General features: G+C 68.9%; 47 protein-coding genes, 2 tRNA genes and 1 pseudogene (1 of these 50 running past the window's edge). 26 read left to right on the top strand and 24 right to left on the bottom strand.

The features are described from left to right. Nucleotides 1–607, bottom strand: partial view of a S1 family peptidase gene (locus EV374_RS30690; protein ID WP_132240651.1) — the 5' end (the start) only. The gene continues 626 nt to the left of window position 1, outside the view; the window shows 607 of its 1,233 coding nt (coding positions 1–607); the start codon lies at nucleotides 605–607; its stop codon lies beyond the left edge, outside the window. Nucleotides 608–800: 193 nt separating this feature from the next. Continuing rightward, on the bottom strand, nucleotides 801–2,477 hold the full coding sequence (locus EV374_RS30685) for a cellulose-binding protein (protein WP_486486047.1): 1,677 nt from the start codon (nucleotides 2,475–2,477) through the stop codon (nucleotides 801–803). A gap of 165 nt (nucleotides 2,478–2,642) precedes the next feature. On the opposite strand from EV374_RS30685, the gene EV374_RS33060 reads away from it, so the two are divergent. After that, nucleotides 2,643–2,927, top strand: coding sequence for a hypothetical protein (locus EV374_RS33060; RefSeq protein ID WP_207914676.1), 285 nt, complete (start codon nucleotides 2,643–2,645; stop codon nucleotides 2,925–2,927). Here the strand turns inward: EV374_RS33060 and EV374_RS33055 are convergent. The 3 genes and pseudogenes from EV374_RS33055 to EV374_RS32815 form a co-directional block, all read right to left on the bottom strand. Then, nucleotides 2,871–3,089, bottom strand: a pseudogene (locus EV374_RS33055) (decarboxylase); the annotation flags it as partial. The gene EV374_RS33060 and the pseudogene EV374_RS33055 sit on opposite strands and share 57 nt — an antisense overlap. A gap of 23 nt (nucleotides 3,090–3,112) precedes the next feature. Further along, nucleotides 3,113–3,688, bottom strand: a complete 576-nt coding sequence (locus EV374_RS30675; RefSeq protein ID WP_132240650.1) for an NADPH-dependent F420 reductase — start codon at nucleotides 3,686–3,688, stop codon at nucleotides 3,113–3,115. A gap of 398 nt (nucleotides 3,689–4,086) precedes the next feature. After that, nucleotides 4,087–4,260: a hypothetical protein gene (locus tag EV374_RS32815; RefSeq protein ID WP_165947950.1), complete on the bottom strand. Its 174-nt coding sequence runs from the start codon at nucleotides 4,258–4,260 to the stop codon at nucleotides 4,087–4,089. Nucleotides 4,261–4,500: 240 nt separating this feature from the next. On the opposite strand from EV374_RS32815, the gene EV374_RS30670 reads away from it, so the two are divergent. Continuing rightward, nucleotides 4,501–5,757 (top strand): MFS transporter, encoded by a 1,257-nt coding sequence (locus tag EV374_RS30670; protein WP_486486046.1) that lies wholly within the window; start codon nucleotides 4,501–4,503, stop codon nucleotides 5,755–5,757. A 210-nt stretch (nucleotides 5,758–5,967) separates the two neighbouring features. Further along, nucleotides 5,968–7,218, top strand: a complete 1,251-nt coding sequence (locus EV374_RS30665) for a S8 family serine peptidase (RefSeq protein ID WP_132240649.1) — start codon at nucleotides 5,968–5,970, stop codon at nucleotides 7,216–7,218. 787 nt (nucleotides 7,219–8,005) lie between these two features. Here the strand turns inward: EV374_RS30665 and EV374_RS30660 are convergent. The 3 genes from EV374_RS30660 to EV374_RS30650 all read right to left on the bottom strand — a co-directional run bounded on the left by EV374_RS30660 (nucleotide 8,006) and on the right by EV374_RS30650 (nucleotide 11,588). Further along, nucleotides 8,006–9,379: a flavin monoamine oxidase family protein gene (locus EV374_RS30660; RefSeq protein WP_486486050.1), complete on the bottom strand. Its 1,374-nt coding sequence runs from the start codon at nucleotides 9,377–9,379 to the stop codon at nucleotides 8,006–8,008. 102 nt (nucleotides 9,380–9,481) lie between these two features. Then, on the bottom strand, nucleotides 9,482–10,069 hold the full coding sequence (locus EV374_RS30655; RefSeq protein ID WP_132240647.1) for a TetR/AcrR family transcriptional regulator: 588 nt from the start codon (nucleotides 10,067–10,069) through the stop codon (nucleotides 9,482–9,484). Beyond that, nucleotides 10,053–11,588, bottom strand: a complete 1,536-nt coding sequence (locus EV374_RS30650; RefSeq protein WP_132240646.1) for an MFS transporter — start codon at nucleotides 11,586–11,588, stop codon at nucleotides 10,053–10,055. The genes EV374_RS30655 and EV374_RS30650 overlap by 17 nt, the downstream gene beginning before the upstream one ends. A 66-nt stretch (nucleotides 11,589–11,654) precedes the next feature. Here EV374_RS30650 and EV374_RS30645 point away from each other — a divergent pair, with 66 nt between their 5' ends. Then, complete coding sequence (locus tag EV374_RS30645) at nucleotides 11,655–12,164, top strand: NAD(P)-binding protein (RefSeq protein WP_132240645.1); 510 nt, start codon at nucleotides 11,655–11,657, stop codon at nucleotides 12,162–12,164. Here the strand turns inward: EV374_RS30645 and EV374_RS30640 are convergent. Then, the gene (locus tag EV374_RS30640) at nucleotides 12,147–12,503 is read right to left on the bottom strand and encodes a nucleotidyltransferase family protein (RefSeq protein ID WP_486486049.1); all 357 of its coding nucleotides are present in this window, start codon (nucleotides 12,501–12,503) and stop codon (nucleotides 12,147–12,149) included. The genes EV374_RS30645 and EV374_RS30640 overlap by 18 nt on opposite strands. A 146-nt stretch (nucleotides 12,504–12,649) precedes the next feature. Here EV374_RS30640 and EV374_RS30635 point away from each other — a divergent pair, with 146 nt between their 5' ends. Beyond that, nucleotides 12,650–14,101, top strand: a complete 1,452-nt coding sequence (locus tag EV374_RS30635; RefSeq protein WP_132240643.1) for a WD40 repeat domain-containing protein — start codon at nucleotides 12,650–12,652, stop codon at nucleotides 14,099–14,101. Between the two features lie 218 nt (nucleotides 14,102–14,319). On the opposite strand, the gene EV374_RS30630 is transcribed toward EV374_RS30635, so the two are convergent. After that, entirely contained in the window at nucleotides 14,320–14,895 is a 576-nt protein-coding gene (locus EV374_RS30630) for an Eco29kI family restriction endonuclease (RefSeq protein ID WP_132240642.1), read from the bottom strand. 113 nt (nucleotides 14,896–15,008) lie between these two features. On the opposite strand from EV374_RS30630, the gene EV374_RS30625 reads away from it, so the two are divergent. The 4 genes from EV374_RS30625 to EV374_RS30610 all read left to right on the top strand — a co-directional run bounded on the left by EV374_RS30625 (nucleotide 15,009) and on the right by EV374_RS30610 (nucleotide 21,259). Beyond that, complete coding sequence (locus EV374_RS30625; protein WP_132240641.1) at nucleotides 15,009–15,530, top strand: hypothetical protein; 522 nt, start codon at nucleotides 15,009–15,011, stop codon at nucleotides 15,528–15,530. A 1,169-nt stretch (nucleotides 15,531–16,699) separates the two neighbouring features. Then, nucleotides 16,700–17,086, top strand: a complete 387-nt coding sequence (locus tag EV374_RS30620) for an SMI1/KNR4 family protein (RefSeq protein WP_132240640.1) — start codon at nucleotides 16,700–16,702, stop codon at nucleotides 17,084–17,086. Between the two features lie 583 nt (nucleotides 17,087–17,669). Beyond that, a complete protein-coding gene (locus tag EV374_RS30615; RefSeq protein WP_132240639.1) occupies nucleotides 17,670–19,544 on the top strand; it encodes an AAA family ATPase in 1,875 nt (624 codons plus the stop codon). Then, nucleotides 19,541–21,259 carry a UvrD-helicase domain-containing protein gene (locus EV374_RS30610; RefSeq protein ID WP_132240638.1) on the top strand — a complete coding sequence of 573 codons (1,719 nt, stop codon included), beginning with the start codon at nucleotides 19,541–19,543 and terminating at the stop codon, nucleotides 21,257–21,259. The genes EV374_RS30615 and EV374_RS30610 overlap by 4 nt, the downstream gene beginning before the upstream one ends. Before the next feature lie 548 nt (nucleotides 21,260–21,807). On the opposite strand, the gene EV374_RS30600 is transcribed toward EV374_RS30610, so the two are convergent. Next, the gene (locus tag EV374_RS30600; protein WP_165947947.1) at nucleotides 21,808–23,859 is read right to left on the bottom strand and encodes a GNAT family N-acetyltransferase; all 2,052 of its coding nucleotides are present in this window, start codon (nucleotides 23,857–23,859) and stop codon (nucleotides 21,808–21,810) included. A 460-nt stretch (nucleotides 23,860–24,319) separates the two neighbouring features. On the opposite strand from EV374_RS30600, the gene EV374_RS30595 reads away from it, so the two are divergent. Beyond that, nucleotides 24,320–24,838, top strand: coding sequence for a tyrosine-type recombinase/integrase (locus EV374_RS30595; RefSeq protein WP_132240671.1), 519 nt, complete (start codon nucleotides 24,320–24,322; stop codon nucleotides 24,836–24,838). Nucleotides 24,839–25,307: 469 nt separating this feature from the next. On the opposite strand, the gene EV374_RS30590 is transcribed toward EV374_RS30595, so the two are convergent. Further along, entirely contained in the window at nucleotides 25,308–25,991 is a 684-nt protein-coding gene (locus EV374_RS30590; RefSeq protein WP_132240635.1) for a Crp/Fnr family transcriptional regulator, read from the bottom strand. A gap of 71 nt (nucleotides 25,992–26,062) precedes the next feature. Continuing rightward, entirely contained in the window at nucleotides 26,063–26,698 is a 636-nt protein-coding gene (locus tag EV374_RS30585; RefSeq protein ID WP_132240634.1) for a Pycsar system effector family protein, read from the bottom strand. A gap of 57 nt (nucleotides 26,699–26,755) precedes the next feature. Between EV374_RS30585 and EV374_RS30580 the strand changes: the two genes are divergently transcribed. The 3 genes from EV374_RS30580 (at nucleotide 26,756) to EV374_RS30570 (ending at nucleotide 30,625) form a co-directional block, all read left to right on the top strand. Continuing rightward, entirely contained in the window at nucleotides 26,756–27,580 is an 825-nt protein-coding gene (locus EV374_RS30580; RefSeq protein WP_132240633.1) for a nucleotidyl cyclase domain-containing protein, read from the top strand. Between the two features lie 188 nt (nucleotides 27,581–27,768). After that, a complete protein-coding gene (locus EV374_RS30575; protein ID WP_132240632.1) occupies nucleotides 27,769–29,754 on the top strand; it encodes a hypothetical protein in 1,986 nt (661 codons plus the stop codon). Between the two features lie 4 nt (nucleotides 29,755–29,758). Next, nucleotides 29,759–30,625, top strand: coding sequence for a hypothetical protein (locus EV374_RS30570; protein WP_132240631.1), 867 nt, complete (start codon nucleotides 29,759–29,761; stop codon nucleotides 30,623–30,625). 872 nt (nucleotides 30,626–31,497) lie between these two features. Here the strand turns inward: EV374_RS30570 and EV374_RS30565 are convergent. From EV374_RS30565 to EV374_RS33050, 3 genes are all read right to left on the bottom strand, one after another. Beyond that, nucleotides 31,498–31,573: transfer RNA gene (locus tag EV374_RS30565), tRNA-Arg, on the bottom strand. Between the two features lie 36 nt (nucleotides 31,574–31,609). Beyond that, nucleotides 31,610–31,700, bottom strand: a tRNA-Ser gene (locus EV374_RS30560). A gap of 677 nt (nucleotides 31,701–32,377) precedes the next feature. Continuing rightward, complete coding sequence (locus tag EV374_RS33050; RefSeq protein WP_486486045.1) at nucleotides 32,378–32,839, bottom strand: hypothetical protein; 462 nt, start codon at nucleotides 32,837–32,839, stop codon at nucleotides 32,378–32,380. 58 nt (nucleotides 32,840–32,897) lie between these two features. Here EV374_RS33050 and EV374_RS30555 point away from each other — a divergent pair, with 58 nt between their 5' ends. After that, a complete protein-coding gene (locus tag EV374_RS30555) occupies nucleotides 32,898–33,587 on the top strand; it encodes a hypothetical protein (protein ID WP_486486044.1) in 690 nt (229 codons plus the stop codon). 176 nt (nucleotides 33,588–33,763) lie between these two features. Here EV374_RS30555 and EV374_RS30550 read toward each other — a convergent pair whose 3' ends face one another. Continuing rightward, nucleotides 33,764–34,534 carry a CPBP family intramembrane glutamic endopeptidase gene (locus EV374_RS30550; RefSeq protein ID WP_132240629.1) on the bottom strand — a complete coding sequence of 257 codons (771 nt, stop codon included), beginning with the start codon at nucleotides 34,532–34,534 and terminating at the stop codon, nucleotides 33,764–33,766. Between the two features lie 171 nt (nucleotides 34,535–34,705). On the opposite strand from EV374_RS30550, the gene EV374_RS30545 reads away from it, so the two are divergent. Continuing rightward, nucleotides 34,706–35,824 carry a globin domain-containing protein gene (locus EV374_RS30545; RefSeq protein ID WP_132240628.1) on the top strand — a complete coding sequence of 373 codons (1,119 nt, stop codon included), beginning with the start codon at nucleotides 34,706–34,708 and terminating at the stop codon, nucleotides 35,822–35,824. Nucleotides 35,825–35,992: 168 nt separating this feature from the next. On the opposite strand, the gene EV374_RS30540 is transcribed toward EV374_RS30545, so the two are convergent. After that, a complete protein-coding gene (locus tag EV374_RS30540; RefSeq protein ID WP_132240670.1) occupies nucleotides 35,993–37,510 on the bottom strand; it encodes a peptide deformylase in 1,518 nt (505 codons plus the stop codon). Between the two features lie 293 nt (nucleotides 37,511–37,803). Here EV374_RS30540 and EV374_RS30535 point away from each other — a divergent pair, with 293 nt between their 5' ends. Next, nucleotides 37,804–38,586 carry an IucA/IucC family C-terminal-domain containing protein gene (locus tag EV374_RS30535; RefSeq protein WP_132240669.1) on the top strand — a complete coding sequence of 261 codons (783 nt, stop codon included), beginning with the start codon at nucleotides 37,804–37,806 and terminating at the stop codon, nucleotides 38,584–38,586. Nucleotides 38,587–38,592: 6 nt separating this feature from the next. On the opposite strand, the gene EV374_RS30530 is transcribed toward EV374_RS30535, so the two are convergent. Further along, nucleotides 38,593–40,413: a DUF6311 domain-containing protein gene (locus EV374_RS30530; protein WP_132240627.1), complete on the bottom strand. Its 1,821-nt coding sequence runs from the start codon at nucleotides 40,411–40,413 to the stop codon at nucleotides 38,593–38,595. A gap of 212 nt (nucleotides 40,414–40,625) precedes the next feature. Here EV374_RS30530 and EV374_RS30525 point away from each other — a divergent pair, with 212 nt between their 5' ends. Then, the gene (locus tag EV374_RS30525) at nucleotides 40,626–41,336 is read left to right on the top strand and encodes a class I SAM-dependent methyltransferase (RefSeq protein ID WP_132240626.1); all 711 of its coding nucleotides are present in this window, start codon (nucleotides 40,626–40,628) and stop codon (nucleotides 41,334–41,336) included. An 18-nt stretch (nucleotides 41,337–41,354) separates the two neighbouring features. Here EV374_RS30525 and EV374_RS30520 read toward each other — a convergent pair whose 3' ends face one another. The 3 genes from EV374_RS30520 to EV374_RS30510 form a co-directional block, all read right to left on the bottom strand. After that, a complete protein-coding gene (locus tag EV374_RS30520; protein ID WP_132240625.1) occupies nucleotides 41,355–41,888 on the bottom strand; it encodes a YbhB/YbcL family Raf kinase inhibitor-like protein in 534 nt (177 codons plus the stop codon). A gap of 336 nt (nucleotides 41,889–42,224) precedes the next feature. Further along, nucleotides 42,225–43,463, bottom strand: coding sequence for an ATP-grasp domain-containing protein (locus tag EV374_RS30515; RefSeq protein ID WP_207914672.1), 1,239 nt, complete (start codon nucleotides 43,461–43,463; stop codon nucleotides 42,225–42,227). A 42-nt stretch (nucleotides 43,464–43,505) separates the two neighbouring features. After that, a complete protein-coding gene (locus EV374_RS30510) occupies nucleotides 43,506–44,903 on the bottom strand; it encodes an FAD-linked oxidase C-terminal domain-containing protein (protein ID WP_132240624.1) in 1,398 nt (465 codons plus the stop codon). Nucleotides 44,904–45,244: 341 nt separating this feature from the next. Here EV374_RS30510 and EV374_RS30505 point away from each other — a divergent pair, with 341 nt between their 5' ends. The 7 genes from EV374_RS30505 to EV374_RS30475 all read left to right on the top strand — a co-directional run bounded on the left by EV374_RS30505 (nucleotide 45,245) and on the right by EV374_RS30475 (nucleotide 53,894). Continuing rightward, nucleotides 45,245–46,675 carry an FAD-dependent oxidoreductase gene (locus EV374_RS30505; protein WP_132240623.1) on the top strand — a complete coding sequence of 477 codons (1,431 nt, stop codon included), beginning with the start codon at nucleotides 45,245–45,247 and terminating at the stop codon, nucleotides 46,673–46,675. Nucleotides 46,676–46,903: 228 nt separating this feature from the next. Then, entirely contained in the window at nucleotides 46,904–47,704 is an 801-nt protein-coding gene (locus tag EV374_RS30500) for a DUF6202 family protein (RefSeq protein ID WP_132240622.1), read from the top strand. Between the two features lie 100 nt (nucleotides 47,705–47,804). Further along, nucleotides 47,805–48,932, top strand: coding sequence for a DUF6421 family protein (locus tag EV374_RS30495; protein WP_132240621.1), 1,128 nt, complete (start codon nucleotides 47,805–47,807; stop codon nucleotides 48,930–48,932). 65 nt (nucleotides 48,933–48,997) lie between these two features. Then, the gene (locus EV374_RS30490; RefSeq protein WP_132240620.1) at nucleotides 48,998–49,843 is read left to right on the top strand and encodes an aspartyl/asparaginyl beta-hydroxylase domain-containing protein; all 846 of its coding nucleotides are present in this window, start codon (nucleotides 48,998–49,000) and stop codon (nucleotides 49,841–49,843) included. A gap of 8 nt (nucleotides 49,844–49,851) precedes the next feature. Then, nucleotides 49,852–51,117: a hypothetical protein gene (locus EV374_RS30485; RefSeq protein WP_132240619.1), complete on the top strand. Its 1,266-nt coding sequence runs from the start codon at nucleotides 49,852–49,854 to the stop codon at nucleotides 51,115–51,117. 78 nt (nucleotides 51,118–51,195) lie between these two features. Continuing rightward, nucleotides 51,196–52,557, top strand: coding sequence for a hypothetical protein (locus tag EV374_RS30480; protein WP_132240618.1), 1,362 nt, complete (start codon nucleotides 51,196–51,198; stop codon nucleotides 52,555–52,557). A 26-nt stretch (nucleotides 52,558–52,583) separates the two neighbouring features. Continuing rightward, complete coding sequence (locus EV374_RS30475; protein WP_132240617.1) at nucleotides 52,584–53,894, top strand: MFS transporter; 1,311 nt, start codon at nucleotides 52,584–52,586, stop codon at nucleotides 53,892–53,894. Here the strand turns inward: EV374_RS30475 and EV374_RS30470 are convergent. Beyond that, nucleotides 53,884–54,711, bottom strand: a complete 828-nt coding sequence (locus tag EV374_RS30470; protein WP_132240616.1) for a PhzF family phenazine biosynthesis protein — start codon at nucleotides 54,709–54,711, stop codon at nucleotides 53,884–53,886. The genes EV374_RS30475 and EV374_RS30470 overlap by 11 nt on opposite strands. A gap of 17 nt (nucleotides 54,712–54,728) precedes the next feature. Next, complete coding sequence (locus EV374_RS30465) at nucleotides 54,729–56,297, bottom strand: hypothetical protein (RefSeq protein WP_132240615.1); 1,569 nt, start codon at nucleotides 56,295–56,297, stop codon at nucleotides 54,729–54,731. Nucleotides 56,298–56,438: 141 nt separating this feature from the next. Here EV374_RS30465 and EV374_RS30460 point away from each other — a divergent pair, with 141 nt between their 5' ends. After that, nucleotides 56,439–57,242 carry a cyclase family protein gene (locus EV374_RS30460; protein ID WP_132240614.1) on the top strand — a complete coding sequence of 268 codons (804 nt, stop codon included), beginning with the start codon at nucleotides 56,439–56,441 and terminating at the stop codon, nucleotides 57,240–57,242. A gap of 59 nt (nucleotides 57,243–57,301) precedes the next feature. Next, nucleotides 57,302–57,671, top strand: a 370-nt coding sequence (locus tag EV374_RS30455) for a hypothetical protein (RefSeq protein ID WP_132240613.1), incomplete at its 3' end; no start/stop codon positions are given.

The raw sequence follows: 57,671 nt of genomic DNA, 5'->3' as shown, positions 1-57,671 counted from the left end.
TGGGGTGGCTGTTCTGGTAGCAGACCACGTCGCGGCGGGCGTCGGTGCTGCACACGGACTGCGTGGAGAAGTTGTGCTGCGCGATCTCCGCGCGGTCGTAGCCGCGCCAGAACCGGTCGATGGTCGCGACGTTGCCACGCGAGGCGCGGCTGCTGTGCAGCGTCACCACCGCGGTGTCGCCCTCCACCGACATCGCCCAGAAGCCCGGCTGTCCGTCGGTGGTGTAGTCCGCGCCGGTCGCCCGGTTCAGGTAGCGGTCGTACCGGTAGCTCTCCCGGCCGTCGGGGCTCGCCACGGTGACGTAGTCGCCGTGGGCCAGTCGCAGCGCGCTGAAGTGCACCTTGACGTACGACGCGCCGGGGTGCCGGATGACCTGCGTACGGGCGTCGCCGGCGGAGGAGAGCGTGCCGGTGACGGTGCGGAGTTCACCGACCGTGGTGACGCCCTCCGCCGAGAACTGCTCCGATTCGGGTGCCCGTTCGGATTGCGGCGCGAGAGGTTGCACCGAGTACGCCTCGGCGGCGGGTGCCGACAGCAGACTCAGCCCGAGTGTGCAGGCGCCCAGCGCGACCGCCGCCGTTCGTAGGCGGCGCATGGCATGTTTCATCGTCGCTCCTCCCGAGGAACCAGCACCCAGACGTGCTTGCAGCCTTCATACACGAGTCGATGGAGGCATGTAAACATATCGATGCCTACCTACCGGAACGACACACTCCCCCGGTCGGGCCCGGCCACGGCCGGGCCGCACCCGACGGAACGCCGGCGTCACCGCTGCGGTGACGCCGGCGTCGTACCGTTCGTCAGGGCGTGACGACCCTGCCGCCGAAGGTCACCACGAGGCGACCGTCGGACGCGAAGGACCAGCCCAGGGCGCCGGAGTACTGGGCACACCGGGATCCGTTGGTGCCGGACCAGAACTGGTTCGAGCTGTCGGAGCTACCGATGATCTTGTCGTTCGAGCCGCCGTCGCACGAGGTGTTGTTCCGGAACACCGAGGAGCCGCCGTCGAAGGTGAAGTTGCGCTCGGTGTTGCCGATGCTGGCGTTGTTCGACACCTGCATGCTGCCCAGATTGCGGTTGTAGGTGAAGCCGTGCTTGCCGTTGTCGTAGGCGATGTTGCCCCGGACGATGTGGTTCACCCCGATGTCCTCGCCGCCGAGCTTGTAGCCGTTGCGGTCGCCGGCCCCGGCCTGGCCGCCGTTGCTGAGGGTGCCGTTGTCGTAGGCGAGGGAGGACTCGATGGTCACCGCGCCGATGGCCCCGGTGTCGCTCTTCGTGTAGAGGTCGTAACCGTCGTCGATGTTGTTGTGGGCCACGGTGTAGCGGAAGACGTTGCCGGGACCGACGGTGAGCTTCGGGGCGAAACCGTCGGCGTCCTCACCGTCGGAGTCGACGTTGTCGTGCGACACGGTGCTGACCACGAGGTTGTTGGACGGCCACTGGTCGCGGGGCGCGTTGGCCACCAGCCGCGAGAGCTGAAGCCCCGAGTCCCGGTTGTGGCGGGTCACCGTACGCTCGATGATGTTGTTGTTGCCGGCGAGCAGGATGCCGTTGTCCCCGGCCCGCTCGACGACGATGCCGCGGATGTGCCAGTACGATCCGCCCAACGCGAGACCACGGTTCGCCGGGTCCTCGCTCTGGGCCGAGAAGTTCAGGATCGCGGTCTCGCCCGGGTAGGCGAAGATGTTCTTGCGCGCGCTCGACGTGCCGTTGTTGCCCTGGCCGATGGTGATGGTCTGCGAGTAGCGGTAGGTGCCGCCGCGCAGGTAGATCGTGCCGCCGGCAGCGATCCGGGCGATCGCGGAGGTGAGCGTCGTCGGGTTCGCCTGCGTGCCGGACGCGCTGTCGGTGCCGGTCGGCGCCACGTACAGCGTGCCGCTCGACGGCGGCGGGGTGGTCGGCGGTGGCGTGGTCGGCGGCGGGGTGGTCGGCGGGGGTGTCGTGGGCGGCGGGGTGGTCGGCGGGGTGGTCCCGCCCGAGGCGTACGTCTCGAACTCGGCGACCCTCGGCGTACCGGTCGAGCCGGTGATCTCGAAGTTGATCTTGCGCAGCGACGTGGCGGCGAAGTTGATGACCCCGGCCCCGTTGCCGCTGGCCAGGGTGGCGCCGGTGTCGTTGTTGACGACCCGCCAGGAGCCGATGACCCCGACGGCGCCGGCCGCCTCCCGGATGTTGATCGAGGCCACCGTGGTGGCGGTGTCCCACTTGATCGAGATGCGGCCGGTCGAGCCGGTCGGCGACCAGTAGGTGCTCATGTTGCCGTCGAGCACGTTGCCGTAGCTGGTGCCGCTGGCCTTGCTGGAGCCGTCGGAGCCGGCTCCGAGGCTGAGGTTCGTCGCGTTGACGCCGACCGATGCGGGGCTGGGGCCGCCAGCCGCACCAGACGCCTGGGTCATCGGCAGCGCCGCGGCGAGCGCGGCTGCGGCAGCCACGGCGGTGCCGCCGGCAAGAAGCTTGTGTCGCACTGTGGTTCGCACTGTTGGACTCCTCAGGAGTGAGCACGGTGCGGGGCACTACCTGCACAGCCCGACACCGCATGCGGCTTCGTGTCCGTACCCTCAGCCCGGTCAGGGATCGAAACATCGATGAAACACAGGCTAGGAAAGCGCTTGCCGGCGAGGCAAGTGCGGAGACGTGCAGGTTTGTTGCATACGGCGACGCCGGACGCCGGCGGCCCCTACAGCAAGAACGTGATGCGGGCGCTGGCGGCAGCCTCCGGGTTCCTGGCGGTGATCGTCCTGCTGGAGCCTGGCGTCGGACCCCGGCGCACCCGGCTGATCGCCTGGGCCGCCCCCGCAGGCCCGGTGAACTGGTGGGTGTGCATGCCGAGGCGTTCGGCGGCGTGGATGTTGACGGTGGTGTCGTCGATGAAGAGCACCGGTGAGGGCGAGCTCGTCGCGGCGGGGCTCACCGCCGGGCAGCAGTAGCCGCAGCTGAGGCGCGCCGGTCAGGGCGTTGGCCGCGTGCATCGAGAGCGGCATGACGGTGAGCCGACGCGGGACGAGCAGCCGGGCGACCTCCAGGCAGGCACCGCTGTCGACGACGACCGCTTCACCGTCGGCGATCAGATCGGCGACGGCCGCGGCGATTGGCGTCGTTGGTGAACCGGGGATCAGTCGACGATGCCGAAGCCGCCGGACCAGGGGACCTTCTCATTTGACGCCAGGCTTATCTGCAGGAAGCCGATAGCCTCCATCTCCCGGGCGCGCTTGAGCGAGCCGGCGTCGATCGCCTTCAGGCCACTGGCGTTGACCACGCCGACGAGGGTCGCCTTGGCGTCCGCGTCGTCACCGGCGACCAGAACCGTGGTGGTCAACGGGCCGACGGTTCCCTCGGCGAGGGTGCCGGCGAACGTGGTGTTGAATGCCTTGAGCAGTCGGGAGTTCGGCAGCTTGGCGGCGATCTCCTCGGCCGCCGAGGAGTCGGCAGGGACGGTCAGGGAGTCGAAGGTCTCGGAGTTCAGCGGGTTGGTGATGTCGACGACGATCTTGTTGTCGAATTGGCCGGGACGCTGGGCCAGCACCTGATCCACGGCCGGGTAGGGCACGGCGAGCACGACGATGTCGCCGTCGACCGGCTTGTCGGCATCCCCCTTGCCGAGCAGGTCGACCACGTTGTCGTCCCTGGTGAGAGCGGCCGTGATGGCCTGTCCCATCTTGCCGGCACCGATGATCGAGATGTGCGCCATGAAGCTTCCCAACAACTGGTCGGTGATTCAGAAAGAAGCTGCGCCCGCAGTGCACCGCGTCGCCATTTTTCCACGACCCCCGCACGTGACGGGGTGAATTGACGATCCGACGACGCTTTCCGTGGGTCGCTGTAGCCTCGCCTGGAGACGTTATCGCCACTCGCCGAGGGGATCGCGTCAGGACAGTTCGAGGACGGTGGCCGGATGGTGACGGTGGCAAAGTGGCGCGACGGGGCCATCGCTGAGGAGCACATCTGGATGTAGGGCCGTACGCGGCTCGCCACGCGCCACCGACGTCACCGTCGCCGATCCGCGTCCGTCGTCCAGAGCGGCATCAGGCCGGAGCAGTGGACGAACACATCTCCCCGGCCCCGGTGGCCTCCGGCCCGCGCGGCCGATCAGGCCGGTTCGCGGACCCCGCCGGCCTGGTCACCGTCGTCCGGCAGCGGTTCGACGGGTGCTTCCGGCAACTCGTCGGGCGTGTCGGGAAGTAGCTGCGCCGCGTCGTCGGGCACGGGCTGCCGAGGATCGAGCGGTGGATACAGCTCCGGGTCGAGATCAGGGTTGGTCATCGACCAAGTATCGGCCGCGACGGCCGTCACCGCCCGTCGGCCGCCCATCGGGCGTACGCGGCACAGGGTGGCACCGGCCAACGACGGCCTACGACGAGAGGCGCCGGGGCGGCCACCCGAGACCTGCCCTGCTTCCTGCCGCCACCCGTTGCGGATAATGCCGACGTGCGTTCGGACGTGGGTCGTGGGGATGACGCCGCTGGAGTGGATGTCGCTGGCGGCGCCGCAGGCGAGCGGACGGTGACCCGCAGCCCGTTGCGGTCCCGGACGGGTGTGGCCACAGGCGGCGGCTCGGCGTGGCGGGTCGTCGTCGGGTTCGGCGTGGTGAGCCTGGCCGCCGACATGGTGTACGAAGGCGCCCGCTCGGTGTACGGGCCGCTGCTGGCCTCACTGGGCGCCTCCGCTGTCGTCGTCGGGCTCGTCACCGGCGCCGGTGAGGCGGCGGCACTGCTGCTGCGGCTGGTGTCCGGGCCGCTTGCGGACCGGACCCGCCGGTACTGGTCGTTGACCCTCCTCGGGTACGGGCTGACCGCGGTCTGCGTACCGCTGCTCGCCTTCACGCCGCTGCTGGGCGGCGCTGGTCTGGCCGTCGCCGCCGCGTTGATCCTCGCCGAACGGCTGGGCAAGGCGGTCCGCAGCCCGGCCAAGTCGGCGCTGTTGGCCGACGCCGCCAGCCGCGTCGGGTTGGGCCGAGGTCTGGGCGTCCACAAGGCACTCGACCAGGTCGGCGCCTTCGCCGGTCCGCTGCTCGTCGCCGCGGTCGTCGCGATGGCCGCGGGGACCCTCTGGCCGGCGCTGGCCGTCCTTGCCCTGCCCGGCGTCGTCGCGATGCTCTTGCTGCTCGCCGTTCGGGCGCGTACCGACGTGCCGGCCGCGAGCAACGCACCGGCCGGCGGCACCCCCTCGGCGTCATCCGACCCGCCCGCCACCCGGGCGGCGCCCCGGACGCCGTTGCCGGCGGTGTTCCACTGGTTCGCGGCGGCGATGGCGCTGTGCACAGCCGGCCTGGTGACATTCGGGCTGATCGGCTTCCACCTCGTCCGTGCGGGCGTCGTCGCGACCGCGACGGTGCCGCTGATGTACGCGGCGGCGATGGCCGCCGGCGCGCTCGCCGCCCTCCTCACCGGCGCTCTCTACGACCGGACCGGCCCACGGGTGCTGATCGCGCTTCCGGTGCTGATCGCCGCCGTGCCCGCCCTGCTGTTCGGCGGTGGTCTGCCGCTGGCAGCGGCGGGGGTCCTGCTGTGGGGTGCCGCCGTGGGTGTGCAGGACTCCACCGTCAAGGCACTGGTCGCCGATCTCGTGCCACGGGACCGCAGAGCGACCGCGTACGGGGTGTTCGCCGCAGTGCAGGGCGCAGGGGCGCTGGCCGGCGGTGCCGCAGCCGGATTCCTGTACGAGCTCTCGCCGGCAAGTCTGACGACTGCGGTGGCCGTCACGCAGGTCATCGCCCTGGTCACGCTCGTAGGCGTCCTGACGAGCCTGACCAGGCGGTGACCCGTTTGTCGAGGCCCCGGAAGCAGCCCTGATACATCGAGCCAGAAATCTTCCCACTCCACGCCGAAAAAGACTTCCGTCGATTGAAATCGTGATTCCACGATGGAATCGGGCCACATATCGACTGTACGATCCAGCAAAACCGTCCGGACCATTCAATCGGCGCGTCGTACGCCCGCCGTAATGGCCGGAACAAAGGGAGGCTGGGAGATGAGGCTCCACCGCCACACGATCTTCGCCCGCGAGCGTCGAGCCGGAACGGCCGCCATGGCCACGCTCGCCACCACGGTCCTGCTCCTCACGGTGGCTGCCGGACCGGCCACTGCGACACCCGTCACCGAGGCGCGGTCCGGGACGACCGGCGAGATCCTCGGCACCGGCAACGCCACCGCCGTGCCCGGCAGCTACGTGGTCACCCTCAAGGACAGCGACGTTACGGTCACCGATCGGCAGGCTGGCGTGTCCCGCCTCGCCGACCGGTACGGCTTCCGCCCGGACCAGGTCTGGCGCGACGCGCTGAACGGCTTCTCCGTGCGGACCTCCGAGCTGGTGGCCCGCCGGCTGGCCGCCGACCCGGCGGTAGCGGTCGTGGAGCAGGACCGTCTGACCAGCTTGGCCACCACCCAGACGAACGCGCCGTGGAACCTCGACCGGATCGACGCACCGCTGGGACTCAGTGGCACCTACAACTTCACCAGTGTCGGGACCGGCGTCCGCGCGTACATCGTGGACAGCGGGATCCAGATCGGCCATGCCGACTTCGGCGGCCAGGCGGTGTACGGCTACGACGCCGTCGACGGCATGCTTCCGGCCAACGACTGCAGCGGGCACGGCACCCACGTCGCCGGCACCGTCGGCGGGACGACCTACGGGGCGGCCAAGAACGTCGTGCCGGTCGCGGTCAAGGTGTTCGACTGCGCCCTGCCGAGCACGCTGTCAATGTTGATCAACGGGATCAATTGGATGATCGCGAACCACCTCGCCGGGCAGCCGGCGGTGGCGAACATCGGCGTGCTGACCAGCCCCACCGTCGCGCTCAACACCGCAGTGACGAACGCGGTCGCCGACGGCATCACGGTAACTGTTCCGGCCGGCAACTCGAACGTGAGCGCCTGCACCGTCTCACCCGCCTCGGTGCCGGCCGCGCTGACCGTAGGCGCGACGTTGATGAACGACAACCGGGCAAGCTGGTCGAACTTCGGTCCCTGCCTGGACATCTTCGCTCCCGGCGATCGCATCACGTCGGCCTGGTGGAACTCGATGACCGCGACCCAGACGATCAGCGGTACGTCACACGCCGCACCGCTCGTCGCGGGCGTCGCCGCTCGGGTGCTCAGCAACAACCCGACCTGGACTCCGGCCCAGGTGGCCAGCTACCTGTTCAGCGTCGCCAACCCGGTAGTGATCAACCCGGGGGTCGGCTCGCCCAACCGTCTCCTGCACCTGTCCCCGGCGCTCTGACCCGGCCCTGACGTCCCGCCCCCGCTCGGCCCCCCTGCGCCGGCCCAGGTCGGCCGCGACATCCGGCTCCTGGGAGGCTCCCGCCCCAACCCGCAGAAGCGATCAAGGCCGTGACCAGCGTTCCGCTGGTCACGGCCTTGATCGTGTAGTGCGCCCGAAGGGACTCGCACCCCTAACCTTCTGATCCGTAGTCACGGGCCATGACAATCCCTCCGGGTTTAGCGGCGCTGCCAGAAACTCCGTTCGTCAACAAACTCTTGGATCTGTCCAGGTCCGCCGGAGTCTTCGCAGGTCCACGCCCTGCGGACCAGATTCATCCTCACTTGTCGATGGGCCATTACTCGTGCAGGACCAGCTCGGACAACGCCACCATCCAACTGACCGCCGACGTCTATCACCAGCGTCCTACCCGAATCCCAGCGTGAGGCGCGGAAGCCACCGCACGCCTGGTCCTCGACGCCGGCAAACCCGGCGAAGAGATCCGCCGTCAGTTGACCCATACCCGCGACGTATCGCACCAGCACTTGACGGAAAAGAACCCAGCAGCGACGGCACGCACCGCCACACCCGGTGGAAGCCCTCCTCAGCCACAAGCAGCGCCAAGGCCCACTCGAAACGCCGCCACGCGGGCCGCGCACGAAGGCCCCACTGACGATGTCCTATCTGAGCGGGGCCGGGCGGCATCCCGGCAAGCGGGGAAGGGCCCTGCCCTGCCACCGTGGCGCAGCGCTCACCAAGCATCCGCATGAGGTCCTGTATCGCCTCTTTGGCCGCGTGAAAGCCGTAGTCACCGCCCGATGTGTAGGCGGGTGGCTACCTCGGTTGCTGCGCGCTGGCCGGACAGGATTGCGCCGTTCATGCTGCCGGAGGTCTCGTCGGCTGTCTCGGTACCGGCCCAGTGCACGAGTCCTACCGGTTCGCGCAGCAGCTGTCCGAATGTTGTCCATGCCTTCGGTCCGACTGCCGGATTCGGCCCGCCAGGTGCGAATGCGTCGTTGCCCCAGGAGAAATCGGTGTAGTCGCTGGTGTGGCGTGCGGGCTCACCGTACAGGTGGACGAGGTGGCTGACGACGCGGCGGCGGCGCTCGTCCTCGTCGTATCCGTCGAATGCGCGTGCGTCGCAGAACACCATGAGGATGCCGGGGCCGTTGGCGTTGGGACTGACATCGAAGGTCAGGAAAACGGTCTCGTCGTCGGACATCGCTGTTCCTGAGAGGCTGCCGTCTCGCCAGAAAGGGCGGCTGTAGGCGACGAATGCCTTGCTGAGCGCTCCCAGCCGCCAGCTGCGGGAGAGGCCGTAGTGGCGCTGTGGGAGTTCCGGCGTGAACTCGATCGTCGAGCGGTGGGTCGGTGACGCCGTCACGATGACGTACCGGGCTTCGATCGTGTGGTTGCTGGTCTCGACCGTGACGCGTTCACCGACCGTGGTGATGCGTTCGGCGGGGGCGCCTACCAGCACACGGGAGCCCAGCGTGTCGGCGAGCCTCTCGACCAGCGTGTAGGTGGTGCCCAGCACCCGGTCCTGCTGGTCACCGCCTTCGACGGCGAGCATGTGTTCGATGCCGCCGAGGTTCTTGATGTATCGCAGCACGTTGAACAGGGACACGTCGCCGACGGGCGCGCCCCAGTGCACCAGGCTGAAGATGTTCATGAATTTTCGGGTGTTCTTCAAGGCGTGGTTCGCCGTCAGCCATTCTCCGAACGACATCGAGTCGAGCTGTGCGGCACGGGGGTGTTCCCAGGGGGACGAGACGGGAAGGGCGTCGACCGGCTTCTGTAGCTTGCTCGTGATTCGCCAGAGGTCGAGCATGACCCAGGGGGCCAGGGCGGTGATGCTTTCGATCCTGCGCCTGCCACCGAAGGAGATGATTCCCTTGCCCTGATGGAATTGGGGCACGAACTCGCAGCCGAGGCGGCTTGCAAGATCGCGTACCGCGGTGTGGCCTGGCGCCACCCAGGTCGCGCCGGCATCAACGCAGACACCCGCAACTTCGGTTCTGCGGATCCTTCCGCCGATCCGGTCGCGCCCTTCGAGGACGACGACGTCATGCCCCGCGCGGGCGAGTTGATCTGCCGCTGTGAGCCCTGCGAGCCCGGCACCGACGACGACGACGTCGGCGGATCGGGTGCTGGCGATGTTCATGGTCGTGCTCCTTCCGATGTCGCGATGTCTCTCGTCCAGTAGCGGGTCAACGCAGCCCTGCCCTGCCCGGCATGTGTCTGCTCTGAGTGCGGCGACGAACGCCAGGTGTCATCGCATCGATCAGGGGCGCGCGTCGGGTTCGGGTTCGGCCAGTTCGAGGAGTGCGGTGCGGGTGAGTGTGAGTTCGTCGTCGGTGATGTAGGAGACGTCGGTTGCGATGGCGGCGGCGACGCCTTCGGCGGCGAAGCGGACGGTGTGGGTCCGGCTGGCGGGTAGTCCGTCTTTGAGTAGGGTGGTGCGCCACCATTCGGCGTCGGCGCGCAGCAGTGTGGCGATCTCGGGGATTTCCTCGATGCCGGCCCAGTGGGTGAAGGGAGCGAAGGTCCGGACGGCTTCTTCGCTGCCGCCGCAGAGTGCGCGGACGTAGCCGCGCAGCAGCTTGCCGGCGCGGTTTTCGGAGATGTCGGTGTGGTGCATGACCTCGCTGCGGAAGCGGGCGATGGCATGCTCGACCACCGCGACGAGGAGCGCGTCTCGGTTGGGGAAGTGGTAGAGCACCCCGCCCTTGGAGATCTCGGCGGCGGCGGCGACGTCGGCGATGCTGAACCGCATTCCGCGCTCTTGCAGCAGCTGTTCGGTCGCGGCGATGACGGCCTGGCGGGTGCGTTCCCGGTCGCGGGTCGCTGGTCGTCTAGTGGTGTCGGCCATGCAGGGTCTCCACTTCCTTGGTCGAGGGAATCAATCGCCACGCGACGGCGGATGCCAACAGCAGGAGCACCGCAGCGACCAGGGAGGTGACCTGCATGCTCTCGGTGAAGGCGTGTTGCGCCGCGTTCATGGTGGCGGCCAGTTCGTCACCAGTTTGCGCGGCGACGGCGGCGCCGGTGGCGAGGGAGTCGGTGAAAGCGTTACGCGCGACTTCGGGTAGCCCGGCGGGTAGGTCGAGGTCGGCCCGGTAGAGGGCGTTGTGCAGCGATCCGAGCACGGCGATACCGAGGGCGACTCCCAGCTCGTAGGCGGTCTCCGACACCGATGACGCGGCGCCTGCCCGCTCCTTGGGAACGGCGCCGACGACGGCGTCAGTGGACAGCGTCATGCTCAGACCGGCGCCCAGGCCGCAGATGGACAGCGCGGCGCACAGCAGCCAGTAGCCGGAAGCATTCTCGGCGGCAGCCAGCAGGGCGAGTCCGGACGCCGAGACGATCATCGACACGGCAATGGCGCGGCCGCGACCCAGGCGGGTGAGCACGGTCGCGGCGATCGCGATGACGAGCATCGACGCAATCGTCGCGGGCAACTCCACCAGGCCCGCTTGCAGCGGGCCGAGGCCGCGGACGAGCTGCAGGTACTGCGAGAAGAAGAACAACAGACCGATGAAGCCGAAGACCGCGATCGTCTCCGCCATGACCGCTCCGGCGAACGCGGGGACCCTGAACAGGGAGATGTCCACCAGCGGATGCTCGATCCGGCGCTGCCGGCGTACGAACATTGCGCCCGCCGCGAGGCCGATCGCCGCAGTGACCGCGACGGCGGCATCGAAGCCGTCACTGGCGGCGTGCTTGATGGCATACACGATCGCGACGATCGTCACCACTGACAGCACTGCCGAGGCCAGGTCGATGCTCTTGCCCGCAGGGCCTTTCGACTCCGGCAGCAACGCGATGCCACACACCAGGACGAGCAGCATCACCGGCACGTTGATCAGGAACACCGAGCCCCACCAAAAGTTCTCCAGCAGCGCCCCGCCCACGAGCGGGCCCACCGCCGCGCCACCGGTCGCGCCGGCCGCCCACACCGCGATCGCGCTGGCCCGCTGTTTGGGGTCCTCGAACATGTTGCGCAGGATCGACAGGGTCGACGGCATGATCGTCGCGCCGAACAGGCCCAGCAGCGCTCGCGCGAGGATCAGCATCTCCGGGTTCGGCGCGAACGCGGCGGCCACCGAGGCGAGCCCGAACCCGACCGATCCGATCAGCAGCAGCTTCTTGCGCCCGATCCGGTCGGCGAGGTTACCCATCGTCACCAGCAGGCCGGCGAGCATGAACGAGTAGATGTCGCCGGTCCACAGCACCTGCGTCGAGGTGGGCAGCAGGTCCGCGGTCAGCGCCGGGATCGCCAGGACGAGCACCGTGCCGTCGACCGCCAGCAGCACGACGGCGAGCGTGAGCACCACCAGGGAGAGCCATTCGCGTCGGCCGGCGCGGCTTCGGGCGGGGGTTGCGGTCATAGCAAGAGACTATACCATCTGAACTGTTGAACCGACCGGATGGTCAGTTAAGGGTGCGGTAAGCGTGTGCTGGTAGTCGGAGCGGGGATCGCCGGGAGCGTGGCGGCGTTGTCCATGCGCCGGGTCGGGCACAAGGTGACGGTCGTCGACGCGGTCGCCGAGCCCTACCGCGAGGGCTATCAGATCCAACTCGATCGCACGGCCCGGCAGCTGCTTGAAGGCTTGGGGGCCAGGGGACGTCATCGAGCGGGTGAGCGAAACTCCCCGGATATCCGCATCACGCGCGAAGGTCGCAACCTGGGCAAGCTACGCCCTGTGGGGTACCGGCTCGCGCGTCGCGGCGAGCTGGTGAGCGCTATCTACCGTTACGCCTCGACGGTCGTTCCCGTCCGCTTCGGGTGCCGCCTGACCGCGATCGGACAGTCGTCTATCTCAACGGTTACACCAGCGTCTGGATCGACGTGCCGGCCAGCGCCGCACGGCGCGACAGCGCAGACCCTCTACTCGGCGCCGGCAACATCAGACGTGCTCCGCGTAGCGGCCGGTCCAGCCGCCGGGTCAGCAGACCGGAGTTGATCCCTCCACCAGTGCCCCCGACCGCGCCTTCCACCTGCTGTCCCGGACCACCGAGCCAGCACAGCAGGCCCGCCCTGCCACAGCGCCCGCCGGACGTGACCGGGCCGCGACGGGTGCTGTGCTGGTTCTTCGCCTCCCACTGGCTCCCGCCAGGTCGTCGCCAGCCTTCGGTGTGACCCGGTCGTCGTTGTCGCGGCTCGGGTCTGTCGGGTCGAGGAAGACGACTTCGACGTCCCGCACCCGTGAAGGGGCGCCGCCGTCGCCATACCGCTCGCTGCGAACGAGATCCCGGATAACGCCCGCGCCGATCCAGGCATTCGGCAAGCCGGAATCCCGCACGACACCGGCCAACGGCTGCGCCGGGCCAGGTCACGCAGCTCTCTTTCCCGCACAGACCCAGGCCAATACCGCATCGGGTGTGTGGACTCGTCGACGGCCGCCGCGTCGCGCTCACCCTCGGAGACCACTCCTTTCAGGTCTGGAGCATGGACGACCATCAGCAGATGGGCGACCCGTTCACCGTCCCGGACGTTGGTTCGGTGTGGGGAGGCATCGCCTACGGGGTGATGAGGAAGCGCCCGGTGGCGGTCGTTGTCGGCGGTGGTCTACGGGTGTGGGACCTGGTGGAGCGACGGCAGCTCAGCCACACCAGCGTCAACCTGGGTCTTTGTGATGTCGCCTGCACACAGCTCAACGGCGAGCTAATCGCGGTAACCGGTGGTTACGATCAGACCGTACAGGTCTGGCATGCGGCAACCGGAAGGCGGCTCAGCGGCCCGATGCGCGGCCACACCTCCGTCATCAGATCCGTGGCCTGTGGGGCGATGCACGGCCGCCCGATCGCCGTTACCGCCAGCGAGGACCACACCGTTCGAATCTGGGACCTAGACCGGTGCCAGCAGATTGGCCAGCCGCTCCGCGGCCACGACTCCGAGGTCGAGGCGGTCGCATACGGAGTCCTCGGCAGCCGGCCGATCGCCGTTTCCGGCGGCAGGGATGGCACCGTCCGGCTATGGAATCTCGACGATCCCGACCGACCGGCGGCGACGTTGGTCGGTCACGACAGCAGGGTGCATGCCGTCGCACTCGCCAAGGTATCCGGGCAGATCATCGCGATCAGCGGCGGCAAGGACGTGCGGGTGTGGGACGTCCGACGACGCCTACAGCTCGGAGCACCGCTGTTCGACGGCCGCGACATCGGCATCATCTCCTCGATCGCCTGCGGCACCCGGCATGGCGGCACGATCGTGCTCGCGGCGAGTGCCAGCGAGCGGGTCCGGGTCTGGGACCTGAACGTCCACCGGGACCTGGGCTCAGTCACACCGGACAGGTACCCCTCCGAACTCCCCACGAGCTGGACCGATCCCACCACCGGCGATGTCTACGATCTGACCTGCGAGCTCGTCGACGCCTACGGCAGCGCCTGGGAACTCGTCGACTACGACGGCGGAGGCATCAGATCGCAGCATCGGTCATGGCACAAACAACCGTCATCGACGCTCAAGGGATCGCAACCGTGCACCAGGTCGTTAGATTGTGGGGGTGACGACTGCACCCCGAGAGGCGGAGACGCGCATTGGTCCGATCGGCGCACTGCTTTGCCGAGTGATGTTCTTGGCGATCTGTCTGCCCGGACCGGCCCTGCTGTTCGTCGTCGTGTCGCAGGGCCGGAGCCTGGCTGCCGCAGACTTCTGGGGCCTGCTCGTCGGGGGCCTACTGGCGACGATCGTCGGTGGCGGCTTCGGAGTTTGGGGCTTGCGGCTGGTCACTCGCTCGCGCCGCGACGCGCGCCAGCTCGCCGCTACCGGTGTCGCCGCAACGGCGGAGATCCTCACCGTGTCCAATTACCTTGGTGGGGAGGATCCCGGGTTGAAGCTCCGCCTGCGGATCAGTGGTACTGGGTTCGCCACCTTCGAGGCCGAGACAATCCGCGCTGATGACCCGGCCCTCGCGCCTGGAGCGGTTCTGGCTGCGGTCGTGGACCCGGAGGAACGTGTCTTCTCGTTCGTGTAGCCGTCCTGCCTCTGCTGGCGAGACAGCCCTCACGGCGGAGAAGCCGACAGCCACCGCCATCACGGCCCTCCGGAACCGGGTCACCGCCGAGCAGGCGAAACACAAATTTGCTCGTCGCCGATCCCCAAGCGCGCACCGACGGTCATCTCGCCCAACAGCCCGGCCCCCACCACCTAAGGCAGTCTTCACGACTGGGGCCTGATACCAGCCTCGACGATCCCGTCAGCAATGACGGCCTCGATCGGTAACCACCTCGAGGGGTCGCGCCGTCGACGGCCAAGTCAGCCGCACGCTGGTATCCCGTCTGCACGATTAGGAAGCGGCAATCGAAATCCTCCTCGCTTAGCGTCGAGGTGGCCTTCGCGATGTTCTTCCTATGCTCGTTGAGACGGTCGAACAGGCTGGTTCCCTGGCTGACCGCGTCCTTCGCCGCGACGTCCTTAGGGTCGGCCTTGCCGACGTAGATCGGTTGTTCCGTGCCGGAGAGCAGTGAGTAAGCGTCGAAGGGGCTCCTGTAGTAGAGCGCGTAGACGCCGACACCGTAGAAGGGCTGAAGTGAGACCAGCGGATGCCGCCGCTGGGCGATCGTCGTGAGTGCGACGATGCGACCAGTCGTGGCCGGCGCGCTGGGATCGAAAAGGCTGCTCGGTTTCAAGACTGGATCAAGACGGCCTACTGCCTGTTCGAGTCGGCTCACCTCGGCGTCGTACGGGAGCATCTCACGTCGTGCGCCCTAGCTTGCTCTACGTACACTCTGTCCTGCGAGGAGCCGGATCACCTAGCCCGCGCGCTGCTGTGGAATCGGTGCTGTCTGTTAGAACGGGGAGCTGCGTGGGCTACGAGGGCGAAGAGAAAGTCGAGGCGGCCGTTCCCGGTCCCGGAGCGGAGGCGTACGAGGGCAACGAGCTGCTGCACATAGCGTCCACGATGCCGGACACGGACATCGACGTGGTGCGTCGGCGCATCGGGGAGATGGACAACTTCAGGGAACTTGCCACTGACGCGCTCGACGTTCTGGAACGGCATCACCACGCCACGCTCGAGGCCAACAGCCAAAGTCAGGAGTCGTTCCACCATGCCTGCCAGGACACTCGGGACATTTTCCGGGATGTGCTCGCGCAAGACCTGGAATGGGAGCAGCAGCGGCACGTGCTCGACCTACTGATGCAGCTTGTGCAGATGGAAGGCGCAAAGGACACCGAGAGCAGGAACATGCTCAGCTCGCTCTCCGACAGGCTGTCCAACAAGATGGTGGTGATCGGCGGTATCGCCATCACCGCAACTGCTGTAGCCGTGACGGTCGTCGCTCCCAAGGCGGCGCGGCAGATCGCACAGGCCCTACGCAGAGGCTGACCTCGAACACGATCTTGGTCAGCCAGCGGGCCGCGCTACAAGCCGAAACTTGATCGCCGTACATGCCGACATCGGCTGATTCACCGGTGCGCGTGCCCGGCGGTGAGCTGACACGCCCCGCTACCCGCCGCTTCGCAGCGGCGACGGCTGGGCAAAATCCCCTTCCGACCGACGCTCGCCGCGCGGACAACTCGGAAGGGTCGCCCCCACCGCACGACCGCATGACGGCCCCCGACCGAACAGCCCGCCCGGACCCGCCGTACACCAGCAGACCGTTACCGGCAGTTGTGGCATAGAACGGAAAATACCCCCGCCGAAACAGAGGAGCACCAACGGAGTACCAGACGTCCGCATCGCGGAAGATCAAGGCACATGCTGGGAAACGATCGAGGGCCGTGACCAGCGTTTCCGCTGGTCACGGCCCTCGATCGTGACGTGCGCCCGAAGGGACTCGAACCCCTAACCTTCTGATCCGTAGTCCGAACCCGTCAGATTCTCTCTACTCTGCGTAATCATCACTTCGTACGTATCGCTCAGTGCTGTTGCGTGCCGAAACAAGCGGCTGAGTATCTGCTGGTTAGGGCGTTACCGCGAGTGGAGTGCGACGTCCTGCGGGGCGACGATCGGCCGTGCAGGACATGCTGTGCTGGTTTTGTTCCGCGCGTGCTGGTCATGCGCCGAACATCCGAGCACCAACGGAGCACCATCACAGTTGGTAACCACCGGCAGCGGGCCATCGTCGTGCTACAGCGGAGCGATCCGCTCGTCTTCGGCGGCCTTCTGAGCTCGGCCTCGTCCATCCGAGCCACTGGTAGATCGGTCACGTTTGGCCCGGCGGTAATGATCGCGCGGTCGGTGGATCCGGGGTACGAGGCGCAGCGGTCCGCCAGCCTGGTCGGGCTGGGTGGGGACGGGTACCACAAGTCGAGCTGCGTGGTAAACGATTCGACGACTGGTTGGGGGCTGGCATCCTAGTTCCGGCCCCCCGTCCCTAGGAGGGCGTTGTTCGTGTCGATGATCATCAGTCTGACGAGGCTGGAGCGGTGGCTGCGGGAACAGGCCCCAACGACCTGCGAGTCACTACGCCCGTCCGCCACGATCGAAGCCATCGACTCGATGGCCCACCAACTTGGCGTGCGAGTCCTGCCCGATCTCAAACGCCTCTGGTTATGGCACGACGGCAGCGCAGGCCCCCTCGTACCCTGCAGCCCGGCCACTACTTCCTCGGCGTCGACAATGCTCTGGGTGAGTGGCGCAGCCGCACCGAGATCATCGGTGATCGCAACGATCTTCGATCGTGGAACCCACAGTGGGTACCCATCACCTCGGACACGGCAGGCAACCACATTGTCGTTGATCACCGACCCGGTCCGGAGCTCGGAAGCCTGTTCCTGGCCGATCTACAGAACGGTCCGATGCAGCAACGTGGATGGCCATCGCTCACCGACCTGATCGACAACCTCTACGACGCGTTAACCCAAGGCGCGACGGTCGATGGACATCGCCCACACATCACCGAGGAGAGGCGATTGGCGTGGACCTTCTCCCCGAGCTGAACCAGGCGCTGTGCCGGTCCGGCTCCAACGTCGGAACCCTCGCCGAACCGATCACCGCCAACACCCATCCCGGCCTCGGATAACTCACTGCCACCCCCGCAGCACTGTGGGTCTTGGACAAACTTAACCGCCTCATCGACAGGTGACAGCTGCGGAGACAGGCTTGGACTCGCCGAGCCCGAGCAGCCACCGAGCAGCCACGATCGCCATACGGGGCGGATGACCCACGCGGACCGGGAGGATCGCCGGGCGCTATCGCGTAGCTGGCAGTAGATCCCGCGATGGGGTCGCACCATGCTGCGTCAGGGGTGGCCCAAGCAGTCTGGCCGTCGATTCGGTCAATCCAGGTCAGCGGCCCATCAGTCCACACGTCACCGCCGGAAGTCGCGGCCCGCATCCGACACTAGTGGTGATTCACCTCCGACTGACGCGCCAGGGCGCTGCTGGCGGTCACGGTCGTGGCCGGATCTGCCAGCATCAACTTCCAAAGGTTGCACAGAGACAACCCGAATAGCGGACGTGCTGCGGCCGTCCGTGATCCGTTCAGCTGCGATCATGGGCCTCCTGACTAGCGGGAGCCTTCATGTTTGTTTCCGATATCATGATCAACAATTATCGATCGTGTCGGCAGGTCCGGGTCCGACTTCGCCCCGAAGTCACCGTTCTCGCTGGTGAGAACAACGCCGGCAAGACCACGGTAATCGACAGCCTGCGCCAACTCACGGATGCCCTTGATGGGCGGCGTGGCTCGTCACTGACCGAAGGCGACCTGTTCGACGGCTGCGCACCTGGCGACCAGTTGCAGGTGCGAGCCATTCTTGCCGACATCGACCCCAATCATGCCGGCACCTATCGCGAGGCGTTCCTTTCTGGTGCCACAGCCGATGGGAAACGGTCGGCTTGCTGGTCACTGACCTACACCCGGCCGCCGCTCGGTCGTCGGCGGGGCACCACGACATGGCACATAGGCGAAGGCAGGGAATCCGGCAGCGAACCCGTCCTACGCAGCGCGATCCGGCACGTGCACCTGCCCGCGCTACGGGACGCCGTCCGTGACCTCGGCGTCGCCGGCGGAGCCCGGATCCGGGTGATGCTGGAGGCATTACTTGGTGGGCAGGGACAGGTTGACGAGTTCGTAGAACGTGCTGGCGGCCACCTCACCGCGATCGCGCAAGACGAGGCGGTCCGGGCCGTCGGGTCCGCGGTCAGCGTGCCGCTTGGCGCGATCACATCAGGAGCGCACCGCCAGCAAGCCGGTCTGACGGTTACCGACGCCAGCCTGGCCTCGATCTCCCGGGCGCTGCGGATGCTGCTCGGCGACGCCGAGTTGCCGCTGACTGCCTCGATCGATAACTCCGGGCTGGGATACGCAAACGCGCTCTACATCGCCACAGTGTTGGCAGAACTTGAGACCGCACGTGAGTCCGACCTGACGCTGCTGTTGATTGAGGAGCCCGAGGCTCACCTGCATCCGCAGTTGCAGACCCTTTTGCTGCGCTACTTGAAACGACGGGCGGCTGCGTCCCGCCAGCGTGCCGGGGACGATCCGTCTCAGCCGGCAGGGCACATCCAGGTCGTACTGACCACTCACTCGCCAGTGCTGTCCGCGGCGGTGAGCGTCGAGGATCTTGTCGTGATGACCCGCGGCCCTCGCTCGGAGGCCTCGGGGTGGCATGCCCGGGCCGTGGCAGTCGCCGACATGGGTTTGAGGCCCAAGCAAATTAAGCAGCTCGATCGGTACCTCGATGTCACCAAGAGCGCGATGCTCTACGCGGCGCGAACCATTCTCGTCGAAGGACTGTCCGAGGCGCTGCTACTGCCCGCGCTCGCCAACCTAGTGCTCGCCGCTCCAGCCAATGCCGACCAACCGCAACGGCAGGCAGCCCAGGATGCGATCGACCGATTCCACGGCTCGACGATGATCTTGGTCGACGGCGTGGGGTTCGGCTCCTACATGAAGGTTCTGCTGACCTCCGTTGGCGGGGTCCGGGTCGGCCAACGGATTGCGGTGATCACCGACACCGACAAGCCTACCGGCGACGAGGAACCGACCCGGGTCAAGGACGCCCGCGCGTTGGCCATGCGGCTCGGCGCCGGAACCGACGTCATCGATTGGTTCCTGGCACCGCACACCCTCGAGCCGACTCTGATGTGTCCGGAGAACGAGGATCTTCTACACCAGGCGTTCCTGGAGTGTGCGCCGCTTTCGGAACACCGGTGGAAGGCAATTGCCGAAGCCCCCGTCGGACAGCGGCCGGAGCTGTTCCGGCGGCTGTTCCTCTCCAAGGATGAGGATCCGGCGGCCAGGGGCACACCGATCTCCAAACCCGAGTTCGCGCATTGCCTGGCGGACCGGTTGGTGCCGGGATGCGGCTTTGTCGTGCCTGACAATCTGGTGCGAGCGATCCGATACGTCGCCGACGCGTCGCAGCCAATCGCGCCGCCCGCAGCCCGATGACCTCCATCCTCGAGCAGGCCGTCGCGGCGCAGGAAGAGGCGATCACCGCAGCGGCGCCATTGTTCGTCCGCGCATGCCCGGGTGCCGGTAAGACACACGTTATCGTCTCCCGGCATCTACGTGGTCCAACCGTTGCGCTGCGTCACGGACGGGCGCTGCTTTCCTTCACCCGCGCGGCCTCCACGCAGATGCGCCGCCGCTGTCACCGCGAGGGTCGGCCCGAGGCGACCGCCTTTCCCCACTACATCGGTACCCTCGACGCCTTCATTTGGGATGTCCTAGTGTCCCCACACCTGACGGCAAGCAAGCCACTGCGTCTGCTCGACACATGGGACCGCGTCCAAGCCGAGGTAAGACTCGATCGCACGATGCCGCTGAGCGGGTTTACTTTCCAGCGCAATCCGGTCAATAAGCAAGATTCAGTCCGTCGGGACCTGCTCTCGCGGGACCACGAGCGGGTCGTGAATGACAGCAGCTATTCCTGGGATATCTGGGAAAAGGCGGCGCTCGACGCCCGAAGGGAGCAGTATCAGGCTGGCTACGTTACCGGTCATGAAAGCCGGATTCTGGCGCTGATGCATCTTGACGCCGGGGAGAATGTTGCCGGTCCGCTGCGTTCACGGTTCACGGAAATTGTCGTCGACGAAGCCCAGGACTGCTCCATTACGGATCTCGCGATCCTCGAAAAGCTGCACAGCATTGGCATCCCTCTGGTAGTCGTCGCCGATCCCGACCAGTCGATCTACGGATGGCGTGACGCCGACCTGTCACACCTGCACGCCCTCGAAGCCGAACTCGGCCGGACCGTCGAACTAAACGGCAACTGGCGAAGCTCCCCCACAATCTGCCGATTCGCTGCCACCCTGCGCTCAGGCAACCGACCGCCCGACGACGCGGTCCGGCCGCCACAGATCGATTCGCCCGTGATCCTGCTGCCCACCACCTTCCCGAAAGGGGGCATGCCGCGGCACGTGCCCACCGACCGGCCGGTCGTCAACGTGTTTCTCGACCACGCACGAGACTACGAAGTCGATGCCTCAGACTGCCTCATCACCGCATACAAGCGGACACATCTGCCGGTAAAGAACCGGCGCCCGGACGGGAACACCGCGACCATGCTCGCCCATGCCAGACGCATCGTGCATTCAGCAACCGCTGACCAGGCCCTCGCCGATGACGCCTGCCGGATTGGGGCAAGGCTGCTGCTGCGGTACTGGTTTCCGGACGCCCCTTCGCAGGGGAGCATAGAGGCCCGCTGTGCAGCGGCTAACGTCGACTACGGCGACATTGTCCGACGCGCATACGGGTTCCTGTACGCGCTACCCGAACCGAACGCCAACTGGTTCAAGGACGTAAACTTGAAACTCAAGGCCTGGCGCCGGCCGCCTGGAGCGGCTCCCCGCGGCGTGATCGGCCAGCTGCGTGGTAAGGCGGAGGGCCCGCGTGCTACCAGCACGGCGGCCGTGCTGTTCCGGTCCGACAACATCCATCAGGTCAAAGGCGATGAACACTCAGGAGTATTGCTGCTCGTGCCGGACGATGACGCGAGCGTCCGCTGGATCGGCGGCGATCCGGCTGCAGACGAATTGCTGCGCAACTGGTACGTGGCGGTGACCAGAGCACAGCGATTAATTGCCGTCGGCATTCCGCAGGATCACCTCGACGCGCTCGCCCGGCACTTGCATGCCCGACAGATACCGGTCCTGATTGGATGATCAGCATCGGACAAACAACATGACGATCGGGCTGCCGCAGAGTGAATGCGACGATATCCGTGGGCGGGCCGGGCTACGAAACGGTTGCACGTATGCCCGGGTACCCGGTACCGGCTTATGCCCGCTGGGCCGCCAGTTGCCGGATAGCGGTGGGATCGGATTCCGCCACGTATCGGTAGCTTTGCGGGGGGTGGAAGGCTCGGTTGCTTCTCAGGTCGTGTAGTGGCAGCGGTGCGCCTAGGGGTGATGCTTTGGCGAGGAAGAGCAGGCAGGCGGTGTCAGTCCCGGCCAGGTAGTCATCGAACTCGTGTCGGTTGATGCCCATAGCGTGTCCGTGGCTGGTCCAGGCGTCCTGCACGTTGAGTGTTTCGGATCGTTCGAGCTGTGCGGTTCCCACGACGGCCATTACCGGTGAGCTGGCGTACAGGACGACGGGTGATCCCTCACGGGCGGCGACGCGGCGGCGTCGCACCTCGACTGTTTTTTGTCCTGAGAGGATGGCTTCGGCGAAGCGCGGCCGTACGGACAGCAGTAGGGCTGGTGGCTCTTCACGCATTTTGATCGAAGCCTTCCCGGTAGATTTGAGCGAACAGTTCAGGTTCGATCTTGCGTGGTGATAGCGGAAAGAGCAGGCCGGTTCGTGACCCGCTGAGTGCCTTCAGTCGCGGAAGCGGTATGGGGTGGGGGAAGATCTCGGTGTTGGTGACGCGCAGGGCTTGGCGTCGTTGGCTTCCCCCGGTGCCTTCGATTTGCGACAGTTCCCACACGCCGAGGTGTTGGAATCGGTTGTGCAGGTCCGCTGGTGTGCCGATGACATCCAGCTCTAGCTGGGAGCAGCCGATGATGCCGGGTGCGGCTGGCGTGGTGCCGCTCATGTACCACAGGATGCGGGCGGGAGCGGCGGGGCCGCCTGTGGCGGCGCGGTAGTAGACGTGTTCGCGGCTGAGACCGAGGTCGTCGCGCCACAGTGGTGTGGGTACGCCGAACAGTTGGTTGGACCACCGCTGCTGGATCGACACGACGTAGGTGGGCAGCGGGGTGTCGATGATCTTCGCCGGCCACCAGTTGCGCTCTAGCTGAGCGACGACAGCGGCGGGCATAGTTGATCTTAACGGGGTTGGCTCGGGTAAGTCGAGATGACGCGCTACCGCGTTGACGTCGCGTTCGACGTCGGCTGCTGTGCCGCAGGTGTCGATGACGAACCCTATCCACCTGCCGTTGACCTGCTGGAAGCCGTCGTCGAGCAGTGCGCGTTGTGTCCCGGGTGACAGGTGAGGGTCGTCGACCACGATCGCTGCGAGCTTGTTGGCGCGACACTGGTTGCGCAGGATCAGCAACAGTTGACGTGCCATGGTGTCGGCCAAGGGCTGGTCGGCCACCCGCAGCAGCGAGACGGTAAGCGCGAAGCCATGCTGGTCGGTCACATACAGGGCGGCGACGGCGCCGTCAGGGGTGATCACGGCGCGACGTTGGGTGCGTGCGACGGCCAGGGCATGAACTCGGCGGAGAAACTCCTGGCGGCTCTCGCCACTGGCTGTTGCGGCCAGGTGCTCGACTGCCTGGTCCTGCTCCGATCCCAGGGCTTTGAGCTGATAGCCGGTGCCGAGCAACGCCACGGGTTGGTACGCCTCGGCTCGTGTGAGTTCGTCGAGGTGCACGACGACGTCGGCTGGCGCGAGGATGCGCAGCCCAAGCGCCCGGGCTGGCTTTCTCAGGACGTTGATCAGTCGGGTGTCGTGTGTGACGAAGACTCCGACCTTGGCCGCTACAGCCGAGGCGACGTGGCGCAGGTCGTATTCATCTCGACGGCCGTCGGGATATGGACGGTGTTCGGCGTCGATCCGGTCCAGGAGGAACTTCTTGGCGGCCTGGACGGCTTGTGAGACAGGCGCCGCGGGTGTGCATCTGCTCATCGCCTCCTCGCAGGCGTCCCTTGTCGCGCCGGGATCCAGATCGGAGATCTCTCGGCGGACCGAGGTGGTGACCACCAACTCGAGTTGGTCGGCGAGGTGGTCGGCGAGGAGAGCCAGCGATTCGTTGGCGCCGGGTCGGCTCTGGGCCGGGCCCAGGTCACGGATGATGTTGTTGTCCAGGGCGGCGCGCAGGAGAGGCGGGTCCTGCCGGGAGAAGAGGTCCGGGTGCCCGTGGTCACGCCACCAGACGTCGAGCAGGTGGCCGGTGTGGCTTCGCCCCCGCACCTGTGATCTCTTGTGAAATCCCAGATCGATCCACAGCTTGTCGATCCCGTAGTCCTGGCGGCACTTGACGCTTATGCCCGCCAGATCGTGATGCTTCGCCGAGAGGTGTTCCACGAACATGGTGGCGATTCCGCTGCGACGGTGCTCGGTACTCACGCAGAGATAGGCAAGGCGGACGCGCTGGTAGGCGGTGCCGTAGAGCGCGAACCCGATGACTTTGCCATCTTGTTTGGCTACCAGCAGGTGCCCGTCCCCGGCGGCTTGCTCGTAGGCCCCACGCATCTGCATACCGAGTCGAGCCTTGAACTGGCAGCCGAGCTCGAATGCCTGCGTGACCGCGTCGCTGTCGCCAGGTCGCACCGTCTCTAGCTGGACAGGTCTGGGCGAGGTCGAAGTCGACATGCACGCAGTGTGCCGGTTCGATCGCTCCAGTGACATCACCCGCGTGTCCTAAAGATCGACACTCAACTGGCGGGTGAATGAATCGGGCTACCAAAATCGTCCGGACTTGGCCCGCTTCGCGGCTGCGCGTTGGGCCACGATCCGCGCCCCGTTCCGTTCATGCGCCAACGGGCAACCGGAAGGCTGGCGTCGAAGAGGTCGGCGACTTGCTATCGAGGCCCGCAGCTCCTCGTCCGCCGACGCCACCGCCCACCTCGTCCTGGCCGCCATCCCATGGTCGGCGGTCCGTCGATGGGTCAGGGGCTGTGGGAACTCGCTATCGGCGACGGTAACGGCCAGCCCGCCCCACCCGTTCGCCTGACCGAGATGCTCGCGCTGCTCTGGGAAGGCCAGTCCCGACACCGCGGGGAGCCCGAACTCCCGCCGCCAGACCCAGAAAGAGGCCGAGGTCGCTGTACATCTGGCACCCCTGCACCCCGGCTACCTCACCCAACGCCTGCGGCTGCTCGTCGACCGCGCCGGACTCCCACCGATCCGGCTGCATGACCTCCGACATGGCGCAGCCTCACTCGCGCACTCCGCCGGCGCGGACATCAAGACCGTCCAGGACCAACTCGGACACGCCAACATCCGCGTCACCGGCGACATCTACACCACCATCCTGCCGCCGGCCGCGCACAAGGCCGCCGAGATCACGGCCTCCTACCTCATCGAGGCCGGCAAACCCGGTGCGGAGATCAAACGACAGATCGACCGCACCCGAGACACCGACGACGGCACCGCCCCAGCGCCGACCAAGCCACACCCTGAACCGGACATCACCGGGGCAGGAGCCCGAAAGCCACCGAAGCACACACCCCAACTGAGGGTGTCGCGGCGCCGCACCCAACAGCGCGCGAAAGCGCAACGAGTGCTCACCAGCCGACAGCTCACCAACCCACAGGAGTTCGCCGGACAACCCGCTCCCAGAAGTCGCTAGGTCCAGGTGCGCACAGAGTCCCAGCCACAGGTTCTCCTGCGGCTGGGACTACTGCACCGCTGACACGGCGACGGCGTCGGCGAAACGCGATCCGGCCCCACGACCATGCCGCCAACAGACCATCCCCACGACGCGACCAGGCCACCGACACGGTTCCTGCCCCGCCTCGCCGACTCCCTGAGCAGACGTAACACGTCTTCAGGCCCGCTGGAGTCTTCGCAGGTCCACAACCCTCGCGGCGCCGGAACTGGACTTGCTACCGGCGCGCCTGGCCCACCAACGGGCCGACGCCCCGGCGGCTGACGCATTGATAACGGCCGCCCTCGACAGGTTGCCCGGGTTACCAGGAGATGCTGGACCTCGCGGTAGGCATCAACGCGCCGCTGCCGACCCTCACCCGGAAGATCCTAAGGAGCGTTCCTACCGAACGTAGTGCCTCCGGTCTCACCACCCGATGGGGGTTGGCTAGCTAGGCAAGGCCAGCGATTGAACGCAGCGCATCGCTGTCTCGTACGACAATCTCGCGGTAGCCCGTGGCGACGATGCCGTCCGCACGAAGTCCACCGAGCGCCTTCTGCAGGCTGATCTCGGCGGCGCCGCAGAGGGTAGCCAGCTCGTCCTGTGTCAGTCGGATGTCGATCACCAAGCCGCGAGGGCTGCGTCGTCCGTAGGCGGCTGCCAGTTCCCACAGCACTCGGGCCAGACGAACTCGCAGAGGGTAGGAGGTGAAATCGATCCGTCGCCGGTTGGCCCACCGAAGACGGTCGGCGACGATCCCGGCCACCTCTAGGGCGGCTTCAGGGTAGTCGCGGAGAAAGGCTCTGAATGCGTTGCGGTGGATGATACGGATGGTCGATGGACGGCAGGCGGTGATCGTCGCCGTCCTCGGTGTGCCGTTCAGGGCGGAGATCTCTCCAACGATGTCACCGGATACACGGATTGCCAGTAGGGCGTGCCGGCCGTCGGATAGCGCGACCGTGACCTTGACGAGCGCGTCATGGAGCAGGACCACGTGGGACTCCAAGGCGCCCTCGCGGAGAAGCACTTGGGCCTCTTGCACCGACCGCCTGACTCCCACCATCACAAGTTGCTCTCGTGTCGACGGTTGGAGCCGGCCGAGAAACGTACTGGGTGGCCAGAGCACTTCCTCCATGTTCACCTCCTCATGCCCAGAGGTCATCTTTCATGTTCGGCGTCAAGGTCGCTACACCCCGCAGTAGTTCGTCAGGTGATCGCGCCCGCTAAGGCCTCGAGGGTCACCAAGCTGACGGCTGCGCCCAGCGACATCAGAAACCAGGGCAAACACCGCCGAATACGCAGATGCTTCGCCATCGCGATGCGGGCAAGCACTACCACGAAGTCCCAGGCCTCGTTCCTATGCCGACTGGCTGGGGCGATCGATGGTCGGCTGCCAAGCGCGACGAGATCCGGAAACCCGAATCGATTGGCACCTCCGGCGCCCGCCAGACGGGGCCAAAGCGACAGCGCTAGCTGACAGGTGGTCGCCGTCATGGCTATCGCCATGACGGCCGTGAGGAGCACCGTAAGCGCGGCAACGGTCGGGTTGCCCTCCAGCGTCGCCGGCAGGGCTTGATCGACAACTGTCGCTGCCACGCTTCCTTCGGCAGTCAGCAGCGCCAGGGCTTTCGCGTCCGCATGTCTGATCGAGGCTTGTAGTGATGCCGCCGTGGCCAGGCCAACGTGAAGATCCCGCCACGTGTCCTCGCTGCTGCTCGCTCTCCGGCTTTTTCCCATGTCTGGAGTCAACGCCAGATCGGCGGAAGCTATGGGATCGAAGTACCACTTGTCGACGACTCGACAGTGGACCTTGTTTCTGTATTTGTATGGGATCTTCAGCACCGCCGGCCTGTAGAGATAAGTCTCGAACGATTCATCACTTAGTGAGGGATGGAGAGCATGGCTTACGTCACGGACCCGGACCGGCGTGTGCTGGTCGCTGTGGACATGGAGTCCTACAGCGGCCGAGACAACGTCCTACAACATCGAGCGCAGATGGCCTTCCGGGAGGTCATGGCGACGGCATGCGACGAGTTGGTCTTCGATCGCGCCAACTGGTTGATCCAACAGGGAGGTGACGGTGAGCTGGCCATCCTCCCGCCAGGGGCCAGCGAGCGGGCGGTTGTGACGCGGCTTACGCCGGTCCTCGATCGGTTGTTGCGCGAGCACAACCGTGGTCTTAGATCTGAGGCGCGTATCCGCTTGCGCGTCGGTGTTCACGAAGGGCCGGTTCATCTCGACGGGGCGAACGGCTACCCAGGCGACGCTGTCGTGACAGTCTGCCGGCTGGTGGACTCGCCCCAACTCAAGGCCGCGTTACGGCAGTTCCCGGGCGCTGCGGTCGCACTAATTGTGTCGGATCGGCTTTACCAGGACATCGTCCGGCAGTACCAGGATCTTCGGCCTGATCACTTCCAGCAGGTGACGGCACGGCTCCCTGAGAAGCACTTCGAGGCCACCGCCTGGATCTACGTTCCGGGCGAGAGCATTCCCGCAACCGATGAGCGTCCTGGTCCCCAAGGTTCCGCCTCTGGCCAGCCGAACGACGGGAGCGGCGGTGAGAGCGTTGATCGTCAGGACCGTAGGCCTCGCCCTCAGCCGGCTGGGGGTCGGCAGGTATTCCAGGACATCCGGTCGCGGGGAATCGGCGCGATCGGCAACGGCAATTCGATCTCCGTTACGGGCCGTTCAGAAGACCTCGACTCGTGGGGGTCGCCTCGATGAGCGACACGACTCCTGACGGAGATCCGTCGCCGCCCAGGACATCCTCTGGAGATGCGGGGCCCGGCGACGCGGCCCTGCCGGAGCTGCGGATAGATGAGCCGGGTGGTCGAGAGGAGGAGACCGCGGCGGAGCCAACAGCCGATTCGCAGGAGGAGATTGTTCCGGGGTCCTTGCGGATGGACCCGCGCGTGGGCGAGGAGCTGTACGGCACCCAGTTCTCCGCCGCCTACTCGGGGATCAACGCCCGCGGTGTGAACGCTGTCGGCAACAACAACACGATCCACGTCGTGAACAACACGGGTCAACCGGCGGCGAAACCCGTCATCAGGGACCTGGTGGGAGTGCCTGATCTGCTCGGGGTATACGCGGAGACGGCCGCAGACGAGGAGCTCAGGGAAAAGCTCGGCCAGCGATCCACGGCTTGTCTGGCGGGTAGGCCGCACACCGGGCGGTTCAGCACCGCGTGCGTGGCGCTAGCTCGGCGCCACGGCCCGGACCGGATACATGAGGTCCTACTACCGGAGGATGTCGCGCCGGAAGTGCTGAACCGAGCAAATGACAGCATCAAGGAGGATCACGGGTACGTGCTCCGGCTGCCGGGCAACAGCCACAGCCAGGCGATGCGCCTGCTGGCAGACCTCTTCCGGCGACGGTCCGCGAGCCTGGTGCTGATCAGGCACGACGACTCGCGTTCCGGTGTTCGGCACAGCGCCGAGGTGCGGCACCGCCGACCCGCGCCACTCGCTGTCTTCCGCGCTCATCTCGGCCATCACCTACGCGACAGGCTGACGCTGACCGATGAGGAGAGCGCCGAACTCGTTCGCGGGTATCTCCACCACAGCGACCTCGTCGACGCTCTGCACGGCGCCTACGGGCCTCGAGAGGTGGTGCCAATCGCCGAGGCCATCGGGCGGAGTCATCCAGCCGACGACAACACGCTGGCCGAAATCCTCCGTAGCTCGCAACCGCGGCGCAGGGCCCGCGCAGCGGAGATCCTGCGTTCCGACGCAGGCGGCGGCCGGCGGCCCCGGCGGGCCGACCAGCACGAGCGGGCTTTCCGGATCGCGTACGCCGTCTTCGCCTGGCAGCCACTGCACTACGTCTTCGAATCCGCCGGTCTCCTGCTTGAGGAGATCGACGGGCAGGCCAAGCGGGTGGACTGGGGCCGGCTGGCATTGCAGTACCCGGTGTCGGAGCTGCTCGGACCGCTCGACATGGACTGGCAGGAGGGCCGGGAAGCCACGCGGTCACGGGGCGGATCGTCGCGCTCAGCCTGGCTGCACGATGGCGCCATGCGCGGCGTCATCATCGATGAGGCATGGCACGAGTTCGACAGCACCCGGCCAGCCCTACTCAAGTGGCTGGACACCCTGGTCTCGAAGGATGACGAGCCGATGCAGCGAGCGGCCGCCGAGGCGGCCGGCCTGCTCGCGCACCACGACTTCGCGCGAGTCTGCGCCGACATCATCGACGACTGGGCGGCCTCACCCAAACGTCGACTCCGACAGGCAGCAGCCTGGGCGATGGTCGCGGCGGACATGGGCGGCCAGGTGGGCCATCTGGTCCGTCGGCAGGTTCGGGACTGGGCCAGTGGTCATCGGAACTTTCAGAGAGACGCAGCCGCCCGCGTCTATGCCAGTGGGCTGCAACAACCAGACCTCAGCTGGAGCCTGGCCGACCTTCGCCGCATCGCCCAGGACCCGATGCAGCAGCACACGTACACGGTCGCCGAGGGCGTGTACCAGCTCTACGCCTCGCACAGGGCGGACCGAATCATCTTCGAACTAGCAAGGTGGTCTGACGACCGACAGCTACAACTGCACGCCGGCGGTGCCCTTGTCAGTCTGGCCGGCATACCGGCCGACAACTCCCCAGTCGGCGTTCCCGAACTCATGGTCAGAGCCGCGTCACATGAGGTCGACAGCCATGAGCTTGTACGCCTCTGGCAGGTGGCGCTACTGACAGCCGACCTGTCCCGACGGGCATGGAACACCTTCGAACATTGGCTGATTAGCGCTGACTCCGACGACACCCTGCGTAAGGCGACCGCCGCGTTGGTCACCGACCTCACCGCCCTACCGACCCTGCGTCGCCGGATGACGTTTCATCTCGCACGGCTGCCGCAGTTTCAGGACGGGCTACCGGAATGGCTCGACGCCGCGATGAGGAAGTGACGACATGACCGACACCATCAACACGGCCAGTTCTCCCGCTGCCTGGCGGCGGTTCGGATCGTGGCTGCTGACGCTCTGGCACCGTCTCGTCGCGGCGCTGCGCGGGCCCGAACCCGTCCCCATGCCACCACCGCCTCCGCCACCACCGACCCCAGGCCGGCTGACCGAACGCCGAGACGCACAGGCACCGATCATCGTTCCGGCGCGCGGTTACGTATTCACATTCCGCGTCCACTCCACCTTCGTCTGGTCCTCCGAAGGCATACCGCGGGAAATCCTCAACGGATCCGCGCAGTACTTCATGCCGTACGCCATCCGGGCGCTAACACGCCTCGCCGCCGCCCGTGCCCGCAATGTCGTCGCACATCGCGCGAGAGAACTCGAGGTAGAACTGCAGCGAGCCATCACCGAGTCCGGCCCGTGGAGGTACGAGCGCAACGGAGTGCGAGTAGCCTGCCAGCCGTACGTCTGGGTTGAACTCGACGACGGCGTGAAGCGGGCAGTCAAGCCGTACTGGGAACAGTTGATCAAGCTCGACTGCGAGTACGACGTGGACGTCAAGCGCGCACAGTACGTAGATCGGCTGAGCCGGCAATGGCTGACCATCCTCGAAAAACTCGTCGACAATCCCGTCTCCGGCGGTGCGGCCAAGATGACCAACGAAAATCTCGCCGCCGTCGTACGAGATCTTCTCGCGGAGCAAAGCGCCACCGCTCAACGGCTGGAAGAAATTCTCGCTGAACGACTGAGCAAAGGCGACGCTTTTGAGCAGGCCGCGTCATTCGACCTCCTAGCCGAACGACTAAACGCCCACGGGTCGAAGGCCGCGAGAACGCCAGCGTCCGGCTCGAACGGATCATCTCAGGGATGACACTTATGGGACCCGTCACACGCTCCTCGCACTGCGGTAGCACCTCCGCCATGAATCAAGCGGGCGTCAGCATGGGCCGGAATCGACCATCACCACCGCCCAACTGGTTGTCGCCGCCGCCCACGCACCCCCAGGGCGCGGACGAGCGTCCCATAGTGGCCCACGCCTGGGTCTATCCGGGCCGCAGCGACGTGAGCCTCGGCAGCCGCTACCAGGTCGCTAACGGGGTGGAGCACCGCAGTCGTGAAGACCATCGGCTGATGTAAACGCGAAGCTGATCCGGTGCCCGAGGACCCAGCGCACTCGGGCACCGGATCCTCCGGGCGTGGCAACCCATGATGACGGCGGCTGGTCAGCAGAGCGTGATCGACGCGAGCGGCGAGGGACGGCCGAAGCCGTCGTTCGCCTGGTCATCGACGCCGGCAAGCTCGGCAAGGGAATCACCGCCACCGACGGGCTCCAAGACGCCCGGCCGACAACCCGAGCGGCGCCTCGAACACCGCCAGCATTCGTGTTCACACCGGTAGGCGCCCTGCCGGGTCGCCTCGATCGAGGCTGTCCCATCGAACAAGCATCTGTTGAGTAATCAGATGGGTCGGGCTGCAGGGGTGCCGCCAGCGCACGCCGGACTTAGGCCGCTACCTGCGAAAACACGCGACCCGCCTCCCGGTCTTCCCATTTTCGCCACCATACATCCCACATATCGAGACCGTGGTGCTCCGATGCTGCTCGGCTGCTCAGGAGCCGCTCGAGCGGCGCGACGACGAACCAAAGTGCCTCTGAGCTGCTCAAACGTGGGTCACAGCCGCGGCCCACACACGACCCATACGAAGGCAGGGAATATAGCCGATCGGCTATATTCCCTGCTCAGGTGGTGCGCCCGAAGGGACTCGAACCCCTAACCTTCTGATCCGTAGTCAGATGCTCTATCCGTTGAGCTACGGGCGCTCGGTGCTTGGCCAGTCTACACACCCGGCTTTCGCGCGGAGACTCCGGGATTCGAACCCGGGAGGGGCTTTAAGACCCCAACCGCATTAGCAGTGCGGCGCCATAGACCAGACTAGGCGAAGTCTCCCTGGTGGCCCTGCAGACCACCGCGCCCGAGGATACAGGGCCGCACCCATCAGGAGCAAAGCGACTTCCCCGGTCCACCCCTCCGCCCGCGCTACGGGCTTTCCCGAACCAGCCCGGGACTCCCCCCGGCCTCGGCTTTCCCTGCTGTGCACGGGCGTGATCAGGACTACGCTCCATCGATATGCAGGAGCAGCCGCCGCGCGAGCCGACCCGCCGAGAGCCTGCTGAGGGAGCGCGCCGACGCTCCCCGAAGGCGACCTTCAGTCCGCCCCCCGCGCCGCCGGAGCCGGCCGGGCCGGAGGATTCCGGGAAGCGTCCCCGGCGGGCGAAGTCGGCGCCTGCGGTGCTCTTCCAACCGCCCTCGGCCGATCCGCCGCTGCCCCGCCAGGCAGACCGCACGACCGAACGGGCACCACAAGAGCAGCCCGACCAGGCCGGCCGCGCGGCCGAACGAACGCCACGAGACCAGCCCGTCCAAGCGGACCGCGCGGCCGAACGAACGCCACGAGACCAGCCCGTCCAAGCGGACCGCGCGGCCGAACGAACGCCACGAGACCGGCCAGGCGAGGCCGACCACGCGGCCGATCGGGTGCCACGAGAGCGGTCCAGCCAGGCGGACGAGACCGGCGGGAGTGATGTCGCGCACACCGGCGGCGGCGCGGCCGCCGCTGCCGGCGATCAGCCGGGACCCGCCACCGCTGTGGGCCCGGCCGCCTCCGGCAGGCAGACCACTGGCGGTAACGCCGCCCCCGCGCGCAAGGCACCCGGGAAGACGGTGGTCGCGAAGAAGGCCGCGCCGAAGCGAACGACAACAGCAAAGGCGGCAGACCAGACCGAGGCGACGACGGCGGAGGAGGCCGCAGGGCCGGAAACAGCGGCGGCCGGGCCGGCGACGACGACGGCGGAGCCCGCAGTGCCGGGAACGGCGGAAGGCGCGGCGCCCCAGGCGGCGACGAAGGACGCACCCGCTCGGAAGACCACAGCCGCCCGGAAGGCCACGCCCGTGAAGAAGGCCACGCCCACGAAGAAGGCCGCGCCCACGAAGAAGGCCGCGCCCGCGAAGAAGGCCACACCGGCCGCGAGGGCCGAGCCTGCCCGGAAGGCGACGCCCGCTAAGAAGGCCGCCCCGGCGACGCTCACCCCGGCGACGGTCGCTGCCGAGGCCCCGGTCCAGGCTCCGGCCGCCGCGCCCCCGCATGTGGTCGAGCGGCACGCCGGCGACGGGGCGGCGGGGACACCGCCGGGGCGTACGCCGGAGACGGTCCTTCGGCTGGCCGCCGCGCGGGTGCTGGAGCATCCCGCGTTCGCGCCGGAGTTGCTGGCCCTGGCCGCCGTCGAGGCGTTCGGGCCGCGTGCCCGCGACTGGGCGCAGCGGCTGCGTGACGCGTACCCCGATGCGGGAGCGGACGGCTTGGCGCGGCTCGCGACCCGGCGGTTCGTCCGGCAGGCCGGGGTGGGCGGGGCGACCGCCGCGCTGGCGGGGGTCTTCGCGCCGGTGGCCGAGCTGGTGGCCGTGCTGTGGGCGCAGGCCAACCTGGTGCTGCACCTGGCGGCGGCGTACGGCCGGGATCCGGCGGATCCGGACCGGGCGGTGGAGCTGCTGGTGCTGACCCGCGTGCATCCGGACGCGGAGAGCGCGCGGGCCGCGTTGGCGGCGGCCCGGGCGGCGGACGCGCCCGACGAGGCGGGCTGGCCCCGGGCGGCGGAGGCGGCGTGGCGGCTGGCGGCGCCGTTGGCCGCCCAGGCGGGCGGGTGGCTGGCGCTGCGGGTGGCGTCCCGGCTGCTGCCCGGCGCGGCGGTGCTCGTGGCTGCGGCCGGGGACGCGGCGGCGGCCGAGCGACTCGCCGCCCGCGCGATCACCGCCTACCGGCGACCCACACCCCGCTGATCACGGGCGGCCTGCGCTCGGCCCAGCGGAGCGCGGCCCAGGAAGACGGGCCGCTGGCAGATCTTGGTAGGAAATGGCCCCCGGAGGGGCACTTTCCTACCAAGATCTGCCGGGACGGCGCCCCGGTGGCGGCCCCGGCGGGGACGAGGCCGCGGAGGGATGAAGGGCTGGCGGCGTCAGAGCCAGTCGAACCATTCCTTCGGCAGCAGGGCGTAGCCGAGGAAGGCGACGATGTCGAGCAGTGTGTGCGCGACGACCAGCGGCATGACCCGGCGGGTGCGCAGGTAGAAGAGGCTGAACACGACGCCCATCACCACGTTGCCGACGAAGGCGCCGAAGCCCTGGTAGAGGTGGTACGAGCCGCGCAGCAGGGCGCTCGTCGCCACGATCGCGCCGACCCGCCACTGGAGCTGGCGCAGCCGGGTCGTCAGGTAGCCGACGACGATCACCTCCTCCAGCACCGAGTTCTGCACGGCGGCGAGGATCAGCACCGGCACCGTCCACCAGAGGTCGGGCAGCGCGGCCGGCACCAGGGTGGCGTTGACGCCGAGCTGGGCCGCCGCCCAGAACAGCGCCAGGCCGGGCAGGCCGATCAGCGCGGCCAGGCCGGCGCCGCGGGCCAGGTCCTGACCGGGCCGCCGGGCGTCCAGGCCGAGCATCCGCGCCGGATCGCCGGGGTCCCGCGCCAGCAGGTGTACGGCGAGCAGCACCGGCAGCAGCGCGAAGACGATCCCGAGCAGCTGGTATGTCAGGTCCAGCCACGGCCGGGGTGACACCGACGTGTTGAGCGCGGCGGTCTGCTTCGACAGCGGCCCGTCGGCGGTCAGCTTCGCCACGATCGACACCGTCGCGTAGACGGCGGACTGGCCGAGCGAGAGGCCGAGCACGAGCAGCGTCTCGGTGCCGAGCATCCGGCGGGTCGCCGGGCGTTGCAGCTCAACGGTCACCGCACCACTCTGCCCGACGCCGAGGGCCGACGTCACCGGCCGACGTCACCGGCCAGCGGCACCGCCCGAAGGAGCCTCACGAGCCGATCGCACATTCTGTGCGACCGGCAGGCACGCTCCGTGGACATTCTATGGGTGCCCGATCCGCCGTCAGGAGAAGGAGCGCGCCTCGTGGACGACTTCGCAAGGCTGCTGAAGGAGAGCTGGACCCTGGTCGAGGAGCACCGGGAGCGGCTGAGCGGTCACTTCTACGCCCGGCTCTTCCTGCTCGACCCCGAGCTGCGCAAGCTCTTCCCGGTGGAGATGACCGGGCAGGGCGACCGGATCCTGGAGGCGATCGTCACCGCCGCCCAGACGGTCGGCGACCCGGAGAGCTTCGACGAGTACCTGCGCTCGCTGGGGCGGGACCACCGCAAGTACCACGTCGAGGCCGCGCACTACGAGACCATGGGCGTAGCGCTGCTGGACGCGCTGCGCAGCGTCGCCGGCGACGGCTGGAACCTGGAGTACGACCAGGCGTGGCGGGACGCGTACGCGGCGATCACGGAGAAGATGCTGGCCGGGGCGGCGGCCGACGACAACCCGCCGTTCTGGCACGCGGAGGTGCTGACCCACGAGCGGTACGGCAGGGACACGGCGGTGCTGACCTGCCGGGCGTTGCAGCATCCGCTGTCATGGCGGGCCGGCCAGTACGTCAGCGTGGAGGTGCCCCGCCACCTCCCCCGGGTGTGGCGCACCTACTCGGTGGCGAACGCCCCGAACGACGACAACCTGCTGGAGTTCCACGTCCGTACGCCGGAGGGCGCCGGCTGGGTGTCCGGGGCGCTGGTCCGCCGGGTCAAGCCCGGCGACCTGCTCCGGGTGGCGGCGCCGATGGGGTCGATGACGCTGGACCGCTCCTCGGAGCGGGACATCCTCTGCGTGGCGGGCGGCGTCGGCCTGGCTCCGATCAAGGCACTGGTGGAGGAGTTGGCCAGCTACAACCGGACCCGCTGGGTGCACGTCTTCTACGGCGCCCGCACGGCGGCGGACCTGTACGGCCTGGCCGGGCTCCAGGAGTTGGTGGCCGCGCACCCGTGGCTGTCGGTCACTCCGGCGTGCAGCGAGGATCCCGACTTCGACGGCGAACTGGGTGACGTCCCCGACGTGGTCGGCCGGTACGGCCCGTGGACGGCGCACGACTGTTACGTCTCCGGTTCCGCCCGCATGGTCCGGGCCACCCTCCGGGTGCTCGCCGAGGACGGCGTCCCGCCGGAGAACACCCGCTACGACACCTTCGGCAACCTCTAGAAGCGTTCCTCCCCCGAACCGGGGCGCGTGCTCCTGCCCCCTGGGGCACGCGCCCCGGTCCCCCAATCGGGCGGACCGGCACCGCCCCGCACGACCACGTCCGCCCGGCCGTCCGTCCTTCCCACCCGGGCGGACGTGGTCGTGCCGCCGGGGGCGGGTGCGCTCAGGTCAGTAGCGCCAGGGCCGGCCGGTCTCGCGGTACTCCTCGACCGGCACCAGCGGCACCCCGGGCGTCATCCGGTCGACGTAGAGCCGCCCCTCCAGGTGGTCGATCTCGTGGGCGACGAGCCGGGCCATGCCGAACTCGAACGAGGTGATGATCCGGCTGCCGTCGTACTGGGCGTGCTCCACGTCGAGCCGGAGCGGTCGGGGCACCAGGCCACGGTGGTCGAAGAAGGAGAGGCACCCCTCGTACTGCTCGTCGCTGTCGGGAGAGGCGTCGACGACGCGGGGGTTGAGCAGCACGACGGGGTCGGCCGACCGGTCGGGGGGCCGGACCACCGCCACCGCCCGGCCGAGGCCGAGCTGCGGGGCGGCGATGCCCACCCCCTTGCGGAACGGGTGCAACTCGTCGAGGCGGACCAGGGTCGCCGCGAGGCGGTCGGCGACGTCCCGGGCCTCCCGTTCCTCGCGGGGCAGGTCGAACGGGCGGGCCGGCTGGCGGAGCAGGTCGGCGCCGCGCTGCACGATGCCGATGCCGCGCATCCGGTCGCTGGGCCGGATCCGCCCGGCCTCCTCGGGCTCGGCGTCGGGCCGGCTGCGGAACCGCCACTGCAACCGGTACCGCGCGTTGAGCGGCGGGTCCTCGGTCGCCCAGTCGAAGATCACCCGGTCGGCGTCCTCGCGCCTGGTCACGGGCGTGCGCAGCGGGCCCTCCTCCGCCGAGAGCGAGGTCTCCACGCCCCACACCTGGGGGTCGACCGCGGCCGGAAGGTCCAGGCGTACGGCCATCTGCCGGGTGGGCAGCCGGACCGCCCGCTGGAACCAGGGGCCCCACTTGTCGTGCCCGACGCAGTACGCGTACTCGATGGTGGCCCGGTCCCCGGGATAGAGGGGGAAGCGCCGGTCGGCGTTCTCGAAGAGCAGCCACAGCTCCTTGAAGGCGTCGCGGTCGTGCTTGGCCCGCCAGTGCATCGCCTCCCGCTCGTCCCCGTCCTCCCGGTACGCCCGAAGCCGCAGCTCGGCGAAGGTCAGCGGGTGTTCGCGGTGGTGCAGGTTGGAGCGCCCCGGGTCGTTGGGGTAGCGGTCGACGGCGATGCGCACCAGGTAGCGGGTGACCGGCTCGGTGCCGGCGTTGTACAGCTCGCGCCGGATGACGCAGCGGTAGGCGTCGCCGAGGTGGGTGAGGGCGGCGAGTTCCCGCTCGACGATCAGTCCGGTGCCGGGCGGCATCCACTGCCCGGGTACGGGCGGGTCCCGGTGTGCCCGCTCGGCCCGGGCGTGCCGCAGCTCGTCGTACTCCTTGAAGCGCTGCCAGATCGCGCCGCCGGCCTCCAGCACGGCCTCGGCGCGACGCGCGAAGTCCTCGGTGGGGCGGTGCCGGCGCCCCTCGACGTGGCTGACGTACGACGGGTCGAAGCCCATCAGGGTGGCGAGCTGCTTCTTGGACAGCCCCCGCCCCGTGCGGTGCCGGGCGATCTCGGCGGCGAAGGAGTCGGCAGCCCGATCGAGCGGTGAGGTCATCAGCTTCCTCGTGGCCGGGAGTATCAGTTTCACGTTCTGTGGCGACGCGCACACGGAACTGGCACCTTGCCGACACGAGCCTTGACAGATAGCGATGGCTGTCGATACTGATGCGACGTTTTCCGCCCCGATGACCGGGTAGTACGCCGCGCGGGCGAAGTGACCGACCCCTCCGGATCCAAGGCAGGCGAGCCTTCCCTTATCTCGCGAGATGTGGTTAGGCTAGCCTTAGCTCAGCGACGGGCGGGTGCCCGCCGACGGCGACGACGGGGTGGGTGAGTCCAGTGACAGCGGTGATGCCGGAGCGCCACACCGCCGCCGCGCCGCTGGCCCCGGTCACCGCCGCCATGCGCGCGATGTTCGGCACCGACGACGTGCCCGGTCTCGCGCCCGGCCTGCTGGTGCACGACGAGTTCGGCTGGCGCCCGGCGACCGCCCTGGTCGACGGCACCCTCCTGCCGGAGTTCCTGCGCTCGGCCAGCTCGCGTTGGGGCGGCACCCCGCACGCCTGCGCCGCGCTGGCCTGGAAGTCGTACAGCTACTGGACGGCGCTGCCCGTGGCGCTCGGCTGGGCCTCGGCCCGACGGGTGCCGCTGCTCGACCCGGCCGACGTGCTGATCCACTTCGAGGACCACCGACCGCTGCTCACCATGGGCCTGCGCCGCTCGACCACGGTCGCGGTGCTGCCGAGCGACCCGCTGGCGCTCGCCGGGCTGCCCGAGGTGCGGGTCGTCGCGGACGAGGCGGAACTGCTCCGGGTGCTCCGGGCCTCGCTGCTCGACGCCCACCTGGCCCCGATGGTCGCCGCGATCCAGGCCGAGGTCCGCATCGGCGCGCGCACCCTGCTCGGGTCGGTGGCCTCGGGCATCGCCCACGGCGTCCTCCGGGCCGCCGACGGCCTGCCCGGCTCGTCGGTCGAGACGATCGAGACGCTGCTCGGCGCGCTCGACCTCGCCGACCTGGTGGAGCTGGTCCCGGGCCCGAACGGCGAGCCGACCGTGCAGCGGCGCACCTGCTGCCTCGCGTTCACCCTGCCCAAGCCCAAGATCTGCCAGGGCTGCTGCGTCCGCCAGGCCTGACCGGCGTCAGTCGGTGAGCGGGCGGACGTCCCAGAGCCAGACCCCACCGGTGTACGTGGGGCGGACGCCGGTCAGCTCGGTCATGCCCCGGCGCAGCGCGTCGGCCTGCCGGTGCGGCCCGAGGACGACCGCGCCCGCCCGCCAGTACCGCAGGTCCCCGACCGCGTCGACCCGCGCCTGCGGGGTGATCGGTGGCACCGCGCCGGTCCGCCGGATCTCGGCGAAGAACTCGCTGGTGGGGCGGGGCGGCGCGGAGAACAGGGCGATCCGGTCCCGACCGGGGCGGGTGTCCGGGCCGAGGAAGTAGCCGCGGGCGATGGGCATGTCCAGGCCGGTCCGCGCCGACCAGCGCAGCGGATCGGCGTAGTGGGTGTCGGGCAGCGGGAGGGTCACGATGCTCCGCCCGCCGTCCGCGTACGGCCGCCAGGCGCCCGAGGTGACGAAGGCGGGCACGGGGTCGAGCCGGGTGGTGGGCAGCGGGGTCGGCAGGATCGGCAGCAGGGCCATGACCAGCACCGTGGCGGTGGCGAAACGGATCTGCGGGCGTGCCCGCGGGTGCCGGTCGGCCAGGGCGCGCGCGTGGTCCGCCCCGTAGGCGAGCAGCACCCCGACGATCGGGGTGATCGCCAGCGCCCACCGGGTCGGCACCACCGAGTGCAGGACGGGCAGGTTCTCCAACGCCGCCCACGGGCCGGGTATCCCGGTCCCCCTGCCGTTCAGTTGCACCTCCCGCCCGAGGGAGAGCAGGCCGAAGAAGAGCGCGAGGACGGCGAGGCCGCGGACCACGACGTGCCGGCGCAGCCACCAGACCAGGGCGACGACGAGCACCACCAGCGGCCAGCCGAAAAAGGCGTTCTCCTCGGTGGGGTTCTTCGCCAGCCCCTGCGCGCTGCGCGCGTCACCGGCCAGGGACTCCCGCGAGTACGCCACGAACGACGCGAGGTCCGTCGAGTAGCCCCGGATCAGCCAGGACAGCCCGTTGTACGCCCCCGGGCCGAAGAACTGGACGTGGAGCGGGTACGCGAGCACCACCAGCGCCGCGGCGGCGGCCACCGCCAGACCCGCGAGGAACGGCCGGACCCGCCGGCGCAGCTCGGGTCGGCCGAGGGCGAGCGCCCCGACCACCACGCCCAGCCCGATGGCGGTCATCAGCAGCACCTCGAGGTTGAGGAAGGCCTGCCACACGATGACCGCCGCGAGCAGCAGCCCGTTGCGCAGCCAGCGCCCCGGCTCGGCGAGTCGCAGGGTGCGCCAGACGATCAGGGGCACCACGTACTGCGAGACGATGTTGGGGTGCGCGTTTGCGTGCGAGACCATCGCCGGGGCGTACGCGCAGAACGCGGCACCGAGCCAGGCCGGCCCGCGGGCGCCGACGACCACCCGGGACAGCAGGAAGTACCAGGCCGTCGCCGTGGCGATCATGCCCAGGGTGAGAAAGAGCAGAAAGGAGGCGCGGGTACCGAGCAGGAGCGTGACGGGCGTCATTGGCAGAGATACGGATAATACGGACGTATTTGCCATCAGATTGACGGTCTCCGGCACGTTCATCCGGCCCGAGGTGAATGGATCAACAAAATCGGTCACCACGCGCGCGCCGTGCGCCATCATCCACTCGAACTGCGACTGGTCGGTGCGGTTGTCCCGGATGCCGTGCGACGGGCGCAGCCAGAGCCGCGCGGTCACCCAGAAGCCCAACGCGGCGAAACTCGCCACCGCGGCGGCGTCCGTCCACCACCCCTTCCAGGGCCGTACGCCCCGGTCGGGCCCGCCCACCGACGCCCCGGGCCCTGACTCGCCAGCGGGGAGGCCCGATTCAGGAGTAGTCATGACGATTCGTAGAGTAGTCAGGCTATGACGCCAAGGTGACATGTTTCGGGGTACTGGCGTACCATGTGCCGGGTTCGCCGACCGCCGATCACGTGCCCACCCCCGACCGCATTTCGGCCACCACGGGTGCCCCGATTTCTCTGTTGCCAGTGCGGATGATTCACTCTGTCGGTCCAGGCGCGGGTCGAGTTCATATCGTGAGGAATCGACGCATGGCAGAAATCACTGGGGATCAGCGCGTGCAGTCCGAGGTCCTGGAGGGTCTCGCGACGGCGGTCAACCACCGTCGCTGGTTCGTCGAGCTGGCCCTGCCGCACCTCGGTGACAACCCGATCGAGATCGGCAGCGGGCTCGGCGACTACGCGCTGGAGTGGGCGGAGCACCTGCCGCGCTTCACCGCCACCGAGGCCGACCCGGACCGGCTGATCCTGCTGAAGGAGCGGCTGGCCGACCAGCCCCGCATCGAGGTCCGGCAGATGCTGCTGCCGCACTCCGACCGGGGCGACTACAGCGCCGCCGTGTCGTACAACGTGCTGGAGCACATCGAGGACCACGTGGACGCGCTGCGCAGCATGCGCGACCTGGTCCGGCCGGGCGGCAACGTCATCATCATCGTGCCCGCCTTCCAGTTCGCGATGAGCCCGGCGGACATCGCCACCGGCCACGTGCGGCGCTACACGAAGAAGACCCTGGCCGCCGCGATGACCGACGCCGGCCTGACGGTGGAGAAGATCCACTACGCGAACGCGCTCGGCCTGATCGGCTACTTCATGGCGACCAAGGTCTTCCGGCTGATGCCGAAGGAGGGACCGATGGTCAAGGTCTACGACACCCTCGTGCTCCCCGCCACCAAGGCGGCGGAACAGCGCGTCCTCCCCCCGTTCGGCCAGTCGGTCTTCGCGGTGGCCCGGGTCCCCTCCTGAGGCCGGGCCCGGTCCGGGTTACTCCTTGACCTGGTAGGTGGGACGGATCACGGCGCGGGCCAGGGTGTGGAAGGCCAGGTTGAAGCCGACGACGGCGGGGGTCGCGGCGGGGTTGACGTCGAGGCGCTCCACGTCCAGGGCGTGCACCGCGAACACGTAACGGTGCGGCCGGTCGCCGGCCGGTGGGGCGGCGCCGCCGTAGCCCCGGTCGCCGTAGTCGTTGCGGACCGTGAAGGCGCCGCCGAGGTCGTCGCCGGCCGCGCCGCGCGGCAGCCGCGTCACGTCGGCCGGCAGGTTGACCAGGACCCAGTGCCAGAAGCCGCTGCCCGTCGGCGCGTCCGGGTCGAGGCAGGTCACCACGAAGCCCTTGGTCTCGGCCGGGAAGCCGGACCAGGCGAGCTGCGGCGAGATGTTGTCGCCCCCGACGCTGCCGTGGGCGTACGCGGCGTCCATCGGCTCGCCGTTCTGCACGTCGTCACTGGTCAGCGTGAACGACGCAACGGTCGGCAGCAGGTCGTACGGGTCCGGGGCGATCGGTCGTTCCAGGGTCATCGGGGGTCCTTCCGGTGAGCGGTTGTTCCTCCGCACCTTCTTACCCCGTCGGCACCCGCGATCGAACCGGCAGCGCCGCGTCCCTGCGGCCCGACCGTCCGCCCCGGGCAGCGGACGCCTACCTCAACGGCGTACGCACCTCGGACCGCAGCCGGGCCAGGCCCTCCTCGTCCCGGTCGTCAGCCGGTGCCTCGGCCCAGGCGATGACGTTCACCACTTCCCTGACGGTCAGGCCGAACTCCCGTCGCAGGGCCCGCCGGCCCAGATGCGAGACCCGGATCCCGCGCCGGCCCTCATGGCGCGCGCGATGGGCGAACCGGTCCGGCGCGCCGGAGGTCAGCTCCCGTACAGGCCGTGCCGTTCCCAGCGGCGCAACATCTCGTAACTCCGCTCGACCTCGGCCGGGTCCTCCGCGGCGAGATAGAGGTAGCCGGGCGAGCTGAACAGGTCGACGGTCTGCGGCAGTTCGGTCCCGGGGGAGCAGCGCGCGGCGACCGCCACGGCCGCCGGCAGCTCCGACAGCCGGGCGTGCCAGTCCCCCGCCTGCGCGGCGACGGGGACCGGGTTGATCAGCGACACGTTCCGGACGGCGGCGCCCCAGCCCGGCGTACGGTCGTCGAACTGGTCGAGCGACGCCGGATCGACGAGATGCTGGGCCTGTAGGAAGGTCTGCGACACGCCGCAGAACTTCGCCACGACGTCGGGCAGGGTCGCTCCCCCGAGGCGGGCCCCGGCCTCGATCAGCACCGGCCCCCGGTCGGTGAGCATGAGCTCGGTGTGTGCCGCCGAGGACCGGACACCGAGCGCGTCGAGCACCCCGAAGACGAACTCACGGAGCTGCCGGGCCAGGGCCGAGCCCCGGTCGACCGGCTCCTCGTAGTCGTAGATGGGACCGCCGCCAGGACCCGGCCGTTTCGTGTACCGCCAGATCTCAGCGACCCGGTGCGCGCCCGCGTACGAGACCGTGTTGACGTAGAACTCCGTCCCGACGAGCCGCTCCTGGACCAGCACCCGTCGATTGGGTACGCCGTACAGGTTGGCCGAGGCCAGGACCGTGGCGCAGGCGAGGCGCACCTCGTCGAGACTCTCGCAGAACCGCACGTTGTCGGTGCCTGCGCCGTCCACGGGCTTGACGACGGCCGGGCCGGACAGGCTGGCCGCGTACCAGGTGACCGCCTCGTCCACGGACTCGAAGCACCGGCCGGCGGGCACGGCGAGACCGGCGGCGGCCACGGTCTCCGCCATCGCCGACTTGTCGCGCCGCGCGGTGACCGTGGCGATGTCGTTGCCGGGCGTACCGAGCAGGTGGTTGAGCGTGTCGGCGAGGAGCACCCCCGGCTCGGTGCCCGCGACGACCCGGTCGACGCCGAGCGCCCGCAGCCGGTCGACGAGGCGGTCCTCGTCGGCGACGAAGCCCAGGTCGACCGCGTAGTCGCCGGGGCGGAACGTCTTCAGGTAGTAGTCGTACAGGGACTCGGCGCTGCGTACGTGGATGCAGGTCACGCCCCGCTCGGCAAGCGCCCGGCTCAGCGCGCTGCCCGTGGAGTATCCGTCGACGATGGCTATGGTCGGCACGCTCTCCTCATCTCCGTACGGCCCGCCGGAGGGTGGCGGGCATCAGAAGACCTTGCCGGGGTTGAGCAGGCCGGCCGGGTCCAGGGCGGCCTTGATCGCCTGGTGCACCCGCAGGCTCACCGGGCCGATCTCGCGGGCCAGCCAGTCGCGCTTGAGCAGGCCCACGCCGTGCTCGCCGGTGCAGGTGCCGCCCAGGTCCAGGCCGAGGCGCATGATCTCGTCGAACGCGCGCCGGCCGCGTTCGAGGCTCGCCGGGTCGGCCCGGTCCACCACGATGTTCGGGTGCATGTTGCCGTCGCCGGCGTGGCCGACCACGCCGATGGTCACGTCGCACTCGGCCGCGATCCGGGCCACCCCGTCGAGCAGCGCCGCCAACGCCGCCCGGGGCACCGCCACGTCGTCGATCACCATCCCACCGTTGCCGCTGGGGAACGACTCCCTGGCGAACTTCTCCATCGCCGCGTGCCCCAGCCGGCGGGCCTGCAACAGGGCCGCCGCCTCCACGGCGTCGGTGGCCGTGTGGATCTCGTCGGCGCCGGCCGCCTCGCACAGCTCGGCGAGCCGCGCCAGGTCCCCCGCGGCCTGGGGTCCGGTGTCCGCCGACGCCAGCAGCAGCGCCTCGACGTCGGTGCGCAGGCCCATCGGCCGGTACGCCTCGATCGCCCGCAGGTACGTGCGGTCGATCAGTTCGAGCAGGCTGGGGGTGAGTCCGTGTTCGGCGATCCGGGCGACCGCCCGACCGGCGGCGGCGGTGGTCGGGAAGACCGCCACCATGGTCAGCGACTCCGCCGGGGCGGGCCGCAGCGCCACCGTCACCTCCGTGATCACCCCGAGCGTGCCCTCGGAACCCACGAAGAGCCGGGTGAGGTCGTACCCCGCCACCCCCTTGGCGGTACGCCGACCGGTACGCAACACCTCCCCGGAAGCCAACACGACCTCCAGGCCCAACACGTACTCCGTGGTCACGCCGTACTTGACGCAGCACATGCCACCCGCGTTGGTGGAGACGTTCCCACCGATCGTCGACATCTCCCACGATCCCGGATCCGGCGGATACCACAACCCCTGTTTCGCCACCTCCGCCGACAACGCCGCGTTGACCACCCCTGGCTGCACCACGGCGATCCGGCTCACCGGGTCGATCTCCAGCACCGCGTCCATCGCGACCATGCTGATCACCACCGCGCCGTCGACCGCGTTCGCCGCGCCCGCCAGTCCCGTACGCGCCCCCTGCGGCACCACCGGCACGCCGTACCGCCCGGCGATCGTCACCGCCTCGACCACATCGGCCGTGCCACGTGGACGAACGACGACCAGCGGAGTGCCGGCCTCGCACAGATCGGCCTCGTCCTTGCGGTGCATCCGGAGCAGGTCGGGGTCGGTCAGGACGGCGTCGCCGAGCGCCGCACGCAGGTCGTCGACGAGGGGGGAACCAGACATGGCAGAGAGGGTACAGATCCGCGTCATCCACTCCGGAGCGCGAACGTGGGCGCCCCCGATCCGGCATCGGTGCTGGTGAGAGCGGTGTGAGCGGGCCCGGTCGCTCGAACCCCTGTCCTATCGGAAGATCCTTCCGGGGTTGATCGAAGTTTGTTACCGTCTACCGCCAACGAGGGCACCCCTCCTCCAGCCAACGTCCCCCGGCCTGCCACCTCACCGCTCTTCCACCCCAAGATCCGCAGCAGGACGCGCTGTCCGGCCGGGCACGGTGTCGAAACCGGGACCTGGTTCAGCTCGTGTTGCGGCAAAGGATCGTTGCCCATGACAGAGGGATTGACAGAGTGAAGCGAACCGAGCTGCACATCGTGATCGGCGGAGGTATCGCGGGCTGCCTTGCCGCGATCATGCGTAGCCGCGCGGGATACCGGGTCCTTCTGCTGGAGCGGGCCGAGGCTCGCTCGCCCGAGGCCTACCCGATCTGCACGGGGGCCAGCAACATCGTCAGCGAGAACCACAGCGGTGCCGAGTATCCGTTCGATCCGCAGAGCGCCCGGGACTGCTTCGACGGGCGCCTGGTCAACGAACGCTTCTTCCCCGACCTCGTCTTCGGTGGCAAGGACCACAGCCGGGTCATCGCCTCCCGGGCCATGCAGGACAGCGGCACCGACATCATGGGCCAGTGCCGGGAGAACATGCAGGTCATCCAGGACCGTTACGCGCAGCTCTGCGCCGAGGACCCGGCCAACGCGTTGTTCGGCGCGCCGGAGCAGGTCTGCCGCGAGATCCCCGCACCGGACGGCGTCGCCGACGTCGGCGCCGCCTTCGTCACTCCGCAACGGGGCATCAACCCGGTCGTCGTCACCGCGCTGCTCGACCAGGAGCTGCGCCGCAGCGGCGTCGAGGTACGCGGCGGCGCCGACGTGACCGGGGTGAGCCGCCGCCCGGACGGCACCTACGAGGTGGAGTACGTCGAGGACGGCGCGCGGCAGACGGTCGTCGGCGACCAGGTCGCCCTCTGCGCCGCCACCGAGACCCCGGCGATCGCGCGCCGTCTCAACCCGTCGCTCGCGCTGCCCCCCATCTACATGGCGCTGCGCCAGATCCTCTTCGTCGAGCTGCCCGAGCGCACCACGAAGAACTACACGTGCCTGAAGCTCGAGGACGAGTACGGCGGCATGTTCAGTCCCTTCAGTCAGGACACCGCGCTCGTCTACTACCCGCCGGCGGCGCACATCGCGGTGCACCGCGTCGACCCGACGACCTACGCGCTGCCCGACGACTTCCGGCACTTCCTGCGCAACGGCCACCCCGAGGCGACTGAGCGCGCCCAACTGGCGCTCCGTCAGCTCAGCCAGTGGTATCCGGAGGTGCGCGGCGCGGAGGTGGTGTCCGCCCACCTCAAGGTGGCGATCAACACCACCGACTCGTCGCGGCTACGGCGCAACGCCGGGGTGCTCGACGTCGCGCCCGGGTGCACCGCGACCGTCCTGCTCAAGTGGACGATGTGCGTCGTCAACGCCCAGCGCGACCTGGAGGCGGCCCTCCGGCACTCGATCGCCACCGGCAACGCGGATCGCGACGAGTACGCCGAGCTCGTCGCCCGCGGCACCGTGCCGATCGCGCCGCCGTCGGATGTGTCCGCCTGGCAGCGCCGGCTCGGGATCTTCGCGCGCAACATGGGCGTGCCGGAGCGACTGGCGGCGCCGTTCGTGGATGCCGGCGAGCCGGACAGCGGTCTGGCCCGCGCCGTACCGTCGCTCGCGTCGAGTTGACGCTGGTCACGCTGAACTGGCGGGGATTATCCGCCCCCTGAGGCACCGCGCGAGGGGATGCACCCCGCTTAGGGGGCAGCACAGGGGTTCAGTCGTCTTCCCGTTGCGCGATACACCGTATTCGATGATCATAGGCCCGCGTCGACTCGATGACCTTCGTCGACACTGGCCTGTCCTGGCGGGCTTCGGGGAGCGTTCCGCCCGGTCCCTATAAGCGAGGAGGGCACGATGACCACCGCACTCGACCTGACCGACCTCCGTGTGCAGGCCGACGCCACCATCGATCGACTGATCGACGAGGCAGGCCTCACCCGACGCAACAACCGGTTCTTCGCGGGCGCGAAGGAGGCCACCTCGGTGAGCCCCGCCGGTGCGCTGCGGATCGCGGAGAAGTGGCAGCGGACCACTCAGGCGTTCATGTTCACCACCATCTCCAGCCTCGGTGCACACGGGCGACGTCTGGCTCGCGACTACACAGTGAGTCGAGAAGTACTCGGAGCGTATCAGATGGCCTACCGCGTCATCGGGGACGATCTGGACAATCGGGCGGCGGCGTTCGCGGAGGTCGCACCGGAGGGTGTGGACGGTGTCCACTACCTGTGGTGGGCGGACACGATCTGCGCGCCGCTGCGCTCGGCCCTGGGCAGCGCGGACGCGCCCGCCGAATCCGCCGCGCTGACCCGCATCCTCGACGTCATGGACGCCATGGCGGCCGAGGAGCTGGGTGGCGCGGTCCAGCTCCGTGTCGTGGAGACCATCGCCCTCGACATCGCGGTCGCGTTCCGGCGTCTGTACGGCAAGGTCACCGTGGACGGTCGCCAGGTCCTTCCCGAGCAGCGCGACTACGCCTGGATCGACTCGCACATCCGGGCGGAGACGGGCCATGCCGCGTCCGTCAGCGACGACGAGGCCGGCATGAGCCACCTGGTCTCCACCCCGGCCGAGGCGCAGCACTTCGTCGCGCTCGCCGAGTCGTACGTCCCGGCGTGGGCGGACCTGCTGGACGACTTCGCCCGGGACCTGGCGTAGCGCGACCAACCGAGAACGGCACTGACGGCCGCCACCGACGACGCCCCGGGCCCGTGGTGGCGACCGCCGGAGTCATCCGGTTCCGAGGAAAGGAGCTGCCATGCGATCGTCCCTGCCAACAGTGGAAACAGACGCCGTCGTCAACGAAGTGAACGAGCTGCGCGCCCGCTACCAGCGCGAGACCGAGCCCGGATCGCCGGAGGCGCTGCGCCGGCTGGCCGGTTGGATCGCCGACTCGGCGTCGCTCGGTGCCCAGCCCGCGGCCCGGGCACTCGTCGAGGACCTGTCCGGCGCACACGACACGCCGCAGCTCACGGCGACGAAGCGGCACATCAACTCGCGGGCCGACAACACGCTCCTGTCCGTGTTCTCGGCCGCGTACTTCCCGACCCTCGGTCTGGACTACCTGGAGTACGAGCCCATCCCGTCCGACCCCGTGCTGGTGGAGCGCTACCCGAGCCCGACGATGCCGGTCAACCTGCTCCGGCACAGTGCCGGTTTCGACAGTCGGGTCGTCGTGGCGCTCTTCCCGGAGAACCACATCGACGGTCGCCAGGAACCGGACGACCTTATCTTCTACTTCATCGACAAGTTCGTCACCCGGCACGGCCTCACCCGCCGGCTCATCGACGCCGCCATGGTCCCGGGCTCGTTCCCGCTGCTCACCGGCGTCGACGACAGCGGCGTCGAGCGGGCCGCCGGCTCCTGGGTCCGGCTGCACGAGTTCCACCACCGCACGGGCAGCATGCCGATCCCGCAGTTCCTGTCCGCGAAGAGCTACAAGCCGCTCGCCGGCCTGGAGGAGATGCGGGTCGACGTCAAGTCGATGCTGGTCTGTCTCGACGACGCGGACATCGATCGTGAGCTCGCCGCGCTGACCTTCGAGTTCGTCCTGGCCGAGCGGCTGCTGCGCTACTCGGTCGAGGGGATCCCGAAGCCGAACTACGACGCGATCGCGTCACAACTGCTCTTCAACTACCTGCGCGAACAGGGCGCCCTGACGATCGACGAGGGGCGGATCCGGCTCCTGCCGAGCCTGCCCGAGGCGCTGAGCACGCTCGTCACCGAGATCACCGAGCTGGAGGACGTGGTCCTGACCGAGGGGGTCGAGGCCGCCCGCGCGGGCTTGATCGACTTCACCCGCCGGTACACCCGGTACGACGAGGAGAAGCGGGAGTTCCTCCACGTGCCCTTCTTCGCCGAGCTCAAGGAGCGACTCGGCGTGTGAGTCACGCCGGCCGCCCTCCCGACGACGTGCGGCTCCGCCCCTCACCCCGCTGGAAGGTACCGACCATGACCACCGTTATGAACTCGACCGAAACCGGCATCCTCGGCACGTGCGACATCGACGCCGACAGCCTCGCCACGGACCTCGACACCATGGCGTCGTTTCCCTACACGGACAAGTACAGCGACTTCGTCTGCGGCGCCTGGAAGAGTTGCGCGGTGTGGAACGGCACGGGCCTCGGCCTCGACGCGGGACTCGACCCGTTCGAGGGCCCGGCCGTCGTCACCGACCTGGGCCAGCGCCTGCCGTACGTGCGGCACCTGGTGGGTGAGCTGTTCGACATGTCCCGCCTCAAGTACGGCCGGCTCGCCCGGCTGACCCCCGGCAGCGCGCTCGTGCCGCACCGGGACTACCTCGAACTCGACAGCAACCTGATCCGGATCCACCTTCCGCTGGAGACCCACGAGTCCTGCGTCAGCTCGCACAACTCGACGCTCTACCACATGAACGTCGGTGAGATCTGGTTCCTCGACGCCACCCAGGCCCACAGCGCGGTCTCCGGCTGGACGAAGGACCGCACCCACCTCGTGCTCGACTTCCAGGCCGACTCGCTCGCCGCCTGCTTCACCGGCGAGGTCCAGTCGCCCCGCATCCCGAGCACGCACCAGGTCGCGCGGCAGCCGATCGACCAGGACGAACTCGCCGCGTTCGAGCGCGCCGGGGTGCTCATGGACACCACCAACTACCGGGACTTCCTGAAGATCGCCATCAAGACGATGTTCACCCGGGACATCACCCCGGACAACGTGTTCGACCTGCTGGAGGGGGCGGCCCGGCACTCACCCGTCGCCGACCGGCTCGACATGATCCCCCCGATGCGGACGTACTTCCTGCTGGCCCGAGAGTCCTGAGGCGGATCATGCGACACGCCAGCCAAGTCTGTGTCGTCGTGGACGGGTACTCGACGGCCAACGCGCTCGCGCCGGCCCTCGCCGGTTACGGCTTCGGCGCGGTGCACGTGCAGAGCGACCCGGACCTGCCGCAGTTCCTCCTGCGTACCGGCGTCGACCACGCCTATCTCGACAACTACCTCCACGACGGCGACGTCAGCACCATCGTCGACCGGCTCGACCGGGCGGGCCTGCGCCCGCGCAGCGTGGTGGCCGGCGCCGAGACCGGGGTCGAGCTGGGTGACCAGCTGGCCAGGGCGCTCGGCGTGCCCGGCAACGATCCGGCGACGACCCGGTGCCGCCGCGACAAGCACCACATGGCACGCGCCGCGGCGGCCGGGGGCGTCGCCGTCATCCCGCACCTGAGCACCGCCTCCCGCGACGAGGCGGCGGAGTGGCTGCGCGCGGGGGGCTGGCTCGGCGACGCCGTCGTCAAGCCCCGGGCCAGTTCCGGCAGCTTCGGCTTCCTGCGGTGCCGCTCCGAGGCGGACCTCGACAGCGCGTTCAAGAGCTGGCTGGGCGCACCCGACGTATTCGGCGATCCCATCGGGGAACTCCTCGTCCAGCCGTTCATGACCGGCGACGAGTACGCCGTCAACACCGTGTCGGCGGGGGGCGGGTACGTCGTCTCGGACATCTGGCACACCAGGAAGCGCCACGAGGGCGGTACGGCGCTCTACGACCTGGAACGGCTCGTCGATTCCCGCGATGCCGTCTTCGACCAGCTGCACGGCTTCGTCGGGACCGTGCTCGACGCCCTGGACATCCGCGAGGGGACGGCGCACACGGAGGTCATGATGATCGCCGGTGAGCCGGTGCTCGTCGAGACCGGCGCCCGGTTCATGGGCTCGATCGACATCTCGCAGCTGACCGAGGCGACGGGCACCAACGCGGTGCAGTTGGTGGCCGAGACGATCGTGGCCCCGGACCGCTTCGCCGCCCGGGTCCGCGAGGGCTGGCGTCCCGCCCTCCGCCGGCACGCCGCCATGGTGCAGTTGCTGTCCCGCCACTCGGGGACCCTCGCCGGCTACGACCTGCCCCTGCTGCGCGGGCTGCCGTCCTTCCACACCGTCGACACCTACCTGGAGACCGGCGACCCGTTGCAGGTCACCGTCAACTCGTACACGACCCCGGGCCTGGTCTTCCTGGTCCACGAGAGCCCGGAGACGATCTCGGATGACTACCGCCAGATACGCGAACTGGAGGCAGCGGGTGCCCTGTTCTTGTCGGCCTGACCAGCGCACGCCACGGCTGACCGTCGGCGGCACCGCACGCGCCCGCCGGCGGGCCGCCGCCACGCGGGAGGCGGCCGCATGAGCGCGCCGCACCGGTCGGCGTCGCAGGACCCGGCGACGGACTACCTGCGGGCGGTACGCGACGGCGAGCTGCCACCGGACCTGCCGGCGCGCACCGCCGGGCGGGTGCTGGGGCCGGACATCGAGGCACAGAGCTTCCACCGGGTGATGTTCGTCGACGAGCGGGAGCTCACGTCGTTCTACGCCGACTTCACGGTGCTGCTCGACGTCGTGGGGCGGCTGCCGCACCTGCTCGCGGGTGGCAGTGCGGCCGCGTTCGGCGCGCTGACCGACGTGCCGGAGGTGCTGCGCCCGCTGTTGGCCGGGACCGACCTGCCCGCCCTGGTGCCGTACGGCCGCGCCGACCTGATCCACGACGGGACCGGGTTCAAGGTCCTGGAGCTGGGCCTGAGCCCCGCCGTCGGCGGTGCCGAGCGCGCCGCCTGGCTCCCCGCCGTCATGGCGGAGCCGGCCTTCCGACCCTTCGCCGAGCGGCACGGGCTGCGACACCTCGATTCCATCACCGCCCTGCTCGACCTGCTGCGCACGGTGGAGACCACCCGTACGGGGCACGACGCCGAGGCGCCCGGGCAGGCGGAGGTGCTGATGGTCGAGGCGACCGGCGCCCTCGCGGAGTGGGCCGGCGACTGGCGTCCCCTGGGCGAGTGCCTGGAGGCGTACTCCGATCGTCCGCTGCGGACCCGCCTGGCGGAGGTCGCGGACCTGCACGAGCCGGACGGCAGCGTCGCCGACCACGTCGCCGGGGTGACCCATCTGCTGCGGTTGTTCAACCTGACGGAACTCGCGGAGGAGCCGGACCCCGTGGCGGCCTGGCAGCGGCTGCATCCGGAGCCGGGCTCCGCCCTGCCGCCGATGGCCACCTCGCCGGTGCACGACATGTACAACAGCAAGGCGTGCCTCGCCCTGGTGTGGCTCCCCGAGGTGCAGGACGCGCTGACCGACGACGAACGCGCCGCGTTGCGGCGCATCCTTCCCGAGACGACCCACGTCGACGCGGCCACCGACCTGACCGGCTTCGTCCGCGACCGGGCGGACACCATCCTGAAGCCCACCACCCTGGCCCGTGGCGAGGGCACGGTGGCCGGCTGGACGGTCGACGACGAGACGTGGCGGGCGGCGCTCGCCTCGGCGGCCGGGAGCGGTCGCCACATCCTGCAACGGAGGGTCGTCCAGCGGGCGGAGCCGGGCTTCGACACCGACGGCGTCACGGAACGGGACTGGTACGCGGTGTGGGGGATGCACTACGGGCCCGGTGGACACACCGGCTTCACCTGCCGCCTGACCACCGTGCCGGGGACCGTGGTCCGCGGCATCTCGAACGTCCTGCTGGCACCGGTGCTGCTGCACCCGGGGGCCTGAACATCGCCGCCGGTCACGGGTAGGAGATCACCCTGAAGAAGAACTTCCGCCTGCTGTGGAGCGCCGAGACCGTCAGCCAGTTCGGCTTCGAGGTGGCGACGGTCGTCATCCCGCTGTTCGCCGTGAAGACCCTGAACGCCACACCGGCGCAGGTCGGTTTCCTGGTGACCTGCGAGTTCCTGGGCTTCCTGCTCCTCGGACTACCGGCCGGCGCGTGGATCGACCGCCGGCGCGGGGAACGGGTCCTGGTGTTCTCCAGCCTGGGCCGTACGGCCGTGTTCGGGGTCGTCGCGGCACTGGCGCTGGCCGGCAACCTCACCATGCCCGCGCTGTACGCGTTGATGTTCGCGGGGAGCCTGTGCACGGTCTTCCTGGGGATCTCCTACCAGAGCGTCCTGCCGCGGATCGTTGACCGGCAGCTGCTGCCCGGCGCCAACTCGCGGGTGGAGTTCACCCTCTCGCTGGCGGAGATCACCGGCCCGGCCATCGCCGGCTTCCTGCTGGCGGTGGCCACGTCGTCGTACGTCCTCGGCGCCACGGCCGTCTGCTTCGGCATCGCCACGCTGCTGCTCAGCCGGATCCGGGTGACCGGGGCGGCTGCGGCAGTTCCGCCGCCGCGCACCACCACGCTGTTCCGGGACGTACGCGACGGCGTCAGGTACGTGCTGCGGGTGCCGATGTTCCGGGTGATGGCGCTCCGCAGCTCGACGTACAACTTCTGCAACATCGCGACCACCACCATGTTCCTGCTGCTGCTGGCGTCGGTGCTGCGGCTGCCCTCGGCGTACATCGGGATCATCTTCTCCGGGGCCGGTGCCGGCGCGACCCTCGGCGCGCTCTCGGCGGTCCGGCTGTCCCGGCGCTTCGGCGTCGGGCCGACGGTCCTCGGCGCGTGCGTGCTGGCGGGGATCGCCTCGATTCCGCTGCCGTTCGCGCGCAGCGGCACCTGGCTGATCGTCGCCGGCATCGGCTACGGCATCGCCTCGGGATGCATCGTCGTCTCCAACATCCTGCAACTGTCGGTCCGGCAGGCGCTGTGCGCGCCGGGCATGCAGGCCCGGTTGAGCGCGACGATGCGGTTCCTGGTCTGGGGCGTGATCCCGCTGGGCGCGTCGGTCGCGGGACTGGTCGCGAACGTCATCGGCGTCCGCCAGACCCTCGCGCTCGCGGTCGCCGGCGAACTCGTCTCCATCGTTCCGCTGTACTTCTCGCCGCTGCGTCGGGTGATGGAGATGCCCACCGAGCCCGAGTCCGGACCCGAGCCGGCCCCGGAGCCGCCGCCCGGAGGGGCGGCGGCCGACGGGGCACGGCCGGAGGCACGACAGCTCAGCGACTGAGCCGGGCGACCTCGTCGTCGTCCAGCGTGATGACGCCGGCGAGGTACTGGCGCGTCGACCCGCCCAGGATGACCCGGTCGCCGCGCAGCTCGCAGTTGGCGTGGATGGTCAGCGTCTTGCCGAGCCGGGGAGAGAACTGGCGGGAGGTCAGGCTGTTTTTGCCGAGTTCCTCCGCCCAGTAGGGGACCAGCATGCAGTGGGCCGACCCGGTGAACTGGTCCTCCGGGATCGACTGCTTGGGGCCGAAGAAGCGGGCGACGAAGTCAGAGGAGATGCCGGGGGCCGTCACGACCACCGCGCGCCGGTCGAGGGTGCCGAGCATCCGCTGGTCGGGTTCGATCGCGCGCAGGTCCTCCTCGTTGTCGTAGACCGCCATGTAGTCCATGCCGCCGTACACGGCGGTGGGCGCGATCGACAGCCCGGCGAGCAGGGCCTCCGGCGGGTCGACCCGCTCGCGCGGCAACGCGGGGAAGGACATCGAGAACTGCCCCTCGGGCGTACGGCTGACGACGAGGGGACCCGTGTTGGAGTGGAAGGTGACCTCGTCCCACTCGGGCCGCAGGTGGTTCAGCACCACGTGGGCCGCGGCGAGCGTGGCGTGCCCGCACAGGTCGACCTCCATCGACGGCGTGAACCAGCGCAGCGCGAAGCTGTCGCCCCGGTCGATGATGAACGCGGTCTCCGCGAGGTTGTTCTCCAGGCCGATCGCCTGCATCACCTCGTCGCTGAGCCACTCGTCCAGGGGGCAGACCGCGGCCGGATTGCCGAAGAACACCCGGTCGGTGAACGCGTCGACCTGGTACAGGGGAATTTCCATCGTGCCTCCAACTGGTGTCAGTGTCGTTCGCGGGCCGCCGGCCCGATCGCCTGCACGCGCTCGATGAGCTGTCGCCGTTCGTCGGCGTCCATGGGGATGGCCCAGCCGCTGGCCGCCGACTGGTGGATGTTGACCACGGCCGAGCCCCGGTCGGCGCGGATGTTCATGCCGGAGCACTCGCCGCCGAGCACGTAGAGCCCGAGCACCACGTGGTGGGGCACCGGCTCGGCATCGGCCTCGGGGGCGAACCGGCACTCGGCGAGCTGCACGCGGCGCTGGGCGAGCCAGCCGTCGGGGCCGCGTTCGGCCAGCCGGGCGGCGATCGTGTCCGCGTCGTGGTCGGCCCCGAGCAGCACGTCGTGCCCGCCGGACGAGTGCCCGAACTTGAACACGTACTCGGCGCGGTCCGCCAGCAGGCGGTCACGGTTCTCCGGGGTCACCGAGACGGTGTGGGGCACGTAGCGGGCGACCATGTCGCGTACGCCTTCGGGCAGCAGGCTGGCGAAGCGCTCCTCCCAGAACATTGCCATCCAGCGCTTGTGCGTGCGGATCTCGGCCTCGAAGAGGTTGATCACGGAGGCGCCGCTGCCGACCAGCCGGGTGATGAAGTCGTAGTCGTCGTCCATGTCCTCGTGCATGAAGCCGCGATAGACCAGGGTGCGCTTTCCGGCCGCCGGATCGAGCCACCGCTGCGGATAGTCCGCGTGGAAGACCAGCTCGACCGGCACGTCGGGCAGGCGCCGGCGCAGCGTCTCGGTCAGCAACTCGAAGCCGAAGTAGCCGACCCCGATGCGGCTCGACCAGTCACACACCACCACCCGGTCGAAACTGCCCTGGTGGAAAGCCCTGATGACGACGTCCGCGATCTGTTCCTCGGGTCGGGGCGTGCCGGCGAGCCACGGAACGTCGACCGACTCACCCATCACCTGATAGCAGTCGTGGAACTCGAATCCGGAAATCGACGAGTCGATGTTGAATTCACAGAACTGGTATCCGGACGGGGTCGGCAGCACGTCGACGCGGGCGAAGACCTGCTCGACCGAATCCAGTTGCTCCCAATTGACGAAGGGCGCGATCTCGGCGGGCAGGCCGAATTCCGTCAACAGTTTCTCGGGAGGCCCCGACCGGAGGAACTCGCGGATCACCGCCGTCTGCGCCTCGATCATGGCGCAGGCCGCCTGCGCCATCCGGTCGAACTCGTCCCGGTCGATGACCAGCGGATAGGGGATGAACCGCATCCGGGTGGCGCCGAGATCGTCCATGAAACGCCGTACCGACGGCGCGGCCGCGACGAGCGCGGACCGCGCCGGCTCGGCCTGAAGCGCGGCCACCAGCGGCGCGTTCAATTCCGCGAAATTGCAGTCCGAATTGTCGTGTCGCACCGTGAACCGCACCCCTTCGCCCGACTCGCTATTGAATCGGATGCGAGTGTACGGCACGAGCGGCTTGGCGGGCAGGGGCGAACTCGCGGTATTGATTGCGGACACGGTTAGTGTCGAACATTTCAGGGGTCGACCGGTCCGGGGTCGCCGAGTACAGTGACCGGCCGTCGGCTGGTCCCGCTTCACACGCGACGGCGACGACATCGGCCGTTGCAATGCCGTTTTCGTCGCGTGACCCGTACCGGATACGTGGCGGAGCCATTACGGGGAATCATCACCCGAAGATCCGCACCCGGATTCGGCCCGGTACGCATCCGTCATCCCCGCAGAGACAGGATCACCGCCATGACCGCACTCCTGGACGCCGTCGCCGCAGGCGTCACCATCCACGACCTCAGCCAGCCGTTCGAGGAGGGGATGCCCTGCGCGCCGAACCACCCGGGGTTCCGCCTGGCCCTGCTCCGCCGGCACGGCGACGTGGTGCGTGCCGACGGCGGTTCGTCGGCCGGCGAGCTGATCGTCACCGGCGGGCACGTCGGGACCCACGTCGACGCGCTGTCGCACATCTCGCAGGACGGGCTGCTGCACGGTGGCCACGACGCGGCCGAGGCGCAGTCGGGTGGCCGGTTCCGCGTACACGGCGCCGAGACCATTCCGCCGCTCGTCCGGCGGGGGGTGCTGTTGGACGTCGCCTCGGCCCACGAAGTCGACGTCCTTCCCGGCGGGTACGGCGTGACCGCCGACGACCTCGAACGGTGCCTGCGGCGGACGGGTGTGCGGCTGGCCGAGGGTGACGTGGCGCTGGTGCGTACCGGCTGGGCCCGGCACTGGTCGGATCCGGCCGCCTACCTCGGTCTCGACACGGGGGTGCCCGGCGTCGACCCCTCCGGCGCGGCCTGGCTCGCGGAGCACGGGGTCGCCCTGACGGGCGCGGACACCACCGCCTACGAGCAGATCCCTCCCGGCGCGGGGTTCCGGGTGCTGCCGGTCCACCGGCTGCTGCTGGTGGAGGCGGGCATCTACATCGTCGAGCACCTGCGGCTGGATTCGCTGGCCGAGGCCGGCGTGAGCGAGTTCCTGTTCGTCCTCGCCCCGCTGCCGATCGTCGGCGGCACGGGCTCGCCCGTGCGCCCGCTGGCCGTCGTGTGACACGTGCTCGGCCGCCTCGCGCCCCCGCCCGTCGTCGCTCGGGCACGTAGTCTCGCCCGGTGATCGAGACGCCTCTCACCGCCCGGCAGTGGCGTCGCCGGGTGACGGTCGCCGCCGCCGTCGCCGTCGCGGTGGCCTGCATCGGTGCGCCCGTCAGGCAGGCGGTGACGAGGGCGGTCGAGGCGGGGCGGGGCGAGAAGACGCCGGCTGCGGCGGCCGAGGCGTACCTCCTGGCGGTCTTCCAACCGGACGAGCACCCCGACATCAACCGGTGCCTGTGCGGCGACAACCGGGACGAGCTGTTCCGCCAGGCCCGCGACCTGCGCAAACAGGCCGAATCGCAGGTCACGTTCGGCGTACGGGTCGAGACGACCAACTGGCAGACCGACCCGGACGGCACGGTCTCGGCGATGGTGGACCTCCGGTTCA

The sequence above is a fragment of the Micromonospora sp. CNZ303 genome, assembly GCF_004345505.1.
Note: the sequence above shows the minus strand (reverse complement) of the source record. Positions and strands in the feature narration are given on the sequence as shown.

Bases quoted from the DNA above. Each gene is read 5' to 3' on its own strand.
- EV374_RS30675 (WP_132240650.1), bottom strand. From the start codon at position 3,688: ATGGCGCACATCTCGATCATCGGTGCCGGCAAGATGGGACAGGCCATC.
- EV374_RS32815 (WP_165947950.1), bottom strand. From the start codon at position 4,260: ATGACCAACCCTGATCTCGACCCGGAGCTGTATCCACCGCTCGATCCT.
- EV374_RS30665 (WP_132240649.1), top strand. From the start codon at position 5,968: ATGAGGCTCCACCGCCACACGATCTTCGCCCGCGAGCGTCGAGCCGGA.
- EV374_RS30655 (WP_132240647.1), bottom strand. From the start codon at position 10,069: ATGGCCGACACCACTAGACGACCAGCGACCCGCGACCGGGAACGCACC.
- EV374_RS30650 (WP_132240646.1), bottom strand. From the start codon at position 11,588: ATGACCGCAACCCCCGCCCGAAGCCGCGCCGGCCGACGCGAATGGCTC.
- EV374_RS30635 (WP_132240643.1), top strand. From the start codon at position 12,650: ATGGACGACCATCAGCAGATGGGCGACCCGTTCACCGTCCCGGACGTT.
- EV374_RS30630 (WP_132240642.1), bottom strand. From the start codon at position 14,895: ATGCTCCCGTACGACGCCGAGGTGAGCCGACTCGAACAGGCAGTAGGC.
- EV374_RS30620 (WP_132240640.1), top strand. From the start codon at position 16,700: ATGGCACGACGGCAGCGCAGGCCCCCTCGTACCCTGCAGCCCGGCCAC.
- EV374_RS30615 (WP_132240639.1), top strand. From the start codon at position 17,670: ATGTTTGTTTCCGATATCATGATCAACAATTATCGATCGTGTCGGCAG.
- EV374_RS30610 (WP_132240638.1), top strand. From the start codon at position 19,541: ATGACCTCCATCCTCGAGCAGGCCGTCGCGGCGCAGGAAGAGGCGATC.
- EV374_RS30600 (WP_165947947.1), bottom strand. From the start codon at position 23,859: ATGTCGACTTCGACCTCGCCCAGACCTGTCCAGCTAGAGACGGTGCGA.
- EV374_RS30590 (WP_132240635.1), bottom strand. From the start codon at position 25,991: ATGGAGGAAGTGCTCTGGCCACCCAGTACGTTTCTCGGCCGGCTCCAA.
- EV374_RS30580 (WP_132240633.1), top strand. From the start codon at position 26,756: ATGGCTTACGTCACGGACCCGGACCGGCGTGTGCTGGTCGCTGTGGAC.
- EV374_RS30570 (WP_132240631.1), top strand. From the start codon at position 29,759: ATGACCGACACCATCAACACGGCCAGTTCTCCCGCTGCCTGGCGGCGG.
- EV374_RS30535 (WP_132240669.1), top strand. From the start codon at position 37,804: ATGCCGGAGCGCCACACCGCCGCCGCGCCGCTGGCCCCGGTCACCGCC.
- EV374_RS30530 (WP_132240627.1), bottom strand. From the start codon at position 40,413: ATGACTACTCCTGAATCGGGCCTCCCCGCTGGCGAGTCAGGGCCCGGG.
- EV374_RS30525 (WP_132240626.1), top strand. From the start codon at position 40,626: ATGGCAGAAATCACTGGGGATCAGCGCGTGCAGTCCGAGGTCCTGGAG.
- EV374_RS30520 (WP_132240625.1), bottom strand. From the start codon at position 41,888: ATGACCCTGGAACGACCGATCGCCCCGGACCCGTACGACCTGCTGCCG.
- EV374_RS30510 (WP_132240624.1), bottom strand. From the start codon at position 44,903: ATGTCTGGTTCCCCCCTCGTCGACGACCTGCGTGCGGCGCTCGGCGAC.
- EV374_RS30500 (WP_132240622.1), top strand. From the start codon at position 46,904: ATGACCACCGCACTCGACCTGACCGACCTCCGTGTGCAGGCCGACGCC.
- EV374_RS30495 (WP_132240621.1), top strand. From the start codon at position 47,805: ATGCGATCGTCCCTGCCAACAGTGGAAACAGACGCCGTCGTCAACGAA.
- EV374_RS30490 (WP_132240620.1), top strand. From the start codon at position 48,998: ATGACCACCGTTATGAACTCGACCGAAACCGGCATCCTCGGCACGTGC.
- EV374_RS30485 (WP_132240619.1), top strand. From the start codon at position 49,852: ATGCGACACGCCAGCCAAGTCTGTGTCGTCGTGGACGGGTACTCGACG.
- EV374_RS30480 (WP_132240618.1), top strand. From the start codon at position 51,196: ATGAGCGCGCCGCACCGGTCGGCGTCGCAGGACCCGGCGACGGACTAC.
- EV374_RS30470 (WP_132240616.1), bottom strand. From the start codon at position 54,711: ATGGAAATTCCCCTGTACCAGGTCGACGCGTTCACCGACCGGGTGTTC.
- EV374_RS30465 (WP_132240615.1), bottom strand. From the start codon at position 56,297: ATGTCGTCGCCGTCGCGTGTGAAGCGGGACCAGCCGACGGCCGGTCAC.
- EV374_RS30460 (WP_132240614.1), top strand. From the start codon at position 56,439: ATGACCGCACTCCTGGACGCCGTCGCCGCAGGCGTCACCATCCACGAC.